This window comes from Maridesulfovibrio sp. (assembly GCF_963678865.1).
Taxonomy (GTDB): Bacteria; Desulfobacterota; Desulfovibrionia; order Desulfovibrionales; family Desulfovibrionaceae; genus Maridesulfovibrio.
Window position 1 is genome coordinate 3,036,075 of record NZ_OY787459.1, and the last position, 43,926, is coordinate 3,080,000.

General features: G+C 49.0%; 36 protein-coding genes, 1 tRNA gene and 1 other RNA gene (2 of these 38 running past the window's edge). 22 read left to right on the forward strand and 16 right to left on the reverse strand.

The window, feature by feature from the left end; all coding sequences use genetic code 11:
- On the reverse strand, positions 1-2,582 hold the 5' portion of the coding sequence (locus ACKU41_RS13920) for a FecR domain-containing protein (protein WP_321401617.1). It extends 1,915 nt beyond the left edge of the window; only the first 2,582 of its 4,497 coding nucleotides appear in the window; its start codon is at positions 2,580-2,582; its stop codon lies beyond the left edge, outside the window.
- Positions 2,583-2,911: 329 nt separating this feature from the next.
- On the opposite strand from ACKU41_RS13920, the gene ACKU41_RS13925 reads away from it, so the two are divergent.
- The 3 genes from ACKU41_RS13925 (at position 2,912) to ACKU41_RS13935 (ending at position 7,591) form a co-directional block, all read left to right on the forward strand.
- Complete coding sequence (locus ACKU41_RS13925; RefSeq protein WP_321401619.1) at positions 2,912-5,233, forward strand: cache domain-containing protein; 2,322 nt, start codon at positions 2,912-2,914, stop codon at positions 5,231-5,233.
- Between the two features lie 111 nt (positions 5,234-5,344).
- Positions 5,345-6,184 (forward strand): zinc metalloprotease HtpX, encoded by an 840-nt coding sequence (gene htpX / locus ACKU41_RS13930; RefSeq protein WP_319778002.1) that lies wholly within the window; start codon positions 5,345-5,347, stop codon positions 6,182-6,184.
- A 51-nt stretch (positions 6,185-6,235) separates the two neighbouring features.
- Positions 6,236-7,591: a trypsin-like peptidase domain-containing protein gene (locus ACKU41_RS13935; protein WP_321401621.1), complete on the forward strand. Its 1,356-nt coding sequence runs from the start codon at positions 6,236-6,238 to the stop codon at positions 7,589-7,591.
- A 60-nt stretch (positions 7,592-7,651) separates the two neighbouring features.
- Here ACKU41_RS13935 and thpR read toward each other — a convergent pair whose 3' ends face one another.
- The 4 genes from thpR to ACKU41_RS13955 all read right to left on the reverse strand — a co-directional run bounded on the left by thpR (position 7,652) and on the right by ACKU41_RS13955 (position 10,870).
- Positions 7,652-8,206, reverse strand: coding sequence for an RNA 2',3'-cyclic phosphodiesterase (gene thpR, locus ACKU41_RS13940; RefSeq protein ID WP_321401623.1), 555 nt, complete (start codon positions 8,204-8,206; stop codon positions 7,652-7,654).
- Positions 8,207-8,243: 37 nt separating this feature from the next.
- Complete coding sequence (locus tag ACKU41_RS13945) at positions 8,244-9,068, reverse strand: sulfotransferase family 2 domain-containing protein (RefSeq protein WP_321401625.1); 825 nt, start codon at positions 9,066-9,068, stop codon at positions 8,244-8,246.
- A gap of 74 nt (positions 9,069-9,142) precedes the next feature.
- On the reverse strand, positions 9,143-10,384 hold the full coding sequence (locus ACKU41_RS13950; RefSeq protein WP_321401627.1) for a carbohydrate porin: 1,242 nt from the start codon (positions 10,382-10,384) through the stop codon (positions 9,143-9,145).
- A 6-nt stretch (positions 10,385-10,390) separates the two neighbouring features.
- A complete protein-coding gene (locus tag ACKU41_RS13955) occupies positions 10,391-10,870 on the reverse strand; it encodes a CinA family protein (RefSeq protein ID WP_321401629.1) in 480 nt (159 codons plus the stop codon).
- A 115-nt stretch (positions 10,871-10,985) separates the two neighbouring features.
- On the opposite strand from ACKU41_RS13955, the gene ACKU41_RS13960 reads away from it, so the two are divergent.
- Together ACKU41_RS13960 and serS are read left to right on the forward strand one after the other, a co-directional pair.
- Complete coding sequence (locus tag ACKU41_RS13960) at positions 10,986-11,393, forward strand: hypothetical protein (RefSeq protein WP_321401631.1); 408 nt, start codon at positions 10,986-10,988, stop codon at positions 11,391-11,393.
- 204 nt (positions 11,394-11,597) lie between these two features.
- The gene (gene serS, locus ACKU41_RS13965; RefSeq protein WP_321401634.1) at positions 11,598-12,875 is read left to right on the forward strand and encodes a serine--tRNA ligase; all 1,278 of its coding nucleotides are present in this window, start codon (positions 11,598-11,600) and stop codon (positions 12,873-12,875) included.
- Positions 12,876-13,082: 207 nt separating this feature from the next.
- Here serS and ACKU41_RS13970 read toward each other — a convergent pair whose 3' ends face one another.
- Positions 13,083-14,510, reverse strand: a complete 1,428-nt coding sequence (locus ACKU41_RS13970) for a sigma-54 dependent transcriptional regulator (RefSeq protein ID WP_321401636.1) — start codon at positions 14,508-14,510, stop codon at positions 13,083-13,085.
- A 462-nt stretch (positions 14,511-14,972) separates the two neighbouring features.
- Here ACKU41_RS13970 and ACKU41_RS13975 point away from each other — a divergent pair, with 462 nt between their 5' ends.
- The 6 genes from ACKU41_RS13975 (at position 14,973) to ACKU41_RS14000 (ending at position 23,266) form a co-directional block, all read left to right on the forward strand.
- Positions 14,973-15,701 (forward strand): amino acid ABC transporter ATP-binding protein, encoded by a 729-nt coding sequence (locus ACKU41_RS13975; protein ID WP_319778012.1) that lies wholly within the window; start codon positions 14,973-14,975, stop codon positions 15,699-15,701.
- Positions 15,702-15,849: 148 nt separating this feature from the next.
- Positions 15,850-16,671 carry a transporter substrate-binding domain-containing protein gene (locus tag ACKU41_RS13980; protein ID WP_321401638.1) on the forward strand — a complete coding sequence of 274 codons (822 nt, stop codon included), beginning with the start codon at positions 15,850-15,852 and terminating at the stop codon, positions 16,669-16,671.
- An 83-nt stretch (positions 16,672-16,754) separates the two neighbouring features.
- Complete coding sequence (locus ACKU41_RS13985) at positions 16,755-18,536, forward strand: amino acid ABC transporter permease (protein ID WP_319778014.1); 1,782 nt, start codon at positions 16,755-16,757, stop codon at positions 18,534-18,536.
- Positions 18,537-18,602: 66 nt separating this feature from the next.
- Positions 18,603-20,678, forward strand: coding sequence for a glycosyltransferase (locus tag ACKU41_RS13990; protein WP_321401641.1), 2,076 nt, complete (start codon positions 18,603-18,605; stop codon positions 20,676-20,678).
- Positions 20,679-20,816: 138 nt separating this feature from the next.
- Entirely contained in the window at positions 20,817-22,475 is a 1,659-nt protein-coding gene (locus ACKU41_RS13995) for a glycosyltransferase (RefSeq protein WP_321401643.1), read from the forward strand.
- 20 nt (positions 22,476-22,495) lie between these two features.
- Positions 22,496-23,266: a YkgJ family cysteine cluster protein gene (locus ACKU41_RS14000; RefSeq protein ID WP_321401645.1), complete on the forward strand. Its 771-nt coding sequence runs from the start codon at positions 22,496-22,498 to the stop codon at positions 23,264-23,266.
- 125 nt (positions 23,267-23,391) lie between these two features.
- Here the strand turns inward: ACKU41_RS14000 and ACKU41_RS14005 are convergent, their stop codons facing one another.
- The gene (locus ACKU41_RS14005; RefSeq protein WP_321401647.1) at positions 23,392-24,042 is read right to left on the reverse strand and encodes a type II CAAX endopeptidase family protein; all 651 of its coding nucleotides are present in this window, start codon (positions 24,040-24,042) and stop codon (positions 23,392-23,394) included.
- A gap of 123 nt (positions 24,043-24,165) precedes the next feature.
- On the opposite strand from ACKU41_RS14005, the gene rfaE2 reads away from it, so the two are divergent.
- From rfaE2 to ACKU41_RS14055, 10 genes are all read left to right on the forward strand, one after another.
- Positions 24,166-24,672, forward strand: coding sequence for a D-glycero-beta-D-manno-heptose 1-phosphate adenylyltransferase (rfaE2, locus tag ACKU41_RS14010; RefSeq protein WP_321401649.1), 507 nt, complete (start codon positions 24,166-24,168; stop codon positions 24,670-24,672).
- A gap of 165 nt (positions 24,673-24,837) precedes the next feature.
- Positions 24,838-24,913: transfer RNA gene (locus tag ACKU41_RS14015), tRNA-Ile, on the forward strand.
- Positions 24,914-25,119: 206 nt separating this feature from the next.
- Positions 25,120-25,929: a Nif3-like dinuclear metal center hexameric protein gene (locus tag ACKU41_RS14020; RefSeq protein WP_321401650.1), complete on the forward strand. Its 810-nt coding sequence runs from the start codon at positions 25,120-25,122 to the stop codon at positions 25,927-25,929.
- Positions 25,930-26,053: 124 nt separating this feature from the next.
- Positions 26,054-26,809 carry a C4-type zinc ribbon domain-containing protein gene (locus ACKU41_RS14025; protein ID WP_321401652.1) on the forward strand — a complete coding sequence of 252 codons (756 nt, stop codon included), beginning with the start codon at positions 26,054-26,056 and terminating at the stop codon, positions 26,807-26,809.
- Between the two features lie 21 nt (positions 26,810-26,830).
- Positions 26,831-27,196: RNase P RNA component class A (rnpB, locus tag ACKU41_RS14030), an RNA gene on the forward strand.
- 247 nt (positions 27,197-27,443) lie between these two features.
- Positions 27,444-28,634, forward strand: a complete 1,191-nt coding sequence (ispD, locus tag ACKU41_RS14035) for a 2-C-methyl-D-erythritol 4-phosphate cytidylyltransferase (RefSeq protein ID WP_319778028.1) — start codon at positions 27,444-27,446, stop codon at positions 28,632-28,634.
- 36 nt (positions 28,635-28,670) lie between these two features.
- Positions 28,671-29,558 (forward strand): hypothetical protein, encoded by an 888-nt coding sequence (locus ACKU41_RS14040; protein ID WP_321401656.1) that lies wholly within the window; start codon positions 28,671-28,673, stop codon positions 29,556-29,558.
- A 9-nt stretch (positions 29,559-29,567) separates the two neighbouring features.
- Positions 29,568-31,025, forward strand: a complete 1,458-nt coding sequence (gene cysS / locus ACKU41_RS14045; RefSeq protein ID WP_319778030.1) for a cysteine--tRNA ligase — start codon at positions 29,568-29,570, stop codon at positions 31,023-31,025.
- 108 nt (positions 31,026-31,133) lie between these two features.
- Positions 31,134-32,846 carry a CHASE4 domain-containing protein gene (locus ACKU41_RS14050; protein WP_321401659.1) on the forward strand — a complete coding sequence of 571 codons (1,713 nt, stop codon included), beginning with the start codon at positions 31,134-31,136 and terminating at the stop codon, positions 32,844-32,846.
- A 259-nt stretch (positions 32,847-33,105) separates the two neighbouring features.
- On the forward strand, positions 33,106-33,315 hold the full coding sequence (locus tag ACKU41_RS14055) for a zinc ribbon domain-containing protein (protein ID WP_319778032.1): 210 nt from the start codon (positions 33,106-33,108) through the stop codon (positions 33,313-33,315).
- A gap of 69 nt (positions 33,316-33,384) precedes the next feature.
- Here ACKU41_RS14055 and ACKU41_RS14060 read toward each other — a convergent pair whose 3' ends face one another.
- The 9 genes from ACKU41_RS14060 to dnaE form a co-directional block, all read right to left on the reverse strand.
- A complete protein-coding gene (locus tag ACKU41_RS14060; RefSeq protein ID WP_319778033.1) occupies positions 33,385-35,055 on the reverse strand; it encodes a glycosyltransferase in 1,671 nt (556 codons plus the stop codon).
- Between the two features lie 10 nt (positions 35,056-35,065).
- Complete coding sequence (locus ACKU41_RS14065) at positions 35,066-35,812, reverse strand: OmpA family protein (protein WP_319778034.1); 747 nt, start codon at positions 35,810-35,812, stop codon at positions 35,066-35,068.
- A gap of 14 nt (positions 35,813-35,826) precedes the next feature.
- Positions 35,827-36,582, reverse strand: coding sequence for a MotA/TolQ/ExbB proton channel family protein (locus tag ACKU41_RS14070; protein WP_319778036.1), 756 nt, complete (start codon positions 36,580-36,582; stop codon positions 35,827-35,829).
- 7 nt (positions 36,583-36,589) lie between these two features.
- The gene (locus ACKU41_RS14075) at positions 36,590-37,702 is read right to left on the reverse strand and encodes a FapA family protein (protein ID WP_319778037.1); all 1,113 of its coding nucleotides are present in this window, start codon (positions 37,700-37,702) and stop codon (positions 36,590-36,592) included.
- 30 nt (positions 37,703-37,732) lie between these two features.
- Positions 37,733-38,062, reverse strand: a complete 330-nt coding sequence (locus tag ACKU41_RS14080) for an STAS domain-containing protein (RefSeq protein WP_319778038.1) — start codon at positions 38,060-38,062, stop codon at positions 37,733-37,735.
- Positions 38,047-38,475 carry an ATP-binding protein gene (locus ACKU41_RS14085; RefSeq protein WP_319778040.1) on the reverse strand — a complete coding sequence of 143 codons (429 nt, stop codon included), beginning with the start codon at positions 38,473-38,475 and terminating at the stop codon, positions 38,047-38,049. Before ACKU41_RS14085 ends, ACKU41_RS14080 begins: the two co-directional genes overlap by 16 nt.
- Before the next feature lie 138 nt (positions 38,476-38,613).
- Complete coding sequence (dtd, locus tag ACKU41_RS14090; RefSeq protein ID WP_319778041.1) at positions 38,614-39,081, reverse strand: D-aminoacyl-tRNA deacylase; 468 nt, start codon at positions 39,079-39,081, stop codon at positions 38,614-38,616.
- 1 nt (position 39,082) lies between these two features.
- Positions 39,083-39,469, reverse strand: coding sequence for a 6-carboxytetrahydropterin synthase QueD (queD, locus tag ACKU41_RS14095; RefSeq protein WP_319778042.1), 387 nt, complete (start codon positions 39,467-39,469; stop codon positions 39,083-39,085).
- 87 nt (positions 39,470-39,556) lie between these two features.
- Positions 39,557-43,084, reverse strand: coding sequence for a DNA polymerase III subunit alpha (gene dnaE, locus ACKU41_RS14100; protein ID WP_321401666.1), 3,528 nt, complete (start codon positions 43,082-43,084; stop codon positions 39,557-39,559).
- A 201-nt stretch (positions 43,085-43,285) separates the two neighbouring features.
- Between dnaE and ACKU41_RS14105 the strand changes: the two genes are divergently transcribed.
- Positions 43,286-43,926, forward strand: partial view of an SLC13 family permease gene (locus ACKU41_RS14105; RefSeq protein WP_321401668.1) — the 5' portion only. Its footprint extends 550 nt past the window's final position; the window shows 641 of its 1,191 coding nt (coding positions 1-641); the start codon lies at positions 43,286-43,288; the stop codon falls past the right edge of the window.

A 43,926-nucleotide genomic window follows, 5' to 3' on the forward strand; every position in this document is an offset into this window, starting at 1 on the left:
TGTGATGTGGTGTCACTTAGTACAATGTCTACTTGTTGATGGTCTGCATAGGAGACAGTGTCGAAGCCTGAGCCGTAATCTGAACTCCCTCCGTACAGGTGGTTGTCTCCTGCACCCCCGGCGATAACATCATCGCCGTCGCCACCGTATATTTCATCATCCCCGGCTCCGCCTGAGATGGAGTCGTTGTCGCCGTCACCGTAGAGGATGTCGTTTCCTTCTCCGCCTGAAATGGAATCTGTTCCCGATCCGCCTGAAATCTGGTCAATTCCTAATCCACCGGAAAGAAGATCATTGCCGCCATTACCTTGGATCGAATCGCTACCCTTATTACCGTCTATGGTCTCCCCGTATTCACTGCCGCTGATTATATCATCGACCTGTGATCCAAGGATCATTTCTATACCGGAGAAAGTGTCGCTGATATCAGAGCTGTCGTGTGATACGGCTGTTCCCGCTCCTTCGGCAGTGTAATTTATATCTATACCGTAGGCGGAACCGGTCGTAATGAAATCGTAGCTTAGGGAGTCTGCGCCGCTGCCGCCTTCGATGATATTGGTTCCTTTTCCGCCCATGATGGAATCATTTCCGCTTCCGCCGGAAAGCTCGTCATTGCCATCGCCGCCGCTGAGCATGTCATTCCCTTCTCCGCCTTCCAACCTGTTGTCGGTAGTATTTATTACAGAGAGGCTGTCATCTCCGTCGCCACCATCTATAGTGTGTCCGCTTGATGATTGACCCATGATCGTGTCATTGCCGGAAGAACCGATAACATTTTCAATGCTTGCGAGGGTTATTTGGTTGACCTCTGTTTCTTCTGCGGATTTGGTGGAATCATATACTTTTGCGTAGCCGCTGCTTGCTCCCAGAAAAACATCCACTGAGTGCTCACTGGAAAGGTCCTCAAATTGGACCCAGTCAGACCCGCCTCCGCCGTCAATGCTCTCAGCACCGAGCGAATCATATTCCTCGTTCAAGCCCGGTAGAAATCTGTTGTCGTTGTCATCGCCTGTCAAAGTGTCCTTGTACTGGGTGCCGATGACACCTTCAATGTTGACCAGCACATCGTGTCCGTCATCAGTCGTGACGGTTACTTCTCCCTCTCCGTTTTTGGCACTCAGGTCTACGGTGACTCCATGCTTCTGCCCGTCAAAAGAAGCGAAGTCCACTTCATCTGCGGCACCGGAACCACCGTCAAGGTAGTTGTAAGAACCGCCTCCGCCGTTAAGCACGTCTTCTCCAGCGCCACCTTCAAGAGTGTCATCTCCCCCCATACCGTTCAGGACATCATCTCCGCCATAACCTAGAAGGGTATCATTTGAGCTTGACCCGGTAATGGTGTCGGCTTCATTGGTACCTTCCAGCAGTCCGCTTCCGGTAATGACATGCGGGTCGGAGCTGGCTCCTCCTGAATCATCCTCTTCGGAATTTTCGTCACCTGTGTCGTTGGTTTTGTCCGGTTCGTTTTCCTGCTGTTCTGTTTCAGTCTGTTGAGAGGTAGGCTGTTTCTCTTTTTCTGTCGTCCCGGTTTCATCGCCTTCGAGATTGCCGGAATTGTCCTCCTGACCTTCTCCCTGCTGTTGGCCTTCGCCCTGAACGTCAGGTTTTTCAACAATTTTTGGTGGTTCTGAAATTTTATTAGGGTCAAATCTTTGTTGGCCGACAAGCCCCTTATCTCCCGGATCAAGTACACCTTTGTTCACATGCAGGGGGCCGCCGTCCGTGCCGGGATCTTCATTTGGATCTCCGCCTCCGGGATCTACTTCACCGGGTAATTCTCCCTGTTGTTCTCCCTGCTGATCCCCTTGTTGCTCACCTTCAGCGGCAGCCTGTTCTTCCTGCTGTTCGTCCTGACTTTGTTCACCATCGCCTTGTTCTTCACCTGTCTGCTCTTCTCCGCCCTGATCTTCCGTCTGGTCTTGGTTTTCGTCGTTCTGGTCGTCCTGCTGCTCTTCCTCTTCCCGCTGCTCACGGATTTCCTGTTCCTGCCTGAGGTTGGCCGGAGCAATATCGCGGAAAGTATTCAGTTCCTGTGCGGAAAGAGGACGCACCGGGCTGAGCATGCCGGAGCCGCTGACATCGGACATCTGCCCGGCAAAGAGCTGGCGGATTTCTCCTGTCGCTCTACTTTGAAGCACCATGGCCTTGCCGGCGTGTATTTCTTCAACACCGTGCACCTCTCCGTCCGGCCTGACATCGCTAAGAATGATGGTACCTCGGATTCCGATGGTAGCGAGCGGGGAACCGAGCTTGAAGCGGTCCGGGTTCTGTTCGGCAATCTTTCCGGTTACAGTACGGAAGGTTCCCTGTGCAATGTCACCAAGAAAACTGGAGCTTCCTCCGTCGGGATCATATACATAGTCGTCAAGGGCGATGCGGGAATTGGAGCCTTGGGAAATCAGTGTGTCGTCTGCAAAGCGCACCTCAACGTTGCCACCGTCCCCGGTAACCAGCTCTTCGCCCTGATAGATGGGGCTGCCCGGTTCAAGGGCTCGAGTTCCCGATGCTGACTGTGCATAAGCATCACCGGAAACTCCGGTGACGACTCCTATTTCCTGAGCACTGTTTTGTTCGACAGGCATTTAAACTCCGGTAAAGGCGGTCTTTGTTTTAGCTACGAAAGCATATTGATCTTAAGAATAGTATGGCTAATAGAATATTATTAAAACATATGGGTCTGTCCGGCAAGGAATATCGAAATGAATAAAAGGTGGAAACAGGCGTTGTTGCCGGGGAATACCGTCTAATCGGCAGTCAATGTGAAATTCTTAAGAGATTTGTATTTGTCGCTAGGAGCGTATTGGAACCCTAAGCGCAGGTTTGATTTTTGGAGCTTGTATTACGGGGTACATATGGTGTATGCTTAACTTTGCAGAACTAATATCATTCAGCGAATCATCCGGAGCAGTCTATGGGTGTTTTTGAAAAGGACAACACAGGGGGGCACAACCGTCTTACTTGGCTGAGGGTTGCCATACCCACAGCGGCTTCTCTGGTGCTTTTTATAACGGTTCTTTTCGCAGTGCATATGCCTGCAGTCAAAGAGGGACTGCTTGCCCAGCGCAAAAAATCATTAAAGCACATGACACAGGTTGCAGTCGGGGTGTTGAACCATCTGCGTGATCAGGAAATGAAGGGAGCCATTTCTTCGGAAGAAGCCAGAAAAATGGGGGCTGAGATTATCGGGATGATGCGTTTCGGTCCTGACAATAAAGACTATTTCTGGATCAATGATTTTAATGCCACAATGGTCATGCATCCTTACCTGCCGGAACTTGATGGGCGTGATATGTCCCGGTTTGCAGATTTTAAAGGCAAGTTGTTTATTAAGGAAATAATTAACGCCACAAAAATGGATGGGACCGCGTTTGTGGATTACTATTGGCAGTGGCAGGATCAGCCGGAAAAAGTGGTTCCCAAGATTTCTTATGTGCAAAGATTTTATCCTTGGAAATGGATAGTCGGCACGGGCCTTTATCTTGATGAAATTGAATCCGAGGCCGCAGCCCGTAACCGGGAACTGATCATGATGACCTTCGGGATTCTCGGGATCATCTTGCTGCTTTCTTTTTACACCATTGTCCAGAGCAGGAAGGCCGGGAAACGGATTCTGGAAAGCGAGGCCCTGTTTAAAGGTATTTTCAACAACAGCCAGCAATTCATGGGAGTTCTTAGTCCTGAGGGAGTTCTGCTGCTTGCCAATAATGCGTCTCTTGATTTTGTGGAGAGAGAAAACCGCGAAGTTATCGGGCATTATTTATGGGAAACTCCGTGGTTTGAGGATTCACTTGATGCTCAGCGCCAGCTTAAAGAACTGATTCAGGTTGCCTCCTTCGGCGGGGTAGGGAAGGGAATTTTTAAACATCACGGTCAGAATGAAGAAACCATATATGTTGATTTTTCAGCAAAGCCGGTGGTTGACGATAGTGGTTCCGTCCTTTTCTTAATTGCTGAGGGCCATAATGTTACGGAGCTGAAAGAGGTCCGGGACCAGATTGCTTTGAGTGAAGCAATGTTTCGTGGTGTTTTCTGTCAGTCGTTGCAGTTCATGGCCGTGTTGGATCTGGACGGAACACTGAAGGAAATTAACAAGGCCGCCCTTGAAGCCGTGCATCTCACTGCCGAGGATGTGGTGGACCGTCCATTCTGGGAAGGGGCGTGGTGGCAGTCTCCGCCAACATTGGCCGACACCTTGAAAGAAGACATAGAAAAAGCAGTTAATGGGCATACAATCAGGCGCGAGATCACGGCCTATACTCCGGATGAGGGAACCAAATATATTGATTTTTCATTAAAGCCGGCTTTCGGACCGGATGACAAGATTCTTTTCCTGCTTGCAGAAGGTAAGGATGTTTCGGAGTTGCGTTCAGTTCAGGAACAGCTCAGCGAATTGAACCGGGATCTTGAACAGAAGGTTGAGGAACGCACCGTCGAGTTGAGCAGGTCTGTTAAAAGTCTTGAAAATGCCCAGAATCAGCTCATCCAATCTGAAAAGATGGCTGCGCTTGGCGACCTTGTTGCCGGGGTGGCCCATGAAATCAATACCCCGGTGGGTATAAGTGTGACCAGCATCAGCTTTATGGAAGAAAAGTTGAATGAAATTTCCAAGAAGTTGGATTCCGGGCAGTTGCGTAAGTCTGATTTTGATAAGTTCATTACTGTTGCAAAGGAGGCGACCAAATCCAGTATGCTTAACCTGCATCGGGCTGCTGAACTTATCGGTAACTTTAAACAGGTGGCTGCGGATCAGGCGTCCGGTCAGAAGCGGACTATCAATTTTCGTGAGTATATTGACGAGATCCTGCTCAGCCTACGCTCCAAGTACAAGAGGACCCAGCATAAGATCAATGTGGATTGTGCCGATGATCTGGTGCTGAACACCTTTCCGGGCGCTTTTATGCAGATTTTTTCCAATCTCATAATTAATTCCCTTATTCACGGGTTTGAAGGAATAGATGCCGGTAATATAGACATCAGGGTGGATGTCGTCGACGAGCGGATTATCATCCGCTATAATGATGACGGCAAGGGCATGAGTGAAGTCGATGTAAACAAAGTCTTTGAGCCGTTTTTTACCACCAAGCGCGGGGAAGGGGGAACCGGGTTGGGCATGAGCATTGTCTACAATCTTGTACACAAGCGTCTTGGAGGAGTCATCAGCTGCTCCAGTGTTGAAGGTCAGGGTACTGCCTTCACCATCTCCTTGCCCGGAGATATTATCGTTGAAGACTGATTTTCTTGATTTATAAGCCCTTGACTGGGCGGTTTTAAAGCATATCTTTCATATACCGCATCGTTTACGGTGCGGTATTTTTCTATCAAGCTAAAAACAGGAGCATTTAATATGACCAGTCAGATCAAAACATTTTTCCTGCTTGCCGCACTAACGGCGATTATCCTTTTTCTAGGGGGATTGATGGGAGGACGGACCGGGCTAGTCATTGCCTTCGGATTCGCCATATTTATGAACGTGGGCAGTTACTGGTATTCGGATAAAATTGTTCTTTCCATGTATAAAGCCAGACAGCTATCAGCTAACGACGCTCCGCAGGTGTATGCCATGGTTAAAGAGCTTGCTGCCAATGCCGGAATCCCCACTCCCCGGCTTTATGTAATTGATCAGGATGCCCCCAATGCTTTTGCTACCGGGCGTAACCCTGAGAATGCCGTGGTTGCAGTAACCAGCGGTATCATGCGTATCCTGACTCCGGAAGAACTGCGTGGAGTTATAGCCCATGAGATAGGCCACATCACTAACCGCGACATTCTCATTCAATCTGTTGCCGCTGTTCTCGCCGGGGCAATCATGATGATTGCCAATATGATGCAGTGGGCCGCAATTTTCGGTTTCGGCGGCGATGACGAGGAGGGAGGAACCAACCCTCTGGCCGCGATTCTCATAGCAATTCTCGCACCCATTGCCGCTTCCCTGATTCAGATGGCGATATCACGCTCCCGTGAGTATCTCGCAGACTCCACCGGGGCCCGGATTTCTGGTACCCCCAAGGCTCTGGCCTCCGCTCTTTATAAACTGGACGCCACTGCCCGCAACATACCTATGGATGCCAACCCCGCTACCGAAAACATGTTTATCGTCAACCCATTCAGCGGCGGAAACATGGCGAACTGGTTCAGCACCCATCCTTCTACCGAGGACCGTATTGCCAGACTTATGTCCATGTAATGACGCCTGAGAAGAAATCTTTTTATTAAGAGCGCGAAGCACATCAAGACTATGTTTTTCAAATCTCGTATTAAAATAATTCTTTTTATTCTGCTGACCGTTGTGATTGCCCGGCCATCCTTTGCGGCGAAGGATGATTCCCTGCGGGTGACTCCTGTAGTGCGGGCGGTCCAGAAGACCTCCCCGGCAGTTGTGAACATCAATGTAACCCGCATAGTAGAGCGCGGGGTGTCTCCTTTCGGGCAGATGTTCGGGGGACAGGGCTTTGATATGTTCTTTGACAATTTCCCGACCCAGAAGCGCAAATTCCGTTCGCAGGCAACCGGATCCGGAGTGATCATCAACGGACGCCGTGGGCTGGTGCTCACCAATGCTCACGTGCTTTCCGGAGGAAGCGACATCAAGGTCAGACTGATTAACGGCGAGGAATACTCTGCCGAGATTGTCGGTTCTGATGCTGATTTTGATATTGCCGTGCTCAAAATCAAGGGGGCAGGCAATCTTCCGCAGGTTGCCATGGGGGATTCCTCGGATATTTATATTGGCGAGACTGTAATCGCCATCGGCAACCCCTTCGGTTATACCCATACGGTGACCACCGGAGTTGTTTCTGCGCTCAAGCGTGCGGTAAAATCAAAAGAGGGCGCTTATACGGATTTCATTCAGACCGACGCAGCTATTAATCCCGGAAACAGCGGTGGGCCGTTGCTGAATATTATGGGTGATCTGATCGGTATCAATACCGCTATTCAGGCCCGCGCGGAGGGGATCGGCTTTGCTATTCCCATCAATCGGGCCAAGCGGGTGGTCAAGGAGCTGCTTGAATCCGGCAAGGTCTCCCCTGTCTGGCTGGGGCTGAGCGGTCAGGATCTGGATCAGGGGGCGGCCAGTTATTTCGGTCTTTCCCGTGTTTACGGCATGCTGATCACGGATGTCCATAAGGATACCCCAGCTGCTTATGCCGGTTTGCAGCCCGGAGACGTAGTGCTCAGGATCAATGGCATTGAGGTTGAGGACAAGACCGGGTATCTTGCTCTGCTTCGGGTGCAGACCCGCAGCGAAGATGTTGATCTTGAGGTCTTGCATGAAGGTAAACTCCGCCATGTTGTGGTCCGCCCGCAATCACTTGAGCTTCGGCAGATCCGGTCTCAGGCATGGTCCCGCTGGGGCATGGTTGTCGATAAGGATTCCCGAGGACGCGGCATGTTGGTTAGCAAAGTGCGTAAGAATAGCGCATCTGAACGTCTTGGCCTTCAGCCCGGAGACAAAATCCATCAGATAGGCAATCACCGTGTTGAGTCGCAGAAAGATTTTCTTGATTCCTTTCTGCGTTATCGTTTGAACAATAAGGTGATGCTCAAGGTTCAGCGCGGGCGTAATTTTTATTACGTGAAGTTGATTAGTTAAGGCCTGTTTTTCAGTGGGCTTAAGAAAAGGCGTGCAGTCCACTGCGGACAGCACGCCTTTTTATTTGTATTCCTGTATAACAGAATAAACAGGGCCGTCGGGGGTGAGTTCACTTTTGTAGAGGGTGAATCCGTTTATTTCTGTTGCAGGCAGTTCTATACTGCTGATTTTTTCTGCCAGAGCGTTCCAGTCGTCGTCGGCTATTTTTTTGACCCGACCCAGTGTCAGGTGGGCATGACAGGATTGCCTGTTTTTCGTAAATCCCAGCTTGGCCATTTCCAAGTCGATTTTTGTTGCGGTAGAGCAGAAAGTGTCAGTCCCTTCGGCTATACCCAGCCAGATAATATGAGGCTTTTCCTGCACCGGAAAGAAACCGGCCCCTGCGTTTGTAATTTTGAAGTTTACAACCGGGATCTTTTTAAGTACTCCCTGCACCTCGGCAAGCTTGTCTTCCTCCACGCTGCCCAGAAATTTGAGGGTAAGGTGCATGTTTTCAGGTTTTACCCATGCAATTTTGGATTGCAGGCCATTGCGCAGGCTGGCGGAGGATTTGCGGATTATTTCTTTCCATTCTTCCGGTACGGGGTGTGCGACGAATGAGCGGATTTTTTTCATGGTTCAATCCCTGTTTGCGTGTTCCCGGAAAGCGGCTTTAACTCATAAAAGAATCTCGTAGAGCTGCCTTTTCAGGGCGGTTTGTTTTTGATCTTTCAAACTCTGCAGCGTATTTCGTCATGAATCCGGCAAAGTGTGCTTCAGATTTTTGGAGCACGTTTTCGTATAGTTTGATGTCATACTGGTTGTATTCCACGATCCGGTTGTACAATGAATCCCCCAGTTCTTTTCGGTGATCGGAAATTTTGCTGGATTCAGGCGTTTCCCGCAGCCGTTCATAAAATATATTATCAAAACCGGCGAGTTTTGACAGCATGAATGCCGATTCTTCATATCTTTCCTGAAAGCCTATGAAATCGAAGTTGTTCTGCAGGGATTCCATTGCATCGTGATAATGGTCGTTGTTTATCTCATGAAAGCCTTTATCAAGATGATTGCCGAAAAATCTCACATAGGCATTTGTGGATTGTTTGAAGTATGAGATTGCAGGGCATCTGCTGTCTTTGGGCATGGAAGGCACGGAGTAAAAAAATTCTCTTAGCTCCATGGAACTTTCCAGCAGTCCGGCTGATTTCAAATAGTAGAACCATGAAACAGCCCGTGAGACAGGGTGGCGCAGAAAGGTGAAACGGAAAAAAAGCTTCGGAATCCGGGGCAGTATCTCCGGTCTGTAATGGCCCATAAAACATGAGTGTTCTTCATACATTCCCGGTCTTTCATGCAGGAAATCAGACCCGGCATTTGGGCCGTCCGCATTTGCGCAGCTGTCGTAAATTTCCGCCGCTTCATAATTGTTGCGTAACAGGTTTCTGAGTGAGGTCCCGGCGGTTTTGGTTACATGATAGAAAAAAATATTTTTCATCCGTACGGCATGTCCTTTCTTGTGTGCGAAATGTGTGCGTATTTTTTATATAACATTACAAGTTGTTAAGTGTGTTATGAACCGGGTGTGGAAAAAGTGAAGAAGAATTTCAACATTCCGAACACTATATCGTCATTATTACTGTTGGCGTTGGAGTTGGTTACGTAGGTCAGGTCCGGGACGATGGAGAAGTTATCGGTCAGTTTGGCCTGATAGTATGTTTCGTAATGGTATTCCATGTCCTTGTTTGCGGTGTGCCTGTTTCCCTGCACCCCTCCTGCTGCCACGCCCCAGACATCCTGCTCCCGGCTGGGGATGGGACCCTGCCAGTGCGTACCTGCGGACCATGTCCAGCTGATGCTGTTTATTGCCCCGTTACCTTTGCCCAGCCGTGCGAATATTCCGAAATTCTCGGTGATATCCTGATCCATGTTGAAAGCCACGCCCCAGTTGATCGATTCATCCCCGGCGTTGATTCCCGGCTGGTCGTAGGTGTTGGTCCAGCCGAAGATGCGGTAATTACCTTTGAGATTGCCGAAGCTGGGAGAATAAGTCAGCTGTCCGCCGATGAGTGGGCTGTCGGCCATGTCTTCAAACTCATCTTTTCGTTCATTGGCCGGACATCCTGCATAGGTCGTGGACTGGGCCAGTACGGTCAGTTTGAATTCTTTCTGAGGATTGAACCCGGCGGCAATAATGGGAAGGTTGCTGTCAATACCGTCAAAGATGGGCTCGTTGTTAAACATGGAGTTTACGAACTGAATGCGGCCATTCCCTGCAAAACGGTTTTCGTCCATGAATGATTCGGGGTCGGTGTAACCCAGCGATACAAACATTTTTTTGTCCGCAAAGTGCTGTGTGTAGAGCACGTCAGAAATAGATGCCTTGCCGCCGGGACTTGTTCGTGAAGCCTGAGAGTTAAGCGAGGAGAGAACCAGTCCGCGTCTGGATGGGTTGCTGTTTACATCCGAGGCCCCGCCCTGAACCTGAAAGAAAAACTTTCCGTCTTTTATAGGTTCCCAATGCAGGCGTACGCGTGCTTTATAAGCACCGTATGTGTTGCTGTCTTTCGTTTCCCCGTCTATCTTCGTACTTCCGTATGACTGAATGTATCCGAGCACGTCGCCTTCGATGGTCAACGGTCCGGTGGAGTTCTGCACCTCGTTCCATGCCTCACGGAATTCTTGCAGCAGCACGGATTGATGCCCGGCTTCCTGCCCGTGCAGGTTAAGGGTGGAACGCAGGGAGTCGCTGCAGATCCCGTTTGTCGTGCAGCAAAGAACAAAGAGGATGATCAGGGAAAGGGACTTCTTCATTTTGATTTAACTCTCTTTCAAAAACTTGTGCAGCTTTTCAAGTACAGTTTGCAGGCTCTGCTGTTTAACGTCCATACGGTCTCCGCTGAAGAGTATTTTTTCAGCGTATGTCTCCCCGTTAACATGCCAGCCCATCCAGACGGTGCCTACCGGTTTGTCCGGAGTGCCTCCCGTGGGGCCAGCAATCCCGGAAAGTGATATGCCAACATTCACGCCCATGGTTTTGCAGACTCCCTCAGCCATGGCCCGGACAGTTTCCTCGCTGACCGCGCCGTGTTCTATTATTACTGTTTCGGGAACATGCAGCAGAGACATTTTTATTTCGTTTGAGTATGCTACTACTGCCCCGGAAAACCATGCGGAACTTCCGGAGAAGTCGGTCAGGGTCGCGGCTACAAGTCCTCCGGTGCAGGATTCAGCCGTGGCCATGGTCCAGCCTTTATCAACAAGAATTTTTCCTATAGAAGGTACAATTGTTTTGATCATGAGGGTACGTTATCCTGAATTTGAGCGTATTTAAAGAGGTAGATGCGACTATTGTTTACCGTAAAGTGAAGTGATACCATCATCCGCCGATGCCGATCCTGACCGGAAGTGTTTAATGGCCGTAAAGAATATTGCAGATATTGTCTGGAAAAGACATCAGAGTCACTGGAATTGGATTCTTATGCTCGGGTCCCTGTGTGTGCTGCTCATGGCTTTGTGGATGAAATCAATTTTTCTAACTCTCTTTTTTCTTGCCGGTTTTGCTGTTTCCATGATGGAACTGCCCGACCCGCAACCCCCTTTTGCACTGGTGGAAAGGCTTCTTGAGTATGAACGCAACTGGCTGGAATCTCCTTGGGACTGGAAAAAGAGGCTAAAGGCTTTCGGCATGCTCGCCTCCGTGGTATATGTATTTTCGTGCTGCTGGTGGGAGAGTCTTATGGGATTGCTGCTTCTGGTTGGCCTTTACGCCAATATCGCCTGTGTTTACGGAAACAAGCGCATGGGAATTGATGATTTGTAGGTAAAATCTGCATTTTGAAGCAAGAATACCCTTTATAAGTGCGCCCGGATTCGCTACTAGTGTTGCGTCCGTCAAATTCATAACCTTGGGTTTGATAAAATATATTTAATTTTGCTTTTTCAAAATAAATTTGAATTTATTTTGAGGGTGTCACAGCGGCTTGTGAAGAGCCTTTTTTATATATGATGATATCAGGAGAATGAAATGCTCGATTTGAAATTTGTACAGAACAATCTGGATGTAGTTCGCGAAAGCCTCGAAAAAAGAGGATCTAAACTTGATGTTAATGAATTCAGCGATCTGGATTCCCGCCGCAAGGCCCTTCTGCAGGAAGTGGAATCCCTTAAGGCCGAGCGTAACTCTACATCCGGCGAGATTGCAAAAATAAAGAAAGAAGGTGGCGACGCCTCTGAAATCATCGCCCGTATGGGTGAAGTCTCAGGCCGGATCAAGGCCCTTGATGAAGACCTCAAAGATATTGAAGCCGCTGAACGCGAATGGCTCGTTTCCGTTCCCAACATGCCTGATGAGTCCGTACCTTTCGGTAAAACCGAGGACGACAACCCGGTTATCCGCCATTGGGGCGAAAAGCCTGAGTTTGATTTTACCCCCCGCGAGCATTGGGATCTGGCTGTGGAGTTGGACGGCGTTGATTTTGAACGCGCAGCGAAGCTTACCGGAGCGCGTTTTGCCGTGCTTAAGAAATGGGGGGCCAAACTGGAAAGGGCTCTGACGTCTTTCATGGTCGATGTGCAGACCAATGACCACGGTTATACTGAGGTCATTCCTCCGTATATCGTCAACCGCGATTCCCTGTTCGGCACCGGTCAACTGCCGAAGTTTGCCGAGGACCTTTTCAAGCTGGAAAACTGGGAATACTACATGATTCCCACAGCAGAAGTTCCGCTGACCAACCTGCATCGCGATGAAGTGCTCAGTGAAGATGATCTTTCCATTGCCTACTGCGCTCCGACTCCCTGTTTCCGTTCCGAAGCAGGATCCTACGGCAAGGACACCAAAGGCCTGATCCGTCAGCACCAGTTCCACAAAGTGGAGATGGTGCGTTTCGCCCACCCGGACAAATCTTTTGATGACCTTGAAAAGATGACCGGACATGCCGAGGAGATTCTTAAGCGTCTCGGACTGCATTACCGGGTTATCACCCTGTGTACCGGCGATATGGGATTCGGTTCTGCCAAGACCTATGACATTGAGGTCTGGCTGCCCGGTCAGGATAAGTACCGTGAAATTTCTTCCTGCTCCAACTGCGTGGATTTCCAGGCCCGCCGTGCCAATATCAAGTTCCAGCCCAAAGACAGCAAGAAAAAACAGTTCGTCCACACCTTGAACGGCTCCGGCCTTGCTGTGGGGCGTACCTTTGTAGCTGTGGTTGAAAACTATCAGCAGAAGGACGGTACCATCGTGGTTCCCGAAGTCCTGCGTCCTTACATGGGCGGTATGGAAGTAATTACTGCCGAGTAATTACAGCTAATACGCATGAATTTAAGGGCAGCCCGTTTTCACGGGCTGCCCTTTTTTTGGGCCTGCAAAATAAAATGGCTGCCGTAAAAACGACAGCCACCACAGAATGATTATGAATTAGTTTAGCAGTACCCGCATGGACCCGTAGAATCCCCGACGGCCTGAATAAGTGGGTTAAGGAAGCAGGGTGTATTGCACAGATAGGGCTTACAGATCCAATCCCTGCTTCTTGTAATCGTTAAGCTTGTTGCGCAGGGTGCGTACGGAGATGCCCAGCAGTTCCGCTGCCTTGGTGCGGTTGCCGGAAGTCTGGTCGAGACTCTTGATGATCAATTTCTTTTCCATTTCGGAAATAGGCATAACCGCAAAGTCCGCGGCAATGCCAGCTGCATCTGCCTGCTGTTCCCCGCCCGGAGCCTCGCCTTCTGTGTGGGCTTCGTCAGGCATCCATGCATCGGGATCGTTGAGGAAATGTTTGGATTCAATGGGCCCTGCTCCGGCCAGCAGCACGGCTCTTTCCATGAGGTTCTGCAATTCTCGCACGTTGCCGGGCCATTCGTAGTCCAGCAGCCACTTGGTAGCCTCTGCTGAAAATGCAAGAGGGGACAGCCCGTATTCAGTGCAGTATTTATTTACGAAAAATTTAGCCAGCAGCAGGATGTCTTCACCGCGTTGGGAGAGAGCCGGAAGTTTGAGCGGAATTACGTTCAGACGGTAAAAAAGGTCCTGTCTGAATTTTCCTTCCTTTACCGTCTCCTCAATGGCCCGGTTGGTTGTGGCCAGTACGCGTACATCAACCTTTACGGTTTCGACCCCGCCAACGCGGTCTATTTCGCCTTCCTGCAGAACCCTGAGCAGCTTGGCCTGCAGTCCCAGCTCCATTTCCGTGATTTCATCAAGGAGAATAGTTCCACCTGAAGCCAGTTCGAATTTACCAAGCTTGCGGTTGATAGCCCCGGTGAAGGCGCCTTTTTCATGACCGAACAGTTCTGATTCGAGCAGGTGTTCAGGCAGGGCGGCGCAGTTGATGGCTACGAACGGTTTGTCATTGCGGTCGGAATGATGATGCAGGAAACGGGCGAACATTTCTTTACCTGTTCCTGATTCACCGGAAATAAGTACCGTGGCTTTGGACTTGGCTACCTGCTTGGCAAGGCCCAGCACCCGAGCCATGGCCGGATGTTGGCCGATGATCTGGTAACGTCCCTGTGTTCCCTTTTGCCCCGGTGCGTCCGGGGGAACGGCTGCTCCCAGTTGATCCGGTGAGGGCATCGATGATGGTTTTTCATCCGGAAGCATGAGTTTTATTTTTTCCCATGAGAGAGGTTCCAGCCAGTAATCACGAGCACCTAACTCCATGAATTTCAGGGCTTCATCTGCGGAACCGTTGCGGGAAAAAATAACCACCGGCGGAAAATTTTCAATGTTAACCGCTTCGGCAAGAAGGGCCTGAGCAGAATAACCCTGCATAACCGGCCTCGTAAAAATCAGGCACGGTTTTGATTTTTTTATGAAGTTAACGGCCCCGGCAAGGTTGTCGGCCAGCCCGGCTTGAAAGCCCGCTTCTTTGAGCGGGGAAAACACGGAAGTCACGGACTGCGGTTCGGCTATAAATAGTAATGTACTCTCAGGCATTTTGATTTCATATATCTAAGTGGTGAGCTTTTCAACACCATATATATTATTGAGGTCGATAAATTATGGAAAAATGTCTAAAAGCCCCAAAAAAATTTTTCCCCGTGGCCGCTTAATTGGCGCGAAGGATCTGTTTTTTTATCGAAAAGAGCGGGTTGTGTGTTTTTGCTGCGTATCCGCCAGCTTTCTTTCATATTGATTAGAAAGGAAATTTTCTGATCAAAACGCAAGAAAGTGAAAAATAATTTCGATTTACGAAATAAACAAAATTGTGTGCAGCTGGTTTTTTCAAAAAAAACATAAGACATTTTAACAAAAATGACGTTTCTCGGGATAGATTATTCGCAAAACGCGAAAAAAAGAAGAGTTCTTCCAAAATGAATGGGGGGTTGCCGAATTTTGTTCCATTTGGTACCCCGTTTTTTCGGGCTTTGAATAATTTTTTACGGGATTTGTACAAAAGTGATAAAATTTAACAATGTCAATAAATACTACGGTGACTATCACGCTCTGAGGGATATCAACCTTCATATTAAAAAAGGCGAGGTGGTTGTTGTTTGCGGACCTTCCGGTTCTGGTAAAAGTACCATGATCCGCTGTATTAACCGTCTTGAACCGATTCAGGAAGGTGAAATACTTGTAGAAGATATGGATGTTAACGGGGCAAGAGTCAACCTGCCTCTGCTAAGGGCGGAGATAGGTTTTGTTTTTCAGTCCTTCAATCTGTATCCGCATATGACGGTTTTGGAAAATATCATCCTGGCGCCGACCATGGTTCGGAATATGAAACGCAAGGATGCCGAAGAGTTGGCTATGGAACTTCTTTCCAAAGTCAATATCCCGGACAAAGCCGGGGATTATCCTTCCCAGCTCTCCGGCGGACAGCAGCAGCGTGTGGCCATTGCCCGCGGTCTGGCTATGCGCCCGAATATCATGCTGTTTGATGAACCCACATCCGCCCTTGATCCGGAAATGATCAACGAGGTTCTGGACGTTATGAAGGCTCTGGCCCGTGAGGGCATGACCATGGTTTGTGTAACCCACGAAATGGGGTTTGCCCGCGAGGTTGCGGACCGGGTTATCTTCATGGATGAAGGGACACTGATTGAAGAAAACAGTCCCGATGAATTCTTCAACAACCCGCAGCATGAACGTTCGAAGCTCTTTTTGAGCAAGATTCTTTCGCATTAGGGGATTCCCCATCATCTTTGATGGGTGTAGATAGTGAACGAACTGCCTGCAAATTTTTTGCAGGCCGGGCATAAGGAAGCTCGCGGTTTCCGGTGTCGGGGATCGCTCTTTGTATACTCTTTGTCTATTTTTCACGCAGGAGGAAAGAATGAAAAGGTTTATGACTCTGGCTCTCGCAGCCGCTCTGGTTATGGCTTTCGCTGCAACTGCTTTTGCAGGTGCCACTTATGACAGGATCATGAAAGACAAGGTTATTCGTATCGGTATCATGACCGATTCCATTCCCGGTGCTTTTTACAACGCAAAAAAAGAATGGGTCGGCTTTGATGTTGACATCGCTAATGAACTCGCAAAACGCCTCGGTGTTAAAATTGATCAGGTTCCGGTTAACAACAAAACCCGTATCGGTTTCCTCCAGCAGGGCCGTATTGACGCTTCCGTTTCCAATATGACCCACAAGCGTTCCCGTGATAAGTCCATCGACTTTTCCATCACCTATTTCTTTGACGGCCAGAAAATGCTTGCTCCCAAAGGCAAGTTTTCCACCCTCAAGGATTTCGTAGGCAAAAAAGTTGCTGTTATGCAGGGTACCACTTCCGAGCTGAACGTTAAAAAACTGCTCAAGGATCTTGGTGATGCCGCACCTAAAGTTATCTCCTACCAGAAAGAATCCGAATGCTTTCAGGCTCTGCAGATGGGTCGTGTAGACGCATGGTCCACCGACTCCACCATCCTGCTCGGCTATGCTGCACAGGTTCCCGGTAAATACGAACTGGTTGGCGATTTCTTCTCCAACGAGCCTTACGGCATCGGTCTGGTTGAAGATGATTCCAAACTCCGCGATGCAGTAAACTTTGCACTGCAGGATATGTGGAAAGACGGTACCTACGAAAAGATCTACAACAAGTGGTACGGTCCCGACACCAAGTACTACTTCCCCCTGACCGAAAAAATCGAAATGTGGCCCTAGGCTTCATATTTGATATGCTAGACAGGCGGGGTCCCCGTGGCCCCGCCACCTTTTAAATCGAAGACAAAGAGAAAGTTTCCGCAATGATCAACCGCTATCTGGAAAAAACTTGGGTTCAGTATCTGTGCCTTGCCGCCATTACCGGGATACTGGTTTACTACTTCGGCTGGGTTTTCGACTTCGGCTATAAATTTGACTGGTCTGTTCTTTACAAGGAAGACCCGGCTTATGGCGAAGTGCTGGGCGGGATGCTTGTCACCGGCCTGAACCTGACCGTAAGCATTACATTGATGAGCTCGGCCATTGCGTTGGGTCTTGGTATTCTCTTCGGACTGGGCAGGCTTTCGCAGTTCAAACCGGTATACTATTTCAGTACCTGTTACGTTGAGTTCTTCAGAAACACCCCATTGCTGGTGCAGCTTTTTTTCTGGTATTTTGCCCTGCCTATGGGGCTGCCTGAAGGAGTCCGCAACTTTCTCTTTGACCAGAATTTCGAGATGCTTTCTGCTACTGTCGGGCTTGGTATCTACACAAGTTCCTTTATGGCCGAGGTTATCCGTGCCGGTATCCAGTCCATTCCTAAAGGGTTGCTGGAAGCTTCTTATTCATCAGGGCTCACCCCGGTTCAGACCTTGACCAAAATTATTCTTCCGCTGGCTTTCCGGGCCATTATTCCCCCGCTTGGCAGTGAATTCCTCAACAATATGAAGAACTCCTCGCTGGCCATGGTTGTGGGCGTGCCGGAACTCTGCTGGGCATCGCAGCAGATAGAAGGTATGACCTTTAAAGGTTTCGAAGCCACTACTGCAGCTACTGTTATCTATCTTTCCCTGTCCCTTATCATTGCCGGAATCCTGACCCTTGTTAACTGGAAGCTGCAGATTGTCCCGGTCAAGAATCGTACTCTGGGACATAAATTTGCACATCTGCTTTTCCTTCCTTTTGAGGCTCCGTTCGCTTTTATGGCAAGAATGCACCGCAGGATGAAGCGCAAACGTCAGGATGATTTCAACCTTTCCAAGGCGCAGGCCGCACGCAGGGCTTTTCTTGCTAAACTTGCCAAGGTGTTCGGATTGATATGGAAGGCGGCTTTTCTCGGCAGTCTGGCCTTCCTGTTGATTTCCGCTGTTTACGGTGTGTCCACGTTCAATTTCGAGATCATCCGGGAGAACATCGGCACCATGCTCTGGTGGAGATTCCCAGACGGTGATCCCAATGAAATCCTTTGGGGTATGGGCGGTCTGTCCTTCTCCATACTCATGTCGGTAATCGCCATTTCAGTCAGCTTCTTTATCGGGCTGGTCGTGGGTATCGGACGTACTTCCAAGAATAAACTCTTTCTGATTCCGTCCACTCTTTACATTGAGCTTATTCGCGGCAACCCGCTGATCATGGTTATTTTCTGGATTTACTTTTTCATCCCCATTCTGACCGGGCAGTTCCTGAATGTCTTCTGGTCGGCAACCATTGCCCTGACCGTATTTACCGGGGCTTATCTGGCCGAGATCGTCCGCTCCGGTATCCAGAATCTGCCTCCGGGCCAGTTTGAGGCTGCTGTTTCTACCGGACTGACTTACTGGCAGACCATGCGCAAGGTTATTCTGCCGCAGGCTTTGAAACAAATGCTTCCGGCTATTGTGGGACAGTTTATCGCTATCTTCAAAGATACCTCTCTGGCCTTTGTTATCGGTGTTCTTGAGCTTACTTTTGTGGCACAGGGATTGAACAACAGGCTTATGATCTATCCTTTTGAAATTTATACCACCGTAGCATTTTTGTACTTTATTTGTTGCTACCTGATGAGTCTCGTGGCAAGACGACTCGAACGGAAGCTTTCAACTGAGACCTTCCGTTTACAGATGTAATTGAGCACCCTCCCTCCGGTTTGCGGGGGGAGGGGTGTTGACATAGAAGCATTTCGGAGTTGTCTCATGCTCGGTAAGAGTGTTCCTGTTTTTTGCTACCATGCCGTCTGTGAAGAGGACGGTCATTCCCCTGCCGCCTTTGCTTCCCATCTTGATATGATGCAGGAGATGGGCTTCAAGACCATCAGTGCCGGCCATTTGTATGAAATCTGCATGGGCCGCAAACCCATTGATGATAAATACGTGGTGCTTACTTTTGATGACTGCCACATCAGCAACTGGGTCAATGTTGTTCCCATGCTTGAAGAACGGGGCATGACCGGGGTCTTTTTTGCGGTCAGTGATTTTATCGGTTCTGGCGAAGTCAGGAGCAGGGCGGATGTGAAGGAAATTCTGCCCATGCGCGAGTCTTTCAAAAGAGCGCTTTCCGAAGATGACAATTCCCAGTTCATGAATGAGGCGGAGCTGAGATCGCTTGTCCACGATAAAGGCATGGAAGTCTACGCCCACACCTGCCGCCATCAGGGTTGCTTCAAGAATTTGCGTTTTAAAGGCAATTTCGCAGAAAGTTCCCATTGGTCTACATGGGGAGTGTACCGCAAATTTAATTCTGAACTTCCCACTTATGATTACGGCAGCGCCTTTGCCTATAATGGGTTCTGGCCCCAGTTTCGCAAAGGCAAGGTTTCTTTCAAGCGTCGTTCTGATGATGAGAGGCGCAAATTTATCCGTGATGATTTCAAGCGTTCTCTTGATAAGATAAAAAAAATCAATGGCTCGCGTCGTCAGTTTTTCTGCTGGCCGTGGGGAGACTTTGACGCCCTCTCCATGCAGGAGGCCTCTGCTGCCGGGTTCTCCGGAACTTTTACTCTTGAACGTTCGGCAAATATGCTCGGTACAGATCCCATGCGTATCAACCGCATCGGAGTGGGTACCAGCAAGGATGCAGGGTGGATTAAAAAGCGTTTGCTCATGTATTCCTATGAAGCACCGGCTATGGTCTGCTTCAAATTTTTCACCAAGCGTAACGACATCGGCAAAGTTCTTTATATAACCGATACGGATAAGCTCTCCGGAGGCAGCAGGCAGTTGGCCAATAGCGCCAAAGCCATGCTTCAGGCCGGGCTTGGTGTCGTTGCAGTGCTTAAACCCGGTGCCTTGCTCATTCCTGTGCTGGAGGAGATGGGCGTGGAAGTCATTCAGTTGGATGATTTCAAGAACATGCTCGCCGCTGCCGGATTTCTTGCTACTGTTATTGAAGAACAGCAGGTGGATGTGGTCCATACCTACCACAACCGGGCAGTCAAGATAGGTTGTCTTGCCAAGGGACTATCCTTGCTTGGCGGACGCAGGTTCAAGCTTTTCTTCAATAGGGGGGTTATCTATAAACCCAACCCGCTGGCCCCTCTTTTTTCGCTCATCGGTAACGGCTATATCTGCAACTCCGCCAAGAGCCGCCATGTGCTGCTCAAGCACGGGGTTCTGCCCAAGAGGGCGCAGGTGGTCTACAATTCTTTTGTGGGGGGCGGACGTAAACCTAAGCGTTCTGCCGAAACCACCATTATTTATGTGGGTAACGGGGGGCATGCCAAGGGAGCGGATGTATATCTTAAGTCCGTTGAACGGCTGCTTGCTCAGGATGAATGCAACGGCGTGCGCTTTATTGCCGTGGGTTTGAAGGATATTTCCCTTTACAAGGATGTCGTTTCCGGAGCAACTCTGGAGCGTGTCGAGTCTCCGGGATTCATTCCTCATGATGAAGTTACCGCGTTGCTGGCCGGTTCACATATATATGTCATGAGTTCCCGTCAGGAATCCATGCCCAACACATTGCTGGAAGCTTTTGATGCCGGACTGGCTGCTATCTGTACCAATGCGGGCGGAACCGGCGAACTTATCCGTGACGGGATCAACGGTTTTCTCTGCGATGTGGAAGACAGTGACGCATTGGCTGCAGCCATGAAAAGACTTGTCGATGACGCGGAGCTGCGTAGTGAAATGGGCCGCTTGAACCGCAGGATAGTACGTACTTTCATGTCCTCGGCAGCCAAGACCGATTCGCTGCTGGCTGTCTATTCCTCTCTGCCCGGTGATGAACCGCAGATTGAGTTGCCGGATATTGATGCTTTGATCAATAAATAGGCTTTTATTGCAATACAATTTGTATTTTAAGGGAAGGGTTGTCTTGACTCTTCCCTTTTTGTTTGGGGTGTTGTGGATAACATTCCTTTTGGTTAACGTGGGCAGGAATAATCCAAGCGTCAAAAAAAAGGAACATAAATGGGCAATTTTTATTCCGACACATACTGGTCCGACATGCATGCTCCGGTGCGGCGCAAGCTTCTGATGGGTTCGGTAGGGGCAAAGCATCTTTTCGATACCGGGGTGTTGGCCCTTGAATCTGATCCGCAGCTTGGCGTCGAGTTATTGCTGGCGGCTTATGTTTTCGATCCGCTTGATGGGAATGTCGCTACGCAGTTGTCCCGGATTGAGGGGTTGCTGCCTTTGTTCCCACGGTCAGTAGCCGCATGCATATCCTCATTGCTTGCTTGCTGGCAGCGTCCTGATAATTTGACATATTTTCAGCGGATTGCTTCAAAGCATGATTACGTGAAGGTCAAAAAGTATATTTTGTCCTGCCTTGAAAAGGAACCGGAAAACCTCTTCTGGATACATCTGGGAATGATCCATGCCCGGGCGGCTGCTGATTTTGAATTCGGACTTGAGTTGCCGGTCGGAGAGTTGCCGAATGAGATTCAACCGGCGATTGATCTTGCCAAGTCGTTTTTTAATTTTATGGCCGGGAATGATGCCGTCGCCTTTCCGTTGCTTATGTCCGCTTCGGATGTTTTTGGGCTTAATAATCTGGCCCATATTATCGCCTCCGTTGCTTTGAAGCTGGGGGAGCGGGAAACAGCAATGTCCGTCCTGTCCGGGGCCGTGGATGCACAGCCGTGGCGGGTTTCCGAGGCCTTGCGTTTATATGATCTGGCCTGCTCTTTGGATAAGAAAACCGTTCCCCTGCCCGGAAGTCTGGCTGTTCTGCTCTATTCTTTCAACAAGGCGGAAGAGTTGGATGCCACTCTTGCCTCCCTGCATCGCTCCGAATTGAACGGGGCCAGCATTTTCATGCTTGATAACGGTTCCTCTGACGGGACTTCCGAGGTAATTTCCAAATGGCAGAGTGAATTCGGCGTTCAGATGAAGCGTATTGATCTGCCGGTGAATGTCGGTGCTGCTGCCGCTCGCAACTGGCTTATGAAGGAACCGCAGGTGCAGGAATGCGCTTTTGCGGTTTATCTGGACGATGATGTGGAGGTCGCTCAGGATTGGATTTTACGGCTGGGTGCGGCTGTGGACGCTTACCCTGATGCCGGGGTCTGGGGATGCAAGATTCTGGATTATTCTGTGCCTGCTGTCATGCAGGCAGTGGATATGCACATCATTCAGCCTGAGGGCGAGGAGGGGGAAGGCCCAGAGGTGGATTTGGCCAGAATTACCCCCAACCCTTTCCGGTGTTCGAATCTGCATCTCTACCTACTAGACAGTGGATATTTTGATTTTATGAGACCTTGCGGATCGGTCACCGGGTGCTGTCATCTGTTCAGGACACAGAAGCTGCTTGACAACGGTGGCTTTTCCCTGTTCCTTTCTCCCTCGCAGTATGACGATCTGGAACATGACCTGCGCAGCTGCCTAAAGGGCGATTTTCCTGTTTATCAAGGGCATCTCGGCATCCTGCACCGCAAGCGGTCCGGTTTTGCCAGCCACACCGATGTTGCGCAGGAAGGTAATGCTCAGGGCAACCGCTATAAGATGCAGGCCATGCATCCTCGTAGTGAAATACTGCGGATAATGGCTGATGAAGAAAGGCTTCTTCAGTCCGACCTTGAGAAAAAGATGCAGTATCTGGTGCGGAAAGGGATTCTGGCCGGATAGATAAATACAGGGAGTGTGCCATGTCCGACCACGATCAAACTCAGGAATTCTTGAACAACCTGCCCGAACTGGAACAAGGCAAGACCTTCGGCTTTGCCTGCCACCCCGAAGTGCGTTGCTTTAACGCCTGCTGCGGTGACCTTAATCTGATGCTCACCCCTTATGATGTACTCCGTCTGCGTAAAGGGCTGGGGCACGACAGTAAGAAATTTATCCACAACCATGCGGACATTACCCGTACACCGGGAACCGGATTCCCCATGTGTAAGCTGCGTATGCTTGATAATGCCAAGCGCAGCTGTCCTTTTGTGCGTACCGAAGGCTGTTCCATTTATGAGAATCGTCCCGGGGCCTGCCGTACCTACCCTCTTGGCCGTGCTTCGCGCATGGACGAGAACGGTGAAACCATCGAACAGTTTTTTATCGTGCAGGAACCGCACTGCCGTGGGTTTGAGGAAGACAAAGAGTGGACCAGCGACGAATGGTTGAAGGATCAGGGACTTGAGCCGTACAACGAAGTCAATGACCGTTATATGCGTATCATGAACCGTGCCCGTCAGGCCGGGGTGGTCCTTGATGAACGCAAACTGAATATGGCTTTTCTCGCACTGTATCAGGTTGATAACTTCATCAATTTCATCAAAGATATGAACGTATTCTCCCGTCTGGAGATTTCCGAGGAACGCCAGCAGGCTATCCTTAATGACGAGGAAGAATGTCTCCGCTTTGCTCTTGACTGGGTGGAGCTGATAGTGCTTGGTTCCTCCGAGAATCTGGCTCCTAAGAAATAGTATTTGGATGACTCCGGTGGCTGGGTAAGAGGGACTTTTGGGAAAAGTTCCCCTTAGCCAGACTCCATCTCCTCAAAATTTTTCAGCATGCTTCGTACATAGCGCGTTCAGACATCTTTTTGTTTTTACAGCCCCCAAAATTTACAGGCCAGCCCTGAGAACGACAGATAGTTAATTACGTAATGCGCGATAATTGTCGGGTAGATCGATCCTGTGCAGTACATGCAGACCATGAGCCCTGAGCCTGTTATGGCTGTGGCTATAATGGCAGTTGGTCCCTGTGACCAGTGGATCAGGCCGAAGATTATGGCTGAGATGAGGAATATTTTGGGAATGGACTGTTTGCGTTTTCTTAGGGCTGTGAAGGCAAGGCCGCGGAAGATTATTTCTTCTGATATGGCGACAAGCGCAAGCCCGATGGTCATGTCCAGCGTGTAGAGAGGGGAATCGGTTCCGATGGGGATGGAACCCAGCCGCATGGCTGGCAGCAGCTTTGACCATAGTGCGAATCCCGGTTCATCAAGGCATAAGCCCAGTGCGGTAATGCCGATGGTCCAGAGAATGAGTTGCTTGAATGGCAGCGCGACAAGGCCGAGGTCCGCCCGGCTGAGTATTTCTTTTTTCAATAGATAGAAAAGGAATGCCAGAGGAAGAATTTTTGCCCCGTAGTCGATTGCCAGCCAGAGCAGTTCATGTTTAATGAAAATATTATTAAAGTCATTGAGATAAAATGGCAGGGCAGCGAGAATAAATATTGCGGTTTTGTTGTTGATCACTTTGATTACTCCTTGCCAAGCCGTAATTGCTGATTATTAAATCTATGCTGGTTCGGCATGTATGGTGGTGAAGCCAGACCAAAAGCGCGTAGCGCATCAAATCAATTTTGCGGAGATAGCAAATTGTCCGAACAACTAAATCTTGAACTTTCCAGCCCCAAAATAGTCGATGCTGACGAATTTGCAAAGCTCAGGGCTGCATTGCCTGCTGACCGCAAACTTGTGTTCACCAACGGCTGTTTTGATATCCTGCATGCCGGGCATGTGGACCTGCTTTCCCGCGCCCGTGAACAGGGAGACTTGCTTGTGCTGGGTTTGAACAGTGATAAATCCGTGCGCTCCATCAAAGGCGAGAAGCGGCCGGTCACCGGGCAGCAGCAGAGAGCGTTCGTGCTTGCCGGGTTGGCTTGTATTGATTACGTTATTTTTTTTGATGAAGATACCCCTTACAATCTGATCAGCAAGGTGCAACCGGATGTGCTGGTCAAAGGCGGAGATTGGAGTGTTGAAAATATTGTGGGTCGCGATGTAGTGGAGGAGCGCGGTGGAAAGGTGCTTTCCCTGCCGCTTTTACCCGGATATTCTACCACAGGGGTGATTCGCTACATCCGTGAGAATGATATTGAGTAGTTTGTTTGGGGGTAATGCCCGCAGAAGTTTTAGTGAGAGGTAATCTGTTTTAAATACTTTATTTTTATGTTAGATACGATTATCTTGTTTCAAGAATTGAATTTTGTTTAGGTATTGACAAGACGGTGGAAGTTGGGCTATTAAGCTCGACTCGCTTGGCGAAACGGGCCAATAGCTCAGTTGGCAGAGCCCCCGGCTCATAACCGGATGGTCCCAGGTTCGAATCCTGGTTGGCCCACCACTAATTTCATATGGATACATATCAAAATACAATCCAGAATATTTGCGCTTTCTAACTTGTGAAAGCAGTAGTGCTCCCGGGGGATACCCTTACGGGAGCATATTATTTTATTGTATTTTGATGTGTTGAATTTGATTACGAGCGGAAATAATTGAACATCTTTCCTGTGCGGCAATGAGCGGCCGCATGGTGGACATAGGGCCGTTATGAAGACAGCAGATGTTATCAGCAGGATAGAGTCACTTGTCCCTTCGGGTTATGCCGCCCCTTGGGATAATTGCGGTGTTCAGGTTGCAGGCCGGGAAAGAGCAGTAGGCAAGGTTGCTGTGGCTCTTGATCCTTTGCCGCAGGTTGTCGCAGAGGCCCTTGAGTGGGGGGCTCAGTTCATTCTGACCCACCATCCGTTGGCCATTGAAGCAAAATTGCCCGCACAGCTGGATTGGTTTCATGCTGTAATGAAGCAGGTTCTCTGCGCGGATGTGACCTTGTTTGCTTCGCATACTTCTCTGGATGTGCAGTTCAAGGGCGCGGTTTCTTGGCTGGGGCGGGAGCTTGAGCTGGAAAATCTGCGTGTGCTGGATCCGGTTGCGGAAAATGAGGCCGGTGATATACTCGGGTTCGGGTGTATCGGTGAGTTTTCCTCCCCGGTAATTTTTGCTGATCTGGTGGAACGTGTTTCACAGCTTGCCGGGTGCGGGGTTGTGGCCCTGTGCGGGCCGGAGCCTGAACAGGTCGGTTGTGTAGCCATATGTCCCGGTTCGGGGTCTTCGCTTATGAATAAGGCTTTCAGTCTTGGGGCGGATGTATTCATTACCGGGGATGTTAAATATCATCCCGCGCAGGAAAGTGTGGGCGCGGTGTTTGATGTGGGGCATTTTTCTTTAGAAGAAGAAATGATGCGCCGCTTTTCCGTTATTCTGGGTGAAGAACTTGGAAATGAAGTGGAAGTTAAATTTTTCAGCGGGCGCAATCCTTTTGCCTATCATGTGCAGGGGGAAGGCGTGCGCAGGCCCTGAACGGGCTGTCATGACAAAAGAGAATTAACAGTTCTGTAGAGGCCTTACGGGACTGTATTTAAGTTTCCGAACATCGATGTGGCGGAGGTCTTTATGAAGGCTGTCCGCAAAAGGGGACCCCATAATGTATGAAAAACAGATAGAACAGCTTGTTGTTTTGCAGAAGGTTGATGATGAAATCATCCTTCTTGAAGCGGAAATCGATCAGGCGCCCAAAGATGTGGCAGCCCTTGAATCCCGCAAGGAATCCCTTGAAAAACGCAAACTGCAGCTGGCTGAAAAGCTTGACCTGCTTTCCGAGCAGAAGAAAAAGCTTGAGCACGAAATCGAAGAAGATTCCGTAAAAGTCAAAAAAAGCAAAAGCAAGCTCATGCTCGTGGGCACCACCAAGGAATACCACGCCATGATGCGCGAGATGGACAGCCTTGAAAAGCTGAACAGGCTGCGTGAAGAAGAAAAGATTACTGTCCTTGAAGAAACCGAACGTCACAATGAGCTTATGGCTGACGTTGACGGCAAGATCAAGGCACTGGATACCGAGCTTGAAGAAAAACGTGCCGGACTCAAGGAAAAGCTTGATGATGCCAATGGACAGCTGGATAAACTTAACAAGCGCCGCAACAAGGCCGGTGAAGTTGTACCCAAGCCTATCCTTGGCCGTTACGAGTTTATCCGTTCACGGTTGGCTCATCCGGTTATCGTACCTGTTGAGGATGCTGTCTGCTCCGGTTGCAACATCATGATTCCTCCGCAGGAATACAACGTACTGCAGGAAGGAAAGCAGATCTTGAGCTGCCCCAACTGCCAGCGTCTCATCTATTGGATCGAGCACATTCCTGAAGCTGCAAAGCCCAAGGCTCTCCAGAAAGAAGAAGCATAATTTTAAAGAAATGATTTTTTGGGAGTTGGACGGATCATCGCCGCGGTCTTTATGACCGGGGAGGAAAGTCCGGGCTCCGCAGGGCAGGGCGCTGGGTAACTCCCAGCGGAAGTGATTCCGGGAAAGTGCCACAGAAAACAGACCGCCCCGGTGAAGATTCACCGGAGTAAGGGTGAAACGGTGGGGTAAGAGCCCACCGGCGGGTATGGTGACATATCCGGCCAGGTAAACCCCGTCCGGAGCAAGACCAAATAGGGAAGTGTTTGAGGCCGGCCCGGCCAAGCTTTCGGGTAGGTTGCTTGAGGTGTATGGTAACATGCATCCTAGAGGAATGATGATCATCCGTTTCGGCGGATACAGGACCCGGCTTATAGTCCGACTCCTCTTTTCTTTTGTATGATTAAAAAGGGGCAGCCTTTGGGCTGCCCCTTTTTTTTTGATGCCCCCATCCCCTTCAGAACCTTTTAGCTTGCTTCGCATCTGTCGCGTTAAAGCGATCCTTTGAATACAAAGTCGGCGAAGCCTTAATAAAAGGTTTTGGGATGCTTAAACCCTTTTGCAAAAGGGTTTAAGCCGCCGGAGGCTAAATTTTTATATAAAAAGCGCGAAGCGCATCAAATAAAAGGGTTTCAAAATGAGCAAATCCGGTGAAGTCTGGGCCGTTCTTCTCGCTGCAGGCAGCGGCACCCGTCTGGCTGAGGCTGTTGGCGGGGTTAAGAAGCAGTTCCTTGAATGGAAGGGCTTTCCTCTCTTCTGGCATTCTGCCATTACTTTTTCCAATACTCCTGCTGTTACCGGCATTGTTTTTGTTTTTCCCCCTGATCAGGTGGAGGAGATGAAAGAGGTTGTGGCCGGGCTGGACGGTGCTGATTCACTGGGCATGCCTTTCAGGGTGGTGGCCGGGGGAAAGCGCAGACAGGACTCCGTTTTTAACGGCTTGAATGAACTGCCTTCTAGGTGTACCCATGTGCTGGTCCATGATTCAGCTCGTCCTTTTGCTTCAGTTAGAATGGTCAGCGGAATAATTGACCGGCTGCAATCGGGCGACGAAGCTGTTATTCCTGCTATTGACGTGACCGACACCATCAAGCAGGTGGAGGACGGCATTGTTGAGAAAACTTTGGTCCGTTCCCGGTTGAAAGCAGTACAGACCCCGCAGGGCTTTGCTCTGCCGACCCTTTACGCCGCCCACAAGCAGGCCGAAGAAGAGGGTTGGGACGTTACTGATGATGCTTCCATGGTGGAGATGGCCGGAAAGGATGTTCATATTTGCGAGGGAGAAGAGGGTAACATCAAGATGACCAATCCCGAAGATTTGAAAAAAATTGAAGATGATAAGCGGACCATCCCCTGTGTGGGGTGGGGCTACGATGTCCATAAGTTCGGCGAAGGTCGTCCTATGGTTCTGGGCGGAGTACCCATTCCCGGCGGCCCGGAAGTCATCGCCCATTCAGATGGAGATGTGCTGCTGCATGCCTTGGCGGATGCCATTCTCGGGCTTTTCGGCGGTGGCGACATCGGACACCATTTCCCGGATACTTCTGCGGCCTGTGAAAACATGTCCAGCGGCATCATCGTTAAGGAAGTCGTGGCAAAGTCTGAAGAGGCCGGCGTGGAAATCGTCCATGTGGACCTGACCGTGATCAGCCAGATTCCGAAGCTTTCCCCGCACCGTGAATTGATCCGCAAAAACGTGGCTTCGCTCATGGGGCTGGATAAAGAGCAGGTTAATGTGAAGGCCACAACCGAAGAAAAACTTGGCTTTACCGGCGAAAAGAAAGGAATCAAAGCGGTGGCTGCAGTTACCGGCTTGAAAAAAATTTAGGGCAGTTCCGTTAACATAAAATTTCAGGGTCTGGATATGAGCAGGAAATTCTTTTTGAAATTGTTTCTGGTACTGGCACTCCTTGCGTCAGTTGCAGCCGGAGGGTATTTCAAGCTTGAAGAATTTTCATCCGCTAAGGTCCGTGAAGCTGTGGCCAGCCAAGCCGATTGGTTGCAGGTTGATTTTGAGCGGGCTTTGATTAATCCATTTGACAAGTCCTTGCATGTCTGGGGGCTTGACTGCAGATTCGCCAGCGGCGCCCGTTGCTCTGTTCGCAAGCTTGAAGTGGAATCTTTTGACCGAGAGCATAAACTTCCACGTTTTTTTCGAGGTCGTATTCAGGGCGTATCCATCCCGGTAGAGTTTGTAAATCTTGGGACTCTTGCCCGTGATTTTCGAAAAATGGGTTATGAAAAGCTGGATTTTGACCTATTTGCAGACTACAGCTATGAAGACGAAACCAAGAGGCTCTCTGTAAAGTCTATTAATTTTGACGGAACGGACCTGTGCCGGGTAAATGCGGGATTCAGTCTCGGGGATGTCAGTCTGCGTGGGCCCGGAATAAGCGGCTTTATCGGAACAAGCATGCTGGATGGTTCTCTTGTCTGGCAGGATTTGTCTTTAGTGGAAAAGATGGTTTCTTTTTCGGCGGAGAGCGAAGGCCTCGCCCGGAGTCTTTATCGCGAGAAGCTGCTGGAGTCCCTGCAATTGGACATGCAGCAGGCGAGGAGTCTGGGCAACGGTTATGCTGAAAATTTTTACGCTGAATTTATAAAATTCATTGAAAATCCAGAAAGGCTGGTCGTTCGGGTTGAGCCGACGGAGCCTGTCCCATTGCTTTATCTGTTTATGGGACGCAGTTTTGAAGAATTGCTTGACCTGTACGGAATTACAGTCGAGGCAAATATTTATTCACGAAAATAAGGAGTGGCTATGCGCCTTTACAATACACTTAATCGGAAAAAGGAAGAGTTCGCACCTCTGAATGGCAACAAAGTTAATCTTTACGCCTGCGGAATCACCGCCTACGACCTTTGCCACATCGGCCATGCCCGCTCTTCCGTTGTTTTTGATATTCTGGTCCGTTATCTGCGCTTCAAGGGTTATGATGTGACCTTTGTGCGTAACTTTACTGATATTGATGATAAGATTATCAACCGGGCCAATGAGACCGGGGTTACCGCCAGCGAGCTTGCCGAAAAATTTATCGGCGAATTCTACGTGGATATGGACAAGCTGAATATTCTGCGTGCTGATATTGAACCCAAATGTACTGAGCATATTCCGGAAATGATAGAGTTGACCGAGACCCTTATCGAAAAGGACCACGCCTACGCCACACCCTCCGGCGATGTGTATTTCAAAGTCCGCTCCTTTGATGGTTATGGTAAGCTTTCGGGCCGAAACATCGAAGATCTTCAGTCGGGCGCACGCATCCAGCCCGGTGAAGAAAAGAAAGATCCTCTCGACTTCGCTCTCTGGAAAGCAGCCAAGCCCGGTGAGCCTTCATGGGAAAGCCCTTGGGGGCAGGGACGTCCCGGCTGGCATCTTGAGTGTTCCGCCATGAGTGAAAAATATTTCAAGCTTCCTTTTGATATTCATGGTGGCGGACAGGACCTGAGTTTTCCACACCATGAAAATGAGATCGCCCAGAGTGAGGCTGCTACCGGAAAGGAAATGGCCCGTTTCTGGGTTCACAACGGCTTTGTGCAGATCAATTCCGAGAAAATGTCCAAGTCCCTTGGTAACTTTTTTACCATCCGGGATATTCTGGATAAATTCATGCCTGAAACACTGCGTTATTTTCTCCTGACCATGCATTACCGCAGCCCTCTGGATTTTTCCTTTGCGGCTTTGGAGGAAGCGGAAAAAGGTATCCGTCGTGTTTATGCCGCACTGGAGCAGACCGGTGAAGCTTTGCAGAAAGCCAAATGGTCCAAGGCTGCATTGCCTGAAGAAGTATTGGCTGAGATTGAAGAAGCTGAAAAAGGCTGGGCCGAGGCCATGGAAGACGATATGAATACAGCTGCCGCTCTGGGCCACGTGTTCACCCTGATTCGTCTGGCCGGGCGTATTGGCGAAGAAAAGGCATGGCGCAAGTCTGAGGGAGGCCGTGACGCATGGCTCCGTATCCTTGAAGATGTGAAGAAATGGGGTGATGTCCTCGGTATCTTCACCAGAGATCCCAAGGAGTTTCTTGATGAACTCAAGCTTTGCATGCTTGAGCGCAAAGGCATCGAAGCTGAAAAAGTTGAAGAGCTGGTTGCTGCTCGTCAGGAGGCACGCAAAAATAAGGATTTTGCCCGTTCCGATGAAATCAGAGATGAGCTGATTGAACTTGGAGTTGAAGTTAAAGATACTCCCCAAGGGGCGGTTTGGTCCGTTATTTAGTTTTTTGATTATAAATCAGTATTTTTAAAGAAACCGGATTTCGATCCGGTTTCTTTTTTTTTATTAACAGAGTAGGATAATAGAAAAACTATTGTTTCAGGGGTGTGAATGAGAATCGGGCTTAAAGGTAAAAGTTATCTGATTGTCTTCTTCCTTTTCCTGCTGATTTTTGTGGGCAATGGCTTGTTGGTCTATAAACTCAACAGGAAAACCCTTTTCAGTATTGAAAAAGAACTAATGGAAGAAAATCTGAGCAGGGCCGATTTTGCCATGAAGGATAATTCCAACGCTTTGCAGAGTCTGTGCAGAGACTGGGCCTGGTGGGATGGTTCATATGAATTTATCAATAACTATAATGCTGAGTATGTTAATTCGAACCTGACTTCTGAAGTTCTCATTAATCTGGACTTGGATGTTATTCTGTTTTTTGACGAGAAGGGAGGGTTTTATTTCTTTCATTCTGCGGATGGAAATGAGGATGTTGAAAAGTGTTTTATCACGGAAGGTTGTCTGGGAAAAGAGCTGGTCCGCCGATGCGGGGTGGATGGTTTTACCGGGTTTGTGAGGATTAATCACAGGCTGATGCAGATTTCGGTGCAGAAAATTATGAATAGCCAGATCAGCGGCCCTTCAAACGGGACTCTGGTCATGGCCCGCTTTTTCGGGGACCGCCAGTTGCAGAAACTTGGTCAGGCCTTGCAGATGAATCTTGCTTTCCGGGCGCTGGGTGAAAAACCTTATAAAGATGTGTACTTTCAGTCTCCGGATGAAGCCAACAATGAAGTAACAGGTTGTATGCTTTTAAAGGATGTCTTCGGCAAGCCTTTGGTCTTTTTATCTCTTTCCATGGAAAGAGATGCGTACAACATCGGCAGTTCCCTTTTTTCCACCTATATCTATTTCATGTGCGGTTCTCTTTTTTTGTTAGGGATTGCAGCAAATTTTGTATTGAATCGTTTTTTTGTCTCGCGGGTTAAAATGATACGGGATCAGTTGCGCGGCGAGTTTTTTACAGGACCGGAAAAAAGAATAATCAGCATAAACGGCGATGATGAACTCAGTGACCTTTCTGATTCGGTGAATGACATTTTAGTTTTGCTCCAGGAGGAAAAAACAAAAGCTGAGACTGCCAGCCGGGTAAAGACTGAATTTCTAGCCAATATGAGTCATGAGATCCGCACACCCATGCATTCCATTTTGGGCATGGTGGAGTTGCTGAAGGAAAGTGAGATAAATGCTGAGCAGCGTGATTATTTGAATATTGCCGGTTCAGCTGGGGAGAATCTTCTTGAGATAATCAATGATGTTCTGGAAATTTCGAAAATTGAGGCCGGTTATCTGGAAATTGAGGAGCATGATTTCTTGCTTCATGAATTGATGGAGCGGGTTATCGGGGTTTTTACTGTTGACGCCGCACGTAAAGGCTTGGAGCTTGTCTGCAACATTGCCGAGGATGTTCCTGACAGGGTTCGGGGGGATAATTACAGACTGCGGCAGATTCTTAATAACCTGATCAGTAATGCAGTTAAATTCACCAGCAGGGGGGTAATTGCAGTATCTCTCACTTTTGATGACGGTAAAGTGAATTTTGCGGTACAGGATGAGGGTATCGGAATTGCTGCAGATAAGCTTGACAAAATTTTTGAAAGTTTCACTCAGGCAGACTCTTCAACGTCCCGGAAGTACGGTGGTACCGGGTTGGGGTTGCCCATTTCCCGCAAACTGGTCAAAAAAATGGGGGGAAATATTTCTGTATCCAGTAATCCGGGAAAAGGTTCAATCTTTCGGTTTTATGTGAACTTAAAGCCTGTTCATGATTAGAATATCAGTTTGCATGATTGCTCTTGCCTCCTGCTATTGACAAGGCTAATATAATATTTAACTGGATAGGTAAGTGTAGATTAATAACTGTGAGGTTCACATGTCAGATTTACTTGGCCTGATTGCGGTGTTCGCAATCGTATTTCTTATCGTGAAGGTTGTTATCCCGAAAATGGGAATTTCTCCGTGACAGATTCCTAATAGAGGGTCCCGGGAGGACTCTAAGAATAAAAGTGGCGGTTGCGGGGGCAATTAACATATGCCGATTTACGAATACAAATGCAACGAGTGCGGGCATGAATTCGAGGAATTGGTCTCTTCCACCAGTGTGGAAACTCCAGCCTGCCCGAAGTGCGAAAGTCCGGATACAGAAAAGATGCTATCTTCATTCAGTTCTGGAGCTTCTTTTTCTGACTCCGTTCCTGCTGCTCACCAGGCAGGAGGTTGTGGTAGTTCCGGTTTTTCATGAGGATAAAATTTTCTTCCGGTCGGAAGAGAGAATCATAGCAGCCCCGTTTTTTTGAATCGGGGCTGTTTTTTATTTGTAGGTCTGACGCATACTTTTGATCAAAAGTTTTATGCGGCAGTCGTAGGTGTGTTCGGCGAGTATTCGCTTGCGTGCGGATTTTATTATCTGTTGGCGGGCTGGTTCGTCTTTGAGATATTTTTCCACCAGTAACGGAATTTCGTCCGGAGTTTTATAGACAGCGATTTCTTTGCCGGGGTCAAATAATTTTTCTATCTGGTAGCGGTGGTCGGTGAGGATGAATCCGTTGCAGGCAGGGACATCGAAGACCCGTTGATTGACCGCGCCTTTCATTTGCTGGCTGGTGCAGTTGAAGTTGATTTTTGAACAGGGATAAAAACGGGGCAGATCTTCATAGTAGGAAAGTTCGCTATGATATTCCCATGTCTTATCATTTTGCAAGAGCTGGTTCCAGCCATCGTCACCAACAATAAGCGGATTGAATTTTAAGGTCTGCTTCACACAGGAGAGCCGGTATTCCAGTGTCGCCTGCCAGATGACCAGAGTTTCAAAGGCCAGTTTGCGGTGCGGGGTAACCAGATTTTCGAATTCCGGGAGCAGTTCAGGGTAATCCGTTTGTAAAAATTTAATTACTGAATGTGCTGTCCCCTCACCGAAGGCATGGGCGACTTCCTTGTACCGGGCAGCAAGCTGACCGGAAATTCCGGCAGCCTCCATGCGTCTGGCAGTTTTGAGGACCATTGAATTACCGACAAAGGAAATGTCGCGCGCCCACCGTTCTTCCGTGCAGCCCTTGGAAGGCAGGAAACGAGTCTGGTCTGTACCCAGCGGAAGATGAAAAATATTGCTGAAGCCCATCTCCCTGAGTGAATCCATACGGTCTGCATCCCATGTGAAGATGGTTGTGTTCTTATTCTCTTGGGCTTGGTAGAGAGGAAGAATGAGCATGGGGTTATCAACAAACCATGAGGCCAGAGGCAATTGGAATTTGCGGAGCAGGGTATTTAAGATCCCCTCCTGATCTACGCCAAGATGGTTGACCGTAAGCACGAAGTCTGGACGAAAGGTGTTGATAGCTGCTGAAATGCGGGCCACAAACAGGTCCAGTTCCATCTCTTTGGCGTCCATGTTGATGAACATATGTGGCACCCCCAGACGCTGGCAGGCGGCCACTATTTCGCCCATGAGAAAATATTGGCTGGTCAGGAGGAGTATTCTCGGTTTTTCCTGCTGGAATTTGGGCCAGACCGGGAATTCCGCTTTTTGGCCGGATTGATCAATAAGTATTTTTTCAGTCAGGCCATAAAAAGGGGATAGACGCAGGTAAAAGGGATTTTTCAGCAGCTGGATTTTTTTGCCGGAGGCTTCTTCCAGTTCCATGATGTGGCGGGCGGCATTCTGTGGTGAATCTGTATTGATCCATATCACATTAGAATGTTTCCGAAGTTCTTCTTTCAACCCGCTGGCAGCAAGAATTTCCTTTTCGCAATCCAGAATGAGCAGAGTACGTTCTTTTTGCTTAAGCAGTTCTCTGGCTGCCACCCCGATTCCGGTGCCAATCAGCAGGGGAATTGTATTTTCTGCAAGTGTTGCGGCTAGGTCTATTTCGCGACGCAGGCCGTACTTACCCCACATGTGTCTTTTTTTGCCGTCTGCAATGATGCGTATGTCTGTGAGTTCCGAGTCAACATGGATTGCCTCGGCTTTATATTTTGCATTCATGCCGGTTCTCCTACCACGAATCGCGGGCCGGTTTATGGTAAAAGAATTCAAGGCGTCTGTTCTTGCGTTTGTTTTCCGGAGAGTCGTTTTTTACCAGCGGCTGGGTATCGGCATAGCCTACAGCTTTAAGCCGTTTAGGGGCGATGCCGCCTTTTTCCACAATGTAGCGCAGGGCGCTGGCCGCCCGTGCAGATGAAAGTTCCCAGTTTGTTGGGAACTTTTGGGAACGTATTTCAGTGTTGTCGGTGTGCCCTCGGACGACAAGGTTATAGTTGTGGTCCTTGAGTATGCTTATTACTTTATCCAGTATTTTATGGGCCTCGGGCCTGAGTTGGGCTGATCCGGGTTTGAAAAGAGTCGCTGAATCCGTATTGACCAGCACACCGTCCTGATCTGCTTTTACCCCGGATGATTTTCGGGTGGCATCGTCTTCGTCAAGCAGAGCTTTAATGCGCAGAACCAACCCCAGCAACCTCTTGTCGTTGCTGTCCATTTTGACTTCCTTACGTTTGAGATCAGAAGGAGTCAGTGAGAGAAAATCATCCTCTTTGCGTTCAATTTTTACCCCGAAAGCGTCTTTGATGGAACCGAGCAGTTCCTTGAATTTTTCAAGGTCATTGTTTGCAAATGAGAGCAGTAGCACGAAGAAACAGAGCAGAAGAGTAACCATGTCCGCGAAGGTAGCCATCCACGGCGGAAGCCCTTCTTCCGGTGGCGGGTCGTTGTTCTTCGGTTTGATGATAACTACTTTAGCCATGCTGTATCTTTCTATTATGCGGTAGCGTCACGCAGGCCGGGGGAAAGGAATGCCTGCAGCTTTTCCTTTACGATGGAGGGGTGTTCCCCTTTTTGGATAGCAACAACCCCTTCAACCATTATTTCCATGTAGGAAGCTTCCTCAATGGAGCGTTCCTGCAGCTTGGTGGCCAGAGGGAGAAAGACAACGTTTGCCAGAACGGATCCGTAAAGGGTTGTAAGCAATGCAACCGCCATTGCAGGGCCGATGGCGTCAGGGTCACTAAGGTTCGAGAGCATCTGTACCAGACCGATCAGGGTACCGATCATACCGAATGCCGGGGCCATGGCTCCCATCCCTTTCATCACCCCCTGTCCCTGAAAATGCCTTTTTTTCATGGCATCGATTTCGATTTCCATAATGGCCCTTACAAGATCCCCGTCGGTGCCGTCTGCAACAAGGATGACCCCTTTTTTGAGGTATTCGTCGTCAATTGAAACTTTTTCCAAGGCAACGAGACTTTCTTTTCTTGCGGTTTCTGCAAGGGCGACTATCTGGTCGATCATGGCCTTTGGATCTTCTGATTTGGCAAAAAAACCTTTCAAGGCAATTTTGAAGGCCTTGAGTACGACCCCCATGGGAAACATGATAAACGCGGAGGCAAAAGTCCCCCCGACAACGACAACAAGAGAGGGTGGGTCAATAAAACCGCTGACATTACCACCCATGATAATGGTTGCCACGATGAGACCGAAACCGCCAACAATTCCTATTAAAGTTGCAATATCCATATTTATTCTATCTCTTTAATGCGGGAGATCCCACTTTGACTTCGTTGTTTTCGTAGTAGAAAAAAACATTTTCCAAAGGTTCATTCACCTGCATATATGCCGGTCCGATGCTTATTTCCACCCCTGATTTTACAATGCCCTGCACCATAATTCTACAACTTTCCAGTTTTTCCGTCTGCTGTATCTTTCCCCAGAACTGCTTCTTTTTGTTACGCAGAAAGCGAATTTTCATTTCGCATTTTTCAATCTTCTGAGTGAATTCAGGTGTAGTGGATGATCCACTGGTCATAATCTGCTGGAGACTGCGGATTTCCTCTTTCTGAGCTGAAATCTGTGCAGAAATTTTATCGATCTGAAGCAGCAGGACAGGATTGTAACCCACAATAACCTGTGATGCAGCACTCAACCCCCCTCCCAGTTGTTCTCCTATGAAAACATACTGGTCGCTATAGCATTGGCCGCCGGCAAAACGTCCTTTTGCAGCAAATTTTCCTTCGCAGTATACTTTAGTATGCATGCAGTTTTTTTCAATTATTATATTTCCGCTGCTGACGAGTGTTGCATTTTCGCAAAAGCTGGTTCTCAGGCTCCCTTTGGATTCCACAAAACCATTGCTGTTGCCCTTTATGCCTCCATCGCATTTGAGAAATCCGGCGGCGTGGACATTGGCCTGCTCTATGATGCCTTTAACGTTGATGTTGTTTGCTTTGACATCCAGACCGGATTTGATGGACCCGTGGACAACAATATCACCAACGAAAAAAATGTTTCCGGTGGAGAGGTTTACATCTCCGCGCACGTTGAGCAGTTCCTTGACGGTGATCAAACCCTCTTCGTTATAGAAAACGTAGCCGTTGCGGGTGGCTATGAGCTGGTCCTGATTATTCGGGTTGAGTTTTGTGTTCGGACCGCGGGGAAATTTCTTTTCCGGGTAATAGCGTTGTCCCAGTCCACAGGAGCTGTCTTCCGCAGGGGCTACCCATTGGGCCAGCACTTGTCCTGTGATTACGCTCTGCACGTAACCCATGTTATAATAATCAACGCTTCCGTCGTTCTTTTCTACCGGTTTCAGGTTAGTGTAGTCAAAGTCGGGATCAAAGTAGTGCTTCAGGCAGGGCATGCATATGCTCCGGTAAGTGCGAGGAATTTTTTAAGGAATTTCCATTTCATCTTCAATAATGGTGAAGAAGGATATGAGTCTTACGAGTTCCAACGTTTTACAGATCTGCTCGCTGGGGCGCAACAGGTACATGTTCTTATTGTTGCTTTTCAGGCGCGAGTTGAGTGAAACAAGAAAACCTATTCCTGAACTGTCCAGAAAGCGGGCTTCGGAGAGGTCTGCAACTACAGCTTCCACTTCTGAAGATTCACTCTCATGTTCAACCCGGTCCTTGAATTCATAAATGGTCTCAATGGTTATCTCGTGGCCGCATTTAAGGGTCAGAATTCCCTCGTTTATAGTAATTATTTCTTCAGCCATTGGTCTTCCTTTAACTTGCGGGTCAGCTTGATAACGTTTTTACCGTCTTCCTGAATGAGTTCAAATGAATCCATGAGTTCGGACATGATGAACATGCCTCTTCCACCGACTGCTTCCGGCGAGGGCATGGAGAAATCAATTGATTTGGCGCAAAGTCCTTTGCCCCAGTCTGCAATCTCAAAAATTATATGTTTTTCGGGATGTATTGTTATTGTGAGTTCCAGCCTGTTGCAATCTTCATGCTTTTCATAAGCGTGTCTGGCAACATTGGAACATCCCTCGGTCAAGACCAGATCTATATCATGGAGAATGTTCTCGTCCGCAACAAAATCTTTAAGTATTACAATTGCCTTGCGGGCTACTTCCCTGCTCTCTTCAGGGGTGGGAATTGCTTCCAGCACAAAGCGATGCATGAATGCTCCATGTTTCCTGTCCGGCGGATATTAATTTATTGACGGACGTTACAACTTTCGGGCTGTGGTTGATTGATGTTTTTTAATATACCTAATCCTCTCTTTTTCGCAAAGGAAGTCAAGGTAAAAGCTTAAATTTTAGATAAAATCCTCAGAATCCAATATGATGGTCACCGGACCCCAGTTGACAAAATCTACATTCATCATAGCACCGAATTGTCCGGTTGCTACTTTTGCAGGAGATTTTTCCGAAACATCAGCTACCAGTCGATCAAAAAGATCATTGGCCAATTGCGGCGCAGCAGCCCCGGTGAATGAAGGTCTGCGCCCTTTTTTGCATGATGCGTAAAGGGTGAATTGGGAAACCAGCAGCACGTCTCCGCCGATATCTGCAAGGGAACGGTTCATGCGTCCTTCTTCATCCTCAAAGATACGCAATCCAATCATCTTATCGATAAGTGTGTTCCAGACTTTAGAGCCGGGCAGTTTTTCGGTGTCGTTTTTACCGAATCCGGCTAAGACCATGATGCCAGAGCCGATTTCGCCTACTGTGGTCCCGTCTACCTCAACCTTTCCGCCGCTGGTTCTTTGAATGACCAACCGCATATTATTCCTCGAAGTAAGTTGCCACGGAAGAGTCTTTTTCGGAAACCGAAGCAAAGACCATGCGCACATGCTCGCTCTCAACCCTTTTTTTCATTTCCTCATAGATATAGCGGGCGATGTTCTCGGATGATGGATTGCGGTGCTCGAAATATTCGAGGCTGTTCAAGTGTTTGTGATCCAGAGTGTCCAGCACTTCGTTCAGTTCTTTTTTAAGCTCTTTGAAGTCCATTAGAATCTCCACCTTGGCATCAAGGTGATCGCCTTCTACCTCCACCTCGACACCGAAGTTGTGGCCGTGCATGTTCTCGCACTTGCCGCCGTAGTTACGGAGCTGGTGCGCTGAGCTGAAGTCCTTCTTTACTTTAAGTTTCCATTTTCCCTTGGACATATATTTTCTCCTGTGAATAAAATCCATTTGATGCGCTATTGCGCTTTTTATTTAATATGCCCCGGAAAGGTCGCCGAAGGCATGTTTTTACTGCAATTTTGCTTTTCCGTTTCCATTTTTGCGCCATTGGTTGAATTCTTTCCAGAAGTCTCCATTGGGGCGTATCTTGTAACTATGCCCGAGGCGCAGGGTGCAGACGGAGTCTTCCAAAAACATCTGCAGTGTCACCGGTGCTGAACCGGGGTATCCGGCGAGGATTGCTTTCAGTTCGGTAATGCCTTCCTCGGTACATAGGGTGTGGTGCACTGAAAGCGGAACAGCCTCCTGACATCCGGCCTGCGCGTTCTCCAGCGGTGAAATTTCATCGGCCATGACTTTTGATTCAGGCGGGGCTTCCTCCTGTCCTTCTTCCGGCGGAGGGTTGTCCACCTTGCCTTTGATCAGCAGGGGAATGTCCTGATCCAGATACTGGTGTACCTCTTCGTAGGTTTTGGGGAAAATGATTAGTTCGCCTGATCCGGTCATGTCCTCAATGGTGGCAAAGGCCATTTTCTTACCTGATTTCTTGGTGATGATTTCCTTGTATCCGGTGATGATGACTCCCAGCCTGACCTGCGCTTCGTGGGCCATGTTCGGGCAGTCTTCAACTGTCTGCAGGCCTAGGCGGTTCATTTCATTGCGATAGGAAAGCAGGGGATGGCAGGTCAGGTAGAAGCCGAGCGCTTCTTTTTCAAGGCGTTGCATTTCCTTGTCATCCATTTCCGGCATGTTGAATTCTTCAAAACTGACAGCTGCAGGTTCCTCGGCTTCGCCTCCTCCGCCGAGCATATCCAGCATGTTGATCATGCCGGATTCCTTTTCCTTGTTTTTCTTCTGACCGTAGGAAACAGCCTTGTCCAGGGAAGCTATCAGGCCGGAGCGGGTCAGGCCCATGGAATCAAAAGCCCCGGCACGGATCAGGTATTCGATTACGCGCTTGGTTACCCGGCGCAGGTTCACGCGGGTGACGAAATCCACGAAATCCTTGAAAGGGCCGTTGGTCTGGCGCTCCTCAACAATCTCGTCAATAGCTTCTTCTCCGACATTCTTGATTCCTGCCATGCCGTAGATGATATCGCCTTCATACACTGAAAAACGGGCCATGCCGAGGTTGATATCCGGCTGGCGTACGGTAACGTCCATGTCCCGGCAGGCGTTAATGTACATGATAATCTTCTCGGTGTTGTTCATTTCAGTACTCATGAGTGCAGCCATGAACTCCACCGGGAAATGGGCTTTGAGATAGGCCGTATAATATGAAATCAGCGCATAGGCTGCGGAATGTGATTTGTTGAAACCATAGGCCGCGAACTGTTCCATGAGGTCGAAAATGTCGTTGGCTACCTGCTCCGGAATTTCGTTTTCCTTGGCGCCTTCAACAAAGCGGACCCTGTGTTTTGCCATTTCCTCCGGGATTTTCTTACCCATAGCCCGTCGGAGCAGGTCACCCTCACCTAGAGAGTAGTTGGCAATGGTCATGGCCGCGCCCATAACCTGTTCCTGATAAACTATGACCCCGTATGTAGGCTTGAGGCTGGGCTCGAGGGTCGGCCAGAGGTAGGTTACTTCAATTTCGCCATGCTTACGTTTAATGAATTCATCAACCATACCGGAGCCGAGCGGACCCGGACGGTATAGGGCGAGCATCGCGATGATGTCCTCAAAACAGCTCGGGCGGAGCATGCGCAGGTATTTACGCATGCCGGAAGACTCGACCTGAAAAACCCCGTCGGTGTCCCCTTTGCAGAAAATATCAAAAGTGTCCTGATCATCAAGGGTCAGGGTGTCCAGATCAGGGGCTTCCTTACCCTGCAGCCGGATGATATCGAGGCAGTCCTCGATAACGGTCATGGTGCGCAGTCCCAGAAAGTCAAACTTGATCAGGCCGACTTTTTCGACTTTTTTCATGTCGTACTGGGTCACGATTTCGCCCTTTTTACCTTTGTAAAGGGGCAGATAGTCAGTCATGGGTTTGTCGGAGATAACAACTCCGGCAGCATGGGTGGACGCATGGCGGGACATGCCTTCCAGCCGGGTGGCAATATCCATGAGCTTGGCGATTTTCGGATCGGTTGCGACCATGTTGCCGAGTTCTGGTATGGCCTCTACCGCGTTCGGCACGGTAATCTTGGCTTTTTTTACTCCCAGCCCCTGCGCAATGACTGCCGGATCATCCGGGACAAGTTTGGCGATGGGATCGGTCTCGGAAAAATGCATGCCCATGGCCCGGCCTACGTCCTTGATTACCGCCTTGGTTTTCATAGTTCCGTAGGTGGTGATCTGGGCAACGTGATCCCAGCCGTATTTCTCTGAGCAGTATTTGACTACTTCCAGTCGGCGCCGTTCGCAGAAGTCGACGTCGATATCAGGCATGGAGACACGCTCCACGTTAAGAAATCTTTCAAAGAGCAGGTCGTAAGGGATAGGGTCGAGGTTGGTAATCCTCAAAGCCCATGCAACGATAGAACCTGCAGCCGAACCACGACCCGGCCCGACAGGGATGCGGTTGTCTTTGGCCCAGTTGATGAAATCCTGAACGATAAGGAAGTAGGCCGGGAATCCCATTTCATTAATGACGCCCAATTCGTAATCAAGGCGTTCCCAGTACTTTTCCTCGTCGATCTCATATGGTGCGTTTTTAATACGTTTTTGAAGACCTTCCTTACAGAGTCGCACAAATTCTGTTTCAATGGTCATGCCCTCGGGGAGATCGTATTCCGGGAAATAGTAGTTGCCCAGTTCGATTTCGAGGTTGCACATTTCAGCAATTTTCTGGGTATTGGCTATGGCTTCCGGCACATGGGCGAAGTATTCTTCAAACTCTTCCTGTGGTTTGAAGTAAAGCTGGTCGGTACCCATGCGGAAGCGTTTCTCCGCATCAACCGTGGTCTGGGTCTGAATGCACAGGAGCAGGTCATGGGCTTCGTAATCTTCTTTGGTCAGGTAGTGGCAGTCGTTTGTAGCAACCAGAGGCAATCCGGTCTGTTCTGCGCATTTATAGAGCAGTTCGTTGAGATCGTCCTGTTCTTTGAGTCCGTTGGCCTGCACTTCGAGGTAGAAGTTTCCGGGGAAGATATCAGCATAAGTCTTTGCCATTTCTATGCCGGCATCAAGTCCCTCATTCATCAGGGCGCGGGGAACTTCCCCCGCAAGGCAGGCCGAAAGTGCGATAATCCCTTCACTGTATTTGTTGAGCAGGTATTTGCTGACGCGGGGCTTGTAATGGAATCCTTCGAGAAAACCGAGCGAACAGAGTTTGATGATGTTTTTGTAGCCCTGCTGGTTCTTAGCAAGCAATACCAGATGGTGACGGCCTTTTTTGTCTTTTCGCGTATGAGCCAGTTCGTCATCAATATCGCCGGGCGCAACATAGACTTCACAACCGATAATCGGCTTGATGCCCATATCCATGGCAGTCATGTAAAAGGTGACTGCCCCGAACATGGAACCATGGTCGGTGATGGCAACGGCAGGCATGCCGAAATCCTTGGCCTGCTGGCAAAGGTCTTTAATACGGATGGCACCGTCCAACAGACTGTATTCCGTGTGGACGTGCAGATGAACGAATTCTGACATATATATTCCTGATGGGTGGAAATGGATTCAAGATAAAGGTCGTTAGTATTTATTTTTAGGCCCAAACGTCAATAGCCGGGAAAGGAATCTCAAAACGTTTTTTGAGTATGCATTTGTAAAATACCCCGCATTACCGGAATGTTGACGAAAGTACCCGCCCATGCAAGAAATTTAAGAATAAATCGCAGAGGTGAACGGCGCATGGAATTCTCTGTTACATATATATATGAAAGACTGCCCCTGATTCTTCTCTTTGTCACCGGGTATGTTCTGTACCGGGTAGCGGCTTCGGCCTGCTTACCGGAATTCATCGCCGCACGGGCGGTGCGATTCAGCCGGGGCAGGGCCGATCTGTTGCTTCTTTCGCTTATTGTTGTGTCTGCGTTGCTCTCTATGTTTATACCCAATGCGGTCACCGTACTGGCCATGATTCCGGTCATCCGTAAACTGGATGATGAGTTGGAATCCATGACTACGCCCCTTACGCTTTCAATTATATATGGTGCGAACATCGGGGGGATGGGGTCAATCATAGGCAGTCCTGCTAATCTATTGTTAATCGGAGCGCTGGATCTGTTCAAGATCCCCGGCCGGGAGCACATAACCTTTTTTAACTGGTTTGAGTGGGCTTTGCCGCTGGTGCTTATGATGCTTGTATTGGCATGGCTGGTGATTCGGTTTTCTGTTTCCGGCAGAACTGGCAGGATTATTAATATTGAAGAGGAAAGACCTATTCTTCCGAATCAACGCAAAGGTGTCCGTGCTTTCGGCCTGTTTATGCTCTACTGGAGTGTATCGTCAATTGTTGTGGAAGCGGCGCCTGTGTTGAAGGAGTATGAACC

Excerpts from the sequence above, each read along its gene's own strand:
- serS (WP_321401634.1), top strand. The coding sequence starts at position 11,598 with ATGCTCGATTTGAAATTTGTACAGAACAATCTGGATGTAGTTCGCGAA.
- ACKU41_RS13970 (WP_321401636.1), bottom strand. The coding sequence starts at position 14,510 with ATGCCTGAGAGTACATTACTATTTATAGCCGAACCGCAGTCCGTGACT.
- ACKU41_RS13960 (WP_321401631.1), top strand. The coding sequence starts at position 10,986 with ATGGCCGTAAAGAATATTGCAGATATTGTCTGGAAAAGACATCAGAGT.
- ACKU41_RS13950 (WP_321401627.1), bottom strand. The coding sequence starts at position 10,384 with ATGAAGAAGTCCCTTTCCCTGATCATCCTCTTTGTTCTTTGCTGCACG.
- ACKU41_RS14060 (WP_319778033.1), bottom strand. The coding sequence starts at position 35,055 with ATGAATGCAAAATATAAAGCCGAGGCAATCCATGTTGACTCGGAACTC.
- ACKU41_RS13925 (WP_321401619.1), top strand. The coding sequence starts at position 2,912 with ATGGGTGTTTTTGAAAAGGACAACACAGGGGGGCACAACCGTCTTACT.
- ACKU41_RS14080 (WP_319778038.1), bottom strand. The coding sequence starts at position 38,062 with ATGGCTGAAGAAATAATTACTATAAACGAGGGAATTCTGACCCTTAAA.
- ACKU41_RS14055 (WP_319778032.1), top strand. The coding sequence starts at position 33,106 with ATGCCGATTTACGAATACAAATGCAACGAGTGCGGGCATGAATTCGAG.
- ACKU41_RS14000 (WP_321401645.1), top strand. The coding sequence starts at position 22,496 with ATGTCCGACCACGATCAAACTCAGGAATTCTTGAACAACCTGCCCGAA.
- ACKU41_RS14065 (WP_319778034.1), bottom strand. The coding sequence starts at position 35,812 with ATGGCTAAAGTAGTTATCATCAAACCGAAGAACAACGACCCGCCACCG.
- ACKU41_RS13935 (WP_321401621.1), top strand. The coding sequence starts at position 6,236 with ATGTTTTTCAAATCTCGTATTAAAATAATTCTTTTTATTCTGCTGACC.
- dtd (WP_319778041.1), bottom strand. The coding sequence starts at position 39,081 with ATGCGGTTGGTCATTCAAAGAACCAGCGGCGGAAAGGTTGAGGTAGAC.
- ACKU41_RS14050 (WP_321401659.1), top strand. The coding sequence starts at position 31,134 with ATGAGAATCGGGCTTAAAGGTAAAAGTTATCTGATTGTCTTCTTCCTT.
- htpX (WP_319778002.1), top strand. The coding sequence starts at position 5,345 with ATGACCAGTCAGATCAAAACATTTTTCCTGCTTGCCGCACTAACGGCG.
- ACKU41_RS14025 (WP_321401652.1), top strand. The coding sequence starts at position 26,054 with ATGTATGAAAAACAGATAGAACAGCTTGTTGTTTTGCAGAAGGTTGAT.
- ACKU41_RS13995 (WP_321401643.1), top strand. The coding sequence starts at position 20,817 with ATGGGCAATTTTTATTCCGACACATACTGGTCCGACATGCATGCTCCG.
- ACKU41_RS13955 (WP_321401629.1), bottom strand. The coding sequence starts at position 10,870 with ATGATCAAAACAATTGTACCTTCTATAGGAAAAATTCTTGTTGATAAA.
- ispD (WP_319778028.1), top strand. The coding sequence starts at position 27,444 with ATGAGCAAATCCGGTGAAGTCTGGGCCGTTCTTCTCGCTGCAGGCAGC.
- ACKU41_RS14075 (WP_319778037.1), bottom strand. The coding sequence starts at position 37,702 with ATGCCCTGCCTGAAGCACTACTTTGATCCCGACTTTGACTACACTAAC.
- ACKU41_RS14070 (WP_319778036.1), bottom strand. The coding sequence starts at position 36,582 with ATGGATATTGCAACTTTAATAGGAATTGTTGGCGGTTTCGGTCTCATC.
- ACKU41_RS13990 (WP_321401641.1), top strand. The coding sequence starts at position 18,603 with ATGCTCGGTAAGAGTGTTCCTGTTTTTTGCTACCATGCCGTCTGTGAA.
- cysS (WP_319778030.1), top strand. The coding sequence starts at position 29,568 with ATGCGCCTTTACAATACACTTAATCGGAAAAAGGAAGAGTTCGCACCT.
- queD (WP_319778042.1), bottom strand. The coding sequence starts at position 39,469 with ATGTCCAAGGGAAAATGGAAACTTAAAGTAAAGAAGGACTTCAGCTCA.
- ACKU41_RS14040 (WP_321401656.1), top strand. The coding sequence starts at position 28,671 with ATGAGCAGGAAATTCTTTTTGAAATTGTTTCTGGTACTGGCACTCCTT.
- ACKU41_RS13985 (WP_319778014.1), top strand. The coding sequence starts at position 16,755 with ATGATCAACCGCTATCTGGAAAAAACTTGGGTTCAGTATCTGTGCCTT.
- ACKU41_RS14020 (WP_321401650.1), top strand. The coding sequence starts at position 25,120 with ATGAAGACAGCAGATGTTATCAGCAGGATAGAGTCACTTGTCCCTTCG.
- thpR (WP_321401623.1), bottom strand. The coding sequence starts at position 8,206 with ATGAAAAAAATCCGCTCATTCGTCGCACACCCCGTACCGGAAGAATGG.
- dnaE (WP_321401666.1), bottom strand. The coding sequence starts at position 43,084 with ATGTCAGAATTCGTTCATCTGCACGTCCACACGGAATACAGTCTGTTG.
- ACKU41_RS13945 (WP_321401625.1), bottom strand. The coding sequence starts at position 9,068 with ATGAAAAATATTTTTTTCTATCATGTAACCAAAACCGCCGGGACCTCA.
- ACKU41_RS14085 (WP_319778040.1), bottom strand. The coding sequence starts at position 38,475 with ATGCATCGCTTTGTGCTGGAAGCAATTCCCACCCCTGAAGAGAGCAGG.
- ACKU41_RS13980 (WP_321401638.1), top strand. The coding sequence starts at position 15,850 with ATGAAAAGGTTTATGACTCTGGCTCTCGCAGCCGCTCTGGTTATGGCT.